Here is a 45,939-nt window from a genome sequence, read left to right on the forward strand (position 1 = left end):
CACCGACACGGAGGATTCCCATGCCGGACCCCGCACGGTCCCAGCCCCCGCCCGCGCCGGGCACCGCCCTGCCGGACGGGCTCTCGCGGGTCGCCCTCTGGACGGCGTCGGCCCACGCCCGGGAGTTCGGGCGGTCCGCGCCGTACGTCCGCGACCCGTGGGCCGCCGACTTCGTCAGCGCGGCCGGCCTCGCCGGCGGCCCCCCGGGCGACGGCCCGCTGCAACGGCTGCTGCCCGACTGGGCCGTGGTGCGCACCCGCTTCTACGACGAGTTCCTGGTGGGCGCGGCCCGGGCCGGCTGCCGCCAGGTGGTGCTGCTCGGCGCCGGTCTGGACACCCGCGCGTTCCGCCTCGACTGGCCCACGGGGACACACGTCTTCGAGGTCGAGGATCCGGCGCTGCTGGCCTTCAAGGAGCACGTGCTGGACTGGGCCGCGCCGTCCTGCGGGCGCCGCAGCACCGTGGGTGCCGACCCGGCCGGATCGTCGTGGGGCGGGGAACTGCTCGCCGCGGGGCTGGATCCGCGGCGGCCCACCGCGTGGCTGTCCGAGACATACCTGTACCACCTCCCGCCGCGCACGGTGGAGTCCCTCGTGCGCACGATGACCGAGCTGTCCGCGCCCGGCAGCGTCTTCGGCGCCGAGTGCGTGAACGCCGACGCCGCCTCGTCGTCGTTCGTGGCGCCGTTCCTGGACGCCCTGTCGGCGACCGGGATCTCCTGGCACTGGCAGCTCGCCGATCCGCGGGGCTGGTGGGCGCGGCAGGGCTGGGACGCGGAGGTCGCCGACCTGTTCACGCTGCCGTACGTGGTGCAGCGGCTGGCGCCCTACCTGCCGCTGCTCACCGAGGCCGCGGCGAAGTGCGTGTTCCTGACGACGGGGACCCTGCACGAGCGCTGATCGCCGTGCCGCGTACCGCTACGGCCGTTCCAGTTCCAGCAGCGCCGCGAGCCACAGGTCCGGGAGCGCGTCGGCACTCGTCAGGGCCTCGTCGTGGATCACCGCGAGGCAGGCGGTGTCGTGCTGGAGCGTCAGGGTGGTGAGGCAGCGGATGCCGGCGCCGAGCCCGGAGTAGACGACGGCGCGGCGGGCGGTGTTGCCCTGGTGGACGAGAGCGCTGCCGAAGTCGACGCTGCTCACCGGCCCGGCGACGGAACGGCCGTTGACCATCCGGGTGCCGACCCGGGCGCCGATGCCTCGCGGGCCCGCGGTCAGCAGCAGCCGCAGTGCGTCGCGCTGCCGGCCGGTGCGCAGGGTGTCGGTGCGGGCGACCACCCGGGTCAGGGCGTGGAGCGGGGACGGCGCGTCGCAGGGCAGCAGGACGCGGGCGACGACGAGCCGGTTGCCCGGCGCGCACTCTTCGCCCCGGGGCCGCACCGACATCGGGACCGCGACCGGCAGCGGGGGGTGGGCGGCGCCGGTGCCCTTCCGGTGCCAGGTGCCGATCGCGTGGGCGAGCGCGGCGAGGAAGACGTCGTTCACCGTGGCTCCGTGCGCGCGGCCGACGGCCCGCAGCCGGGCGACCGGGACGACCGCCTGGCACAGGGTGGTCCGGCCGCTCACCGGCACGTCGAAGGCGGGCTTGTCGGTGGCGCGGAAGGAGGCCGCCATGTCGCCGACCGCCCCGGCGAGTCCGCCCAGTACCGGCCTGCGGGGACGATAGGGCGGCGGCCCACCCGCGGGGTGGTCGTCGAGCAGGGCGCGGGCGGTGTGCGCGGCGCCCACGCCGTCCTGGAAGGTGTGGTCGGTGCGGTAGCACAGGCTGTGTCCGCCGTCGGGGCCGTGCACCAGCCACACGTCCCAGGGCGGACGGCCGTCGCCGCCCATGGGCCGGGACAGCATGAGCCGTCCGGCGCCCGCGCCGTCGTCCTCCCCGGGCAGCCACGCCTCGTGCACGTGCCGTTCGACGTCGATCCCGTCGACCCGGGAGAAGGTGCGGCTCAGCCGCGCGATGCGGTAGCGCAGCGCCGGGATGCGGGCCGCCCGTTCGGCGACCCGGACGCGTACCGAGTCCAGGGTGGGCGCCCGGCCGGAGAACCCGAACAGGAAGCCGGCCGGCAGCGGTCTGCCGCCCATGGCCAGGTGGTAGGCGACGTCGGCGGTGCCCATGGGCAGGGATGCCGGCAGGGCGTCGTGGGCGCCGGGGCGGGGGTCGGGCATCGGGAACCTCTCGTTCGGTTGCGGGACATGGGTACCGCGCCGCACCGGCCCGTCAGCACGCGTACCGCGCGACACGCCCGAGCATGTCCACGTACCCGCGCAGCACGAACCGGCCGGGCCCGCCCACGGGCAGGCGGGGGGCTCTGGAGCGGTGCCACGGCAGTGGCTCGCCGGGGTCCGGCTCGCCCAGCAGGGCGGCGGCCACGTGCGCTCCGTGCGCCACGGACAGCGCGAGGCCGTGGCCGCAGCAGCCGCCGACGTACCAGACGTCGGGCAGGCCCTGGACCGGCCCGACCACCGGCAGGTCGTCGCCGGTCATGCCGATCCGGCCGGACCAGCGGTGGGAGACCCGGACCCGGGTGAGGTCGGGGTGCAGGGACCGCAGCCACCCCTCCAGCCGGGCCCAGGCGCGCTCGCGGAGCGCCTGGAGCCGCGGAGCGCCGAGCCCGGCCGGGACGGTGGCGGTGCCGCCGCCCGCGACCAGCCCCCGGTCCGGCAGCAGGCGGAAGTACGGGGCCAGCGGCACGGCGTCGACGACGGCGTGGCCCGCGCGCCCGCCCAGCGCCTCGTACGCGGTGTGGCTCAGCGGCTCGGTGGCGACGGCGTACACCTCCAGCGGCAGGACCGTGCCGACCGGCAGGTCCAGAGCCTGGGCCGCGGAGTTGACGGCGAGCACCGCCTGCCCGGCGTAGAGCCGGCCGTGCGGGAAGACCAGCTCCGGGCCGACCAGATCGCCCGGGCGCACGGCCAGCAGCGGGCTGCGGCCGTAGAACCGCACCCCCTTCTCGGCGCAGGCTCGGGCGAGGGCGCAGGTCAGCGCGGCCGGGTCGAGCGTGGCGGCGGGCCGGTGCACAAGCGCCGCCCGGTAGGGCACGCCGACGCGTTCGCTGATGCCGGCCGGGGTGAGGACCGGCATGTCCAGGCCGAGTTCGCGGGCGGCTCTGGCCTGGCGGGCGAGTGCCACCAGGCCCGCCGGGGAGCGCGTGGCGATGAGCTGGTCGCCGGGGCGCGGCGCACAGGGCACGTCCAGCCGCGCGCACAGGTCGAGGACGTCCCGCACCGCCCGCTCGCCTGCGCGGTGCATGCGGCGCGCGGCGCGCGGGCCGAACCGCTGCACGGCCCGGTCGAGGGCGGGCCCGGCGCGCGGGCCGAGCAGGCCGGTGCCCCGGCCGCTTGCCCCGGCGGCGGGCTGCGCGGCGTCCACCACGGCGATGTCGAGGCCCGGTGCGCGCTCCGCGAGGTGGTAGGCGCAGGACAGTCCGGCCAGGCCGGCCCCGACGACGGCCACGTCCGCGGTGACCACGCCGTGCAGCTGGGGCTGGGACGGCAGTTCCGCCGGGGCCCAGCGCGGCGTTCCGGCCGGCGGCCCGGTCATCCGGCGGCGTCCGGGACCGGATCGGTCAGCGCGCCGAACCGGCGGTCGTGCCACAGCAGCGGGCGGCCGGCGCCCACGTGCACGGCGGCGACCCGGCCGACGACGAGGTGGTGGTCGCCGTAGCGGCGTACGTCCTCGGTGAGACACACCGACCAGGCGAGCGCCCCGGCCAGCACCGGTACGCCCAGGACCTGCCGGGTGTCGGTGCCGGCGAACCGCCCGGCCGCGGTGGTCGTCGGTGAGGCGAAGCGGCCCGCCAGGTCCTGCTGTTCCTCGCGCAGCAGGTGCACGGCGAAGGCCCGGCGGGCGCGGACGGCGGCGAGGGTGCGGGAGCCGTCGCGCAGACAGGCCAGGAGCAGGGGCGGGCGGGCGGAGAGCGAGGTGACGGCGGAGACCGTCATGCCGAGCGGCCCGTCCTCGCCGCGGGCGGTCACGACGGTCACCCCGGCGGCCAGCTTCGCGTACAGGCCGAGGCAGCGGGCGGCCCCGGGTCCCGGCTCCTCGTGGAGGGGGTCCGCGGGCCGCTCGGCCGTCCGGTCAGCGACGAGCCGCAGCCGCGCGTTCATCGATCACCTCCGCGTCCGCCAGGCCCCGCAGCACCCGGGCGATGTTGGCCCGTACCGTCGACTCGGCCACCGGGTCGAGGATCTCGGCGAGGGACGGGATGCCCAGGTCGAAGGCGGCGGTGAAGACGACGAGCGTGCCGCCGTCCCGCGCCTCGCAGCGCCAGCTCCCCTCGAAGGTCTGGAAGTCGCCGCTGAGCTGTTCGAAGGTGAGGGAGTACGTCTCGGGCGAGTAGGTGTCGCGTTCCCGCCATCGCATCAGGCCGCCCCGGAACTCGACGGTCCAGTCGGAGACGGTGGAGCCGTCGGGCAGCGGCGGTTCCACCCGCACCTCGCGGAAGGTGGCGCTGTACTCGGGGTAGCGGGGGAAGTCGCTGATGCGGCGGTAGACCTCGGCGGGGGCCAGGCCGTCGGCGAGGGCGTGCAGGACCACGTGGCGCATGGGTGGGTCGGTTCCTTCCCGGAGGGTTCGCGGACGCGGGGGTCAGCCGGCCATGCGGCCGGCGGTGCGGTGCAGGGCCTCGGCGAGGGTGGTGCGGAACAGGTCGAGCGCACCGTCCTCGACCACGGCGGGCGGCGTCAGCCGCAGCACCCGGGTGGAGTTGAGGGAGTGGTTGACGAGCACGCCGCGGGCGATCAGCTCCAGCAGCATCTCGCCGACCGCCTGTTCCTCGGCGAACTCGATGCCGATCAGCAGTCCCCTGCCGCGCACCTCGCGGACCAGTCCGCCCTCGTAGGGCGCGCAGACGGCCCGCACGGCTTCGAGGATGCGGGCGCCGAGCACGGCCGCGCGGGCCACGGTGTCCTCCTCTTCCATCGCGCGTACGGTGGCCAGGGCGGCGGCGCAGGCGATCGGCGAGGCGCCGAAGGTGGAGGTGTGCAGGTAGGGGTCGCGGCTGAACGGCGCGTACGCCTCCTCGGTGGCGGCCATCGCGGCGATCGGTACGACACCGCCGCTGAGCCCCTTGCCGGCCAGCAGCACGTCGGGGCGCACGTCCTCGGCGTCGACACCCCACCAGGTGCCGAGCCGCCCCATGCCGGTCTGGATCTCGTCGACGACCATCAGGGCGCCGTACGTCCGGCACAGCGCCCGCACCTGGCGGAGGTAGCCGGGGCGGGGGATGCGCACACCGCCCTCGCCCTGGACGGGTTCCACGATGACGCAGGCCCGGTCGCGGCGGGCGGACAGTGCCTGTTCGAGGTCGGCGGGATCGTCGTAGCCGACCTGGGTGACGTCCGGCAGCAGGGGCCGGAACGGTGTCTGGTAGGTGGCGTTGGCGGTGGCGCTGAGCGCGCCGAGGGTCTTGCCGTGGAAGCCCCGACGGGTGGTGATCACCGAGGTGCGGCCCTGGGCGCGGGCCAGTTTCAGGGCGGCCTCGGTGGCCTCGGCGCCGGAGTTGACGAAGTGGACGTAGTCGAGGCCGGGCGGGGTGTGGGCGGCGAGGGCCTGGGCGGCCCGGGCGGCGACCGGTTCGAGGAAGACGCGGCTCGCCAGCGGGTGGGTGTCGATCTGCCGGTGCACCGCCTCGACGACGGCCGGGTGGCGGTGGCCGAGGAGGAACACGCCGTAGCCGCCGAAGTCCAGGAAGCGGCGGCCGTCGTCGGCGTGGATCCAGACGCCCTCGGAGCGGACCTCGGCCATGCCGCCCATGACGCGGCCCATGACGGCTCGGCCGGTACCGATGTGCTTCTGATAGAGGGCGACCACGTCGGTCGTGTCGGCGGGCGGGGCGGAGGGGGGTGACATCGTCATGACGCCACCTCCGCGGGGGCGGCCGCGGCGGCCCGGTGCCGGCTGAGCAGGGCGGACCGTTCCCCGGCCCAGCTCTCCGCGTTGCGCACCAGGGCGGCCCGGATGCCGGCGCGGGTCAGACGGGTGCCGCAGTGGGGTTCGCCGAGGGAGGTGTCGAAGGGCAGTGCGCGCTGGAAGACCAGCAGCAGTTCCGCGTAGTGCTCCAGCCGGCGGCGGACCGAGACGGGCAGCGCGGTGCCCTCCAGCATGGGCAGCAGCAGCCGGTGCACCGCCTCGACGGGGATGAGCCGGGGGCGCTGGGGGCGGGGCAGGCCGTGGCGTACCGCGACGTCGGCGCAGACGTCGGCGAACTCCCGCAGTTCGATGGCCTGCCCGCCCGCCGTCAGCCAGTACTCGCCGCCGCCGACCCCGCCCCGGACCAGGCTGCCGACGGCCCGTGCGACGTAGTCCTGCGGGACCATGTCGATCCGGGCGTCGGGTGCGCCGGGAAGCACCGGCACCTGCCCCAGGATCATCGAGCCGATCGTCTTGGTCAGGCCCTGCTGACCGGCGATCCGTCCGGTCGCGGAGTCGCCCATGACCACCGAGGGCCGCACGATGACGCCCGGCACGCCCGCGTCGCGGGTCATCTGCTCGGCCCGGCTCTTGGAGTCGAGGTAGGCGGCGGCGCCGGGGAAGCGCCGGCGGTCCTCGTCGGTGGGGGTGTTGGCCACGAACGCGGTGCTCATGAGGTACAGCGGGGCGTCGGCGCGGGCCGCGAGGTCGAGCACGTTGTCGGCGCCGCGCACGTTGGTGCGCGTGATGTTCTCCGGCGGGGTGCGCCAGTTGGTCTCGGCGGCGGAGTGCAGCACCACGTCCACCTCGAGGGCCAGTTCGTGCCAGGCCCGGGGGCTCAGTCCGAGCCGGGGGGCGACGAGGTCGCCCTGGAGTTCGCGCACCCGCGGGTCGCGCAGCGGTGTGTTGCGGCGCAGGCACAGCAGGTCGTAGTCGGGTGCCAGTTCGTCGATCAGGGCCCGCCCGAGCACTCCGGAGCCGCCGGTCAGCAGCAGGGTGGGGCGGTCGCGCGGTCCCGTACGGCCGGTGGGCAGGACGGTGAGGCGCGGGTTGTCCGAGGGCATGAGGGTGTTCTCCCAACGGGTCTCGACCACCGGTGGGCCGGTGGGGCGGGGTGGGCCGGGTTCAGGCGATGGCCAGCGGGCCGTCGGCCAGGTACGCGCCGAGCGGCGGGGTCATCCGGGAGCGGGACGGCGGGTGCAGGGAGAGTCCGTTGGCGCAGGCGGCCAGGTGGCCCACCTCGTCGGACGTCATGAAGTTCAGCCCGCCGAGCAGTTCGACCGCGCGCGGGACGATGCGGGCGAGGGCGTCCTGGACGCCGTAGCGCACGCACAGGGCCTGGGCGAGGGCGGACTCGTCGAGGTCGCCGCCGTCGACGCGGCGGGCGACGCCCTCGGCGGCGGCCATGGCGGCCTCGGTCTCGACGAAGAGCCGTACCCGCTCGTGGTCGGGTACGCGTTCGTTGAGCAGCACGCGCTCCACCAGGGCGCTCGCGGCGCCGAGGTAGCTGCCCGTCATCAGGACCTGGAACCAGATCAGTCCGGCGGTCTGGAGTTCGTCGAGCCGTTCGCCGGAGGCGGTCGCGGTGCGCAGGACGAGTTCCGGCGGGACGAGGACGTCGGTGAGCGTGACCTGGTCGCTCTCGGCGCCGGCCAGGAAGGTGCTGGACCAGAAGCCGCTGACGCTGAGGCCCTCGCTGTCGGCGGGTACGAGGGCGACGGCGAGTTCGTCGCCCTGTCCGTCCTCGCGCGGGATCACGACGCCGGCGGTGAGCACGTCCATGGAGCGGGCGAGGCTGCACGGGCGTTTGACGCCGTTGATCCGGATGCCGTCCGCGGTCGCGGTGGCGGTCATCGAGGGGTCCAGGATGCCCGCGCCGCTGCGGCCCTCGGCGAAGCCGGAGGCGATGACGCGGTTGCTGGATGCCACTCCCTCGATCAGCATCCACTCCAGGCCGTCACCGAGGCCGCCGAGGCCGACCAGGGTGGCCATGGAGAAGTGGTGCATGGTGGTGGCGACGGCCAGCGAGGGCGAGCGGCTGCCGATGGCCCGCTGCACCCTCAGCGCGTCCAGTGCGGTGGCGCCGCGCCCCTGGTGGGACTCCGGGACGAGCAGTCCGGGCCCGCCGCTGTCCCGGAAGAGCCGGATGCCCGGGCTGCCCGGCCGCTCCAGTTCCATCAGCGGGGTCTCGCGCAGGGCGGGGTCCAGGTCGGGGAGGAGCTTGGCGAGGGTGGTGCGTTCGCGTTCGAGGAATCTCATGGGCTGTGCGGTCCTCCAGGGTGAGGCGGTGGCGGCGGTGTGGGTCACACGGCGTTGGTGGCGCGCAGCAGTTGCCAGACGGCGCCGGGGCGGGGCCTGCCGCGGAAGGCGATGTACTCCGGGAGGACCGCGTGCGGAGCCCATTTCTGCTTGTACTCGAGCTGGGAGGCGGCGGGGTAGACGGCGCCGCCGTGCTCTGCCAGGAGGCGGGCGAAGCGGGTGAACAGAGGGCTGGCGCCAGGGAGTTCGTGCTCCGGGTCGAGCCCCGTGAAGGGGGTGAACCCGAAGTGCAGCCAGCCCGCGCCCTCGGCGGTCAGCTGTTCCATCACGGTCGCGTTGAGCGCCTCCATCACGCCGGGCGGTGCGCCGGGGCTGCGTCGGCTGAGGTCGTGGAGCATGCCGGGGCGGCTGCCGTAGACCGGCGAGTAGTTGATGTACCCGACCGCCTCGCCGTCGATGCGGCCGACGAAGAGGCGGCGGTGGCGCTGGAGGCCCCCGGTCCGCTGGCCGACCAGGAAGCGCAGCTCCTTGACGTGCCGGCCCTTCTCCCGCAGCCAGCACTGGTCGATCCGGTCCAGCTCGGCGCAGTCGTCGCCGTCCCGGACCTCGACGACCTCCAGGCCGGCCCGCCGGGCGCGGGAGATCTTGTTCCGCAGCCGGACGAACCGGGAGCCGCGCAGCGTGAAGCGGCCGAGGTCGACGGCGTAGGAGGCGCCGATCTGGTTGACGGTGAAGCCGTGCGCCGCGTACAGCTCGGCGTCCGCGCGTTGCAGTTGTACGGCGACCAGGCGGCGTCCGGTGTGGGCGGCGAAGGCGTCCAGGAGCCGCGCGCGGTGTTCGGGCGCCGTGAAGGGGCCGCCGAATTGCAGGGCGTAGCGGCCGCAGGTCCGATAGGCGCAGGCTCCCTCGAACCGGTCGTCGTGGAAGTACGAGTTTCCGCTGTTGAGGGCGAGAAAGGAACTGGGGTTGTCGCTGTGGGCGGTGAGGGTGTCAAGCACGGACGGCATCGGTGTCCTCCGTGTCGTTCGTGGAAGTGCGCGCCGTACCGAATTCGCCGGAATCCACCGACGACCGGTACCGCTGCTCGAACATCAGGAATGCCGGGGTGGTTTCCGGTTCGAAGGCGACCCCGAAGGGTTTGAGGGAGTTACCGAACAGCGCCCGGTCGCCCATGAGATGGATCGGGAGGGCGAGCAGCGCCCATTCCGGCCGGACGAAAAGCGCCCATGCCCCGGCCACGAAACCTGCCGTGACCAGGCTGTGCATCAGGTTGTAGGCAACGTAGCAGCCCCGCGGAACGCGTCGGTCCGGGCTGCGCCGGAAGGCGATCGCGCCGGGAAGATATCCGATGACGTCGATCACCGCGAACAGCAGGATGAAGACGGCCCAGCGGATTTCCGTATGGTGCTGGAATGCGAGCACGAGCGAAACGGTGAGAAAGCCCAGCCATTCGAGTCGGGAGAGGGCGAAGGTGACCTTGGTCTCGAAACGGTTCTTGGCGTCCACGGGCGCTCCTGGATTGCGCGTACGATTCCGGGGCCGGCAGCGGGCCTGCCCCCTCGCTGTGGTCTGTCACTCGCTTTACGCACCGGCGCGTCCAACCCCTCGTAAAGTGGAGGCGATTGGAGAGAACTGATGCGCGGGGGACTGATCGCATGACGTCGGCCTGGGAGCTGCTGCTGCCCGCCGCCTCGGCACCGGCACGCGCGCGTGGCCGCGCCCTCCAGGCCGCGTTGCGGGACGCGGTCCGCTCGGGCCGGCTCGCCCCGGGCACCCGGCTGCCGTCGAGCCGGGACCTCGCGGCCGACCTCGGGGTGTCGCGGAAGCTGGTGACGGACGCGTACGAGCAGCTGACGGCCGAGGGCTATCTGCGCAGCGGGCGGGGTGCGGGGACCTGGGTGGGCGACGCGGTGCGGGCGGCCCGCCCGCGCGCGCGTGACCTCGCCCCGCGCTCCCCCGGTCACCGCGCGGACTTCGTGGCGGGGACGCCCGACCTGTCGCTCTTCCCGCGTTCGGCGTGGGCCGCCGCGCAGCGCGGGGTGCTGTCGGAGCTGCCGCACGAGGCTCTGGGCTATCCCGATCCGCGCGGCCTGCCCCGGCTGCGCGCCGCGCTGGCCGAGCTGCTGGCGCGGCGCCGGGGCGTGGTGGCGGACCCGGAGCGGATCGTGGTCGTGTCCGGGGTGGCGCAGGCGACGGCACTGCTCGCGGGCGTGCTGCACGCGCGCGGGACCCGCGCCGCCGGTGTCGAGGATCCCGGCAGCCCGCAGCACCGCGACCTGTACGCGTCGGCGGGCGTCGCCACCGTGCCGCTGCCGCTGGACGCGGAGGGGCTGGCCGTCGGCGCGCTGCGCGGCTCGGGCGTACGGGTCGTGGTGACGACGCCGGCCCACCAGTTCCCCACCGGGATCGCCTACTCGGCGCGGCGGCGCGCCGAACTCCTCGACTGGGCGAGGTCCGTGGACGGTCTCGTCCTGGAGGACGACTACGACGGCGACTTCCGCTACGACCGCGCCCCGGTGGGCGCGCTCCAGGGTCTCGATCCGGAACGCGTGGCCTATACCGGATCGGTCAGCAAGTCCCTCGCCCCGGGTCTGCGGCTGGGGTGGCTGCTGGTGCCCGGGTGGCTGGCGGACGAGGTGGTGGCGCGCAAGCGCACCACCGACCTGGGACACCCGGCGCTGGACCAGGCGGTCTTCGCCCGGTTCGTCGAGCGCGGCGACTACGACCGCCAGCTGCGCGTCTGCCAGCGCGCCTACCGCGAACGGCGCGACGCGCTGACGGCGGCGCTGGCGGAGCACTTCCCCGGCGCGGAGGTCACCGGCATCGCCGCCGGTCTGCACGCGATCGCCACGCTCCCCGAACGGTACGGGCCCACCGAGCGCTTCCTCGCCCGGGTGACGGAGGCGGGAGTGGCGGTGCGCTCCCTGGCGGAGTACGGGCACGGCGTGGACAGTGGGGCGGCGGGGCGGAAGGAGGTGCGGCTGGTGCTGGGATACGCGCATCTGACGCCGGGGCGGATCCGGGCGGGGGTGCGGGCGATGGCGACGGCCGCCTGACCGGCCGCGTCGCCGGCCGGGGCGGCGGGTTGTTCACGCGGAGTTTCCGTGCGCGCCGCGCCGGAGCAGTAGGCCTTGCCGTGCACACCGGCCACGGACCCGGCCGGAACCCTGCCCAGGAGCCCTTGGAGGCGCGTCCATGTCACACCGTCCGTTGCCCGGCCGCCGCAGTGTGCTGCGCGGCTCGCTCGCCGCGTCGGCGGCCCTGACCCTGCCCACCTCGCTCGGGGCGGCGCCGGCGTTCGCCCGTTCCGGGCGCCCCGGGGCGGGCTGGGGTGTGCAGACGGGGGACGTGACCTCCCACTCGGGTCTGGTGTGGGTGCGGTCCGACCGCCCGGCGCGGATGATCGTCGAGACGTCCGCGACCGAGTCGTTCCGCCGCCCGCACCGGTGGCACGGTCCGCTGCTCGGCGGGGACACCGACTTCACCGGCACCACCCGGCTGCACGGCCTGCCGCCCGGCGAGCAGATCCACTACCGCGTCCTCCTCGCCGACCCCGACGACCCGCGCCGCACCGGCGAGCCGGTGACCGGCACCTTCCGCACCGCGCCGGTCCGGCGGCGCGACGGTGTGCGGTTCGTGTGGTCCGGCGACCTCGCGGGGCAGGGCTGGGGCATCAACCCGGACCTGGGCGGCTACCGCATCTACGACGCCATGGGCGCCCTGGACCCGGACTTCTTCCTCTGCAGCGGCGACACCATCTACGCCGACGGGCCCATCGCGGAGACCGCCGCCCTGCCCGACGGCCGCACCTGGCGGAACGTCACCACCGAGGAGAAGTCCAAGGTCGCCGAGACCCTCGCCGAGTTCCGCGGCAACTTCCGCTACAACCTGCTCGACGAGAACCTGCGGCGCTTCAACGCGCGGGTCCCCTCGGTCGTCCAGTGGGACGACCACGAGGTCCGCAACAACTGGTACCCGGGCCAGGTGATCGCGGACACCGACGACCGGTACACCGAGAAGAGCGTGGACGTGCTGGCCGCCCGGGCCCGGCGGGCGTTCGGCGAGTACTTCCCCGTCTCCACCCTGCGGCCCGGCGCGCGCGAGGGCCGCGTCCACCGGGTGCTGCGCCAGGGCCCGCTGCTCGACGTGTTCGTGCTGGACATGCGGACGTATCGCAACGCCAACTCCCCCGGCGGGCAGAGCGCGGACCCGCAGGGCATCCTCGGCCGCGAGCAACTCGAGTGGCTGAAGCGGGAGCTGTCGCGGTCGCGTGCGGTGTGGAAGGTGATCGCCGCCGACATGCCGATCGGCCTGGTGGTGCCCGACGCCACCGAGGGCGCGCCGAACATCGAGGCGATCGCGCAGGGCGACCCCGGCGCGCCGCTGGGGCGGGAGCTGCAGATCGCCGAGCTGCTGCGGTTCGTCAAGCACCGGCGGATCACCGGCACGGTGTGGCTGACGGCCGACGTGCACCACACGTCCGCCCAGCACTACCAGCCCTCCCGGGCCGCGTTCTCCGATTTCGAGCCGTTCTGGGAGTTCGTGTCCGGGCCGCTGAACTCGGGTGCTTTCCCCGCCAGTTCACTCGACGGCACCTTCGGTCCCGAGCGGGTGTTCGTGAAGGCGCCGACCGCCTCCAACGTCTCGCCGGCGGAGGGCTACCAGTTCTTCGGGGAGGTCGACATCGACGGCGACAGCGCCGAGATGACGGTGCGGCTGCGCGAGCAGGACGGCACGGTGCTGTACACGAAGGTGCTGCGGCCGGGGCGGGTGGGGCAGTAGTCCCGTAGCCTGTGGGGTGTACCGCGCACCGGCGTCATCCCCCGGTGCGCGGTCGGTGAGGGCGGCCCGGAATTCCGCCAACTCCCCCCAAATGCACCAGAAGCCTTCTTTACCCATCGGTCACAGTGCGTTCGCGATCGGGCAACACCGCTCCTTCACAGTGGGTGCATGAGTCGAGACATGTCTGAAGTGACGGACGCCGTGGCGCGCGTGGCCGAGCACGGTCCGGCGGTGCCCCTGATGCTGCTGGCCTCGGTGGCCGCCCTGATCGCCACGGCGGGGTTCCACACCCGTTGGTCACGCCGCCGCGGGCAGGCGCCGCCGGCGGACGATACCGGCGCCCGGCCACCGACCGGCGGGCGGCTGGCCGGGCGTGCCGAGGACGACGGCGGGTCCGCGCGGCCGTCCGGTGCCGAGGAGAGCGCGCTGTGGCGGATGCGGACGACGGTGCGGGACGCGCCGGGTTCGCTGGCGGTGCTGTGCGCGGCCCTGGCCGACCGGCGGATCGACATCCTGAGCCTCCAGACGCACCCGCTGGCCCAGGGCACGGTCGACGAGTTCCTGCTCCGCGCCCCGGCCGGACTGACCGGGTCCGAACTGGCCGACGTCGTGACGGCGGCGGGCGGTGACCACACCTGGACGGAGCGGGCGGACGCGCACGACCTGGTGGACGCGCCGACGCGGGTACTGGCCCTGGCCGCCCGGACGGCCCTGGACGCCGCGGAACTTCCGCTGGCGCTGCGCCAGTTGCTGGGCCGGTGCACCATCCGGTCGCTGCCCGCGGTCGTCGGCGGCGCCGGGGACGACGTACCGCCGGAGGGCGCGCTGGAGGACACGGTGCTGCGGCTGCGGGCCCCGGAGGGCGGGGTGATCAGCGTGGAGCGGCCGTATCTGCCCTTCACCCCCGCGGAGTTCGCCCGGGCGCGGGCGCTGGTCGAGCTGGACGCGCGGCTCGGTCCGCGGGTGCCGCGCGGCCGGGACTCGCTGACGCTGCCCGAAGGGCGCGACATCACCGTCCGCCGCGCCGACACCCGGGACGTCGCGGCGGCCAAGGCGATGCACGAGCGGTGCTCGCCGCGCACCCTCGGGATGCGGTACCACGGCCCGGTCGGGGACGCCGACCGGTACATGAACCACCTGCTCAGCCCCCGCTTCGGCCGCACCCTCGCCGTGCAGACCGCCTCGGGGCGGATCGTGGGCCTCGGTCATCTGCTGTGGGACGGGGACGAGACGGAGGTCGCGCTGCTCGTCGAGGACGCGTGGCAGCGCCGGGGCATCGGCGGCGAACTCCTCGGCCGGCTCGTGGCGATGGCGACCGAGGCGGGCTGCGCGAGCGTGTACGCGGTCACCCAGGCCTCCAACACCGGCATGGTCGCCGCGATGCGCGGCCTGGGCCTCCCCCTCGACTACCAGATCGAGGAGGGCACCCTGGTCGTCACCGCCCGTCTGGACCCGGCCCCGCGGGCCGCCACCTCGCCGGTGCCGCACGGGGAGCGGATCGGCGGGGAGTAGGCGGGCGACCGGCGCCCCGGCCCCGCCCCGCCGGTCTCTACTCGGCCCCCGACAACGCCTCCCGCAGGGGGATGGCGCCGGGCGCCCGCTCCCCCAGCGCGCTGTCCAGGTCGGCCCACAGGTCTTCGACGTCCTCCAGGCCCACCGAGAGCCGCAGCAGCCGGTCGCCGACCCCGGCGCCCCGCCGGTCGTCGGCGTCCACGATGCGGTGGCTGATGGACGCCGGGTGCTGGATGAGCGTGTCGACGCTGCCGAGGCTCACCGCCGGGGTGATCAGGCGGACGCGGCCGATGACCTCGTGCGGGTCGCCGTGGACCTCGAAGGAGACCATCGCGCCGCCGATGCGCGGATAGTGGACGCGGGCCACCCGCGGATCGGCGGCGAGCCGGGCGACCAGCTCCGCGGCGTTCGCGGAGGCGGCCCGCACCCGCACCGGCAGGGTGGACAGGCCCCGCAGCAGCAGATAGCCGGCCAGCGGGTGCAGCACACCGCCGGTGGCGAAGCGCACCTGCCGCAGCCGCCCGGCGAACTCCTCGTCGCAGGCGACCACGCCGGCCAGCACGTCCCCGTGCCCGCCGAGGTACTTGGTGGCGCTGTGCAGCACCAGCCGGGCCCCGTGTTCGGCGGGGCGCTGGAGCACCGGTGTGGCGAAGGTGTTGTCCACGAGCAGCGGCACGGAGCCGCAGGCGTGGGCGAGGGCCCGCAGGTCGACCTCGGCCAGCGTGGGGTTGGCCGGCGACTCGACCAGCACCAGGCCGGTGTCGGGGCGCAGCGCGTCCGCGACGCCCGCCGGGTCGGTCCAGGTGACCTCGGACCCCAGCAGCCCGGCGGTCAGCAGGTGGTCGCTGCACCCGTACAGGGGCCGTACGGCCACGACGTGCCGCAGCCCCATCGAGCCGCGGACCAGCAGGACGGCGCTCAGCGCGGCCATGCCGCTGGCGAAGGCGACCGCGGACTCGGTCCCCTCCAGCTTGGCCAGCGCCGTCTCGAAGCGGGCGACGGTGGGGTTGCCGAGCCGCCCGTACACCGGCGGGCCGTCGGGTTCGGCGCCGGTGGTGGCGAAGGCGTCGATACGGGCGGCCTCGCCACGGCTGTCGTACGACGGGTAGGTCGTGGACAGGTCGATGGGCGGGGCGTGCAGTCCCCGGCCGGCGAGGTCGTCGCGGCCGGCGTGCACGGCCTCGGTGGCCAGTGCCCTGCTCGTGGGGGCGGTGATGCGAACGTCGTCGGGTGGCGACGTGGGCGTGCGCGCAGAGTCCATGGGCCGAAGAATGAACAAGGACCGGGTCGGCACGGCGGTCGACCGTGTTACGTTCGGCCCATGCCCGACTCCGTCGTACTGGATCCGGTGGATCTCCATCTGCTGCGGCTGCTGCAGAACGACGCCCGGACCACCTACCGCGATCTCGCCGCCCAGGTGGGCGTCGCCCCGTCGACCTGCCTGGACCGGGTGACCCGGCTGCGGCGGGCCGGGGTGATCCTCGGCCACCGGCTCGAACTGGACCCCGCCAAGCTGGGCCGGGGTCTCCAGGCGCTGCTCTCGGTGCAGGTGCGCCCGCACCGGCGGGAGCTGGTCGGCCCCTTCGTGGAGCGGATCAGGGCGTTGCCGGAGTCGCGCACGGTCTTCCACCTCACCGGCCCGGACGACTACCTCGTCCATGTCGCGGTGGCGGACATGACGGACCTCCAGCGGCTGGTGCTGGACGGCTTCACGTCCCGGCCGGAGGTGGCCCGGGTCGAGACGCGGCTGATCTTCCAGCAGTGGGAGTGCGGCCCGCTGCTGCCGCCCTCCCCGCCGACGGCCACGCCCTGAGCGAAATCCGGCCGCGCACGGCTTCGGGCCCGGTTCACCGGGCTGACGCGGCACCGGTATCCGTATGAGGATGTCCGCATGTCAGAGACCAAGAGCCCGCTGCCCCGCGAGGTCGCCGACGCCTACGTCGACGACCTCATCGCCCTCGACCCGGTCACCGGTACCTATCTCGGCGTCGCCGAGAGCTCGAGTCTCCTGCCCGACTTCTCGCCCGCGGGGCAGGAGGCCCTGGCGGAGCTGGCCAGGACCACCCTGGCCCGGCTGGACGAGGCGGAGCGCCGGCCCGGCGGGGACAGCGACGTGGAGCGGCGCTGCGCCCGGCTGCTGCGCGAGCGCCTCACGGCGAAACTGGCCGTGCACGAGGCCGACGAGGGCCTGCGCTCGGTCGGCAACATGGGCACCGCCGCCCACTCGGTGCGCGAGGTCTTCACCATCACGCCGACGCAGACCGACGAGGACTGGGCCCGCGTCGCCGAGCGGCTGCGTGCGGTACCGGCGGCGTTCGCGGGCTACCGCGCGTCGCTGGCCCTGGGTCTGGAGCGGAAGCTGTACGCGGGGCCGCGGCCGACCGCCACCTTCGTCGAGCAGCTCGGCGAGTGGGCGGACACCGGCGAGGGGCGCGGCTGGTTCGAGGACTTCGCCGCCGACGGGCCGGACGCGCTGCGCACGGAGCTGGACGAGGCCGCGCGGGGCGCGACGGCGTCGGTGGTGGAGCTGCGGGACTGGATGCGCGACGTGTACGCCCCGGCGGTCGAGGGCGCCCCGGACACGGTGGGCCGGGAGCGCTACGCCCGCTGGTCGCGCTACTACAACGGCACCGACCTGGACCTGGACGAGGCGTACGCGTACGGCTGGGCCGAGTACCACCGGCTGCTCGCCGAGATGAAGGCGGAGGCCGAGAAGATCTTCCCCGGGGCCGGGACGCCGTGGGTGGCGCTGGCCCACCTGGACGAGCACGGCAGGCACATCGAGGGCGTCGACGAGGTCCGCGACTGGCTGCAGGGCCTGATGGACCAGGCGATCGAGCAGCTGGACGGCACGCACTTCGAACTCGCCGAGCGGGTGCGGCGGGTGGAGTCGCGGATCGCCCCGCCGGGCAGCGCGGCGGCCCCGTACTACACGTCGCCGTCGGAGGACTTCTCCCGTCCCGGCCGCACCTGGCTGCCGACGATGGGCCAGACCCGCTTCCCGGTGTACGACCTGGTCTCGACCTGGTACCACGAGGGCGTTCCGGGCCACCACCTCCAGCTGGCCCAGTGGACGCACGTCGCGGCGGACCTCTCCCGCTACCAGGCCTCCGTGGGCATGGTCAGCGCCAACGCCGAGGGCTGGGCGCTGTACGCGGAGCGGCTGATGGACGAGCTGGGCTTCCTCACCGATGCGGAGCAGCGCCTCGGGTACCTGGACGCGCAGATGATGCGGGCCGCCCGGGTCATCGTGGACATCGGCATGCACCTGGAGCTGGAGATCCCGGCCGACTCGCCGTTCCACCCGGGCGAGCGCTGGACGCCGAAGCTGGCGCAGGAGTTCTTCGGCGCGCACAGCAGCCGCCCGGCGGACTTCGTGGAGAGCGAGCTGACCCGCTATCTGACGATCCCGGGCCAGGCGATCGGCTACAAGCTCGGGGAGCGGGCGTGGCTGCTGGGCCGGGAGAAGGCCCGCGAGCGGCACGGCGACGCCTTCGACCCGAAGGCGTGGCACATGGCGGCCCTCTCCCAGGGCTCGCTGGGCCTGGACGACCTGGTGGACGAGCTGTCCCGGCTCTGACGGGCGGTCACCGGCGGAAGCCGCCCTCCGAGTCGACGACCTGACCGGTGACCCACTCGGCCTCGTCCGTGGCCAGCCACGCGATGAGGCGGGCCGGGTCGTCGGGCATGCCCCAGCGTCCGCCGGGGAAGCACGCGGCGACGGCCTCGTAGGCGTCGCCGGTCAGGTAACCGGTGTCCACGGGACCGGGGTTGACCGCGTTCACGGTCACGGCGTGCTCGGCGAGGGTCGTCGCCAGGGAGCGGGTGACGGACGCCAGCGCGCCCTTCTGGAGCGCGTAGGCGATCTCGCCCGGCATGCCGCCGGCGATGTCCTGGCCGGAGGTCATCATCACCACGCGTCCGCCGGGGGTCCGGGGCGGCAGTGCGGCGCGGTGCCGGGCGTACGCCTGGACCAGCAGCAGTACCGAGCGGGTGTCGACCTGCCAGTGCGCGTCGAGCATCGCGGCGTCGATCGTGTCCAGGGTGCCGTCGGAGCCGCTGAGGGCGTGGTTGGCGACCAGGACGTCCAGGCGCCCGCCGAGCGCCTGGGCGGCGGTGGCGACGAGGCGGGCGGGCGCGTCCGGGGCGGAGAGGTCTGCGGGGCCCTCGTGCACGGCGGCGCCCGGGTCCCCGAGGGCGGCGCGGACGGAGGCGGTGACGTCCTCGACGCGGTCGGCGCCCCAGGGCATGGCGGCGTCGTGCGGGACGTGGTGGTGCAGGTAGACGCTCGCGCCGTGGGCGGCGAGCCGGCGGGCCACGGCGTGGCCGATGCCGCCGCGCCGGCTGGCACCGGTGACGAGGGCGGTACGGCCGCGCAGGGGCAGCGGATCGCGGCGCAGCTCTTCGGGGGTGGGGTGCGCAAGTGGGGGCATGACACCCATGATGGGCGGGCCGCGGCGGCCCCGCACGTCAATATCGCGGCGGCTACCGGTCGGCGAGCCGCCGCAGCTGGACCAGGCCCAGCCACGTCTCCGCGCCCGGGCGCGCCTCGGCCGCGCGCACCGCGTACCGGCCGGGGTCGAGCGCGACCCGCACGCGACCCGCGCGCTCCGACGCGGCGCCGGGCCAGGCGGCGTCGAACAGGAGCACCGGTCCCGGCACACGCCAGGCCACCTCGGGCTCCCACTCGGCCGTGTCGAGGGCGTCGGGCACCCCGGCCAGCACCTCGTCCTCGGAGCCGGCGGCGCACCAGCGGACGAAGGTCCCGTGCTCGGGCAGATAGGCGGTGGAGGCGGGTTCGTCGCCGAGCACCAGGGCGGTGGAGTCGCCGACCGGGAGGAGTCCGACGTAGCCGTCGACCTCGCAGGCCCGGTCGTAGTCGGAGTCCGCGTCCTCGCCGTCGGCACCGGTCCAGAACGGCAGGACCGTCTCCGGAACCGCTATGAGCGGCCCCCCGCCCGACTCGACCCACTCCACCTCGCCCGGCTCCGCGTATCGCACCATGCGGCAGAACCTACACGCCGGTCAGCAGCCGCAGTCGTCCGCGTCCACCGGGACGGTCAGGGGGTCGGCGGCCGGGCGTTCGGTGCCCTGCCGGGTCTCGTAGGCGAAGCCCTCGCGCACCCAGTACTCGAAGCCGCCGCGCATCTCCTTGACGGGGTAGCCGAGTTCGGCGAGGGCGAGGGCCGCGCGGGTGGCGCCGTCGCAGGCGGGTCCCCAGCAGTACGTCACCACCGGCACTGCGGGGTCGAGGAGGCGCCCGGCCTGTTCGGCGACGTGCGCGGTGGGCAGGTGGACGGCGCCGGGTACGTGGCCCTGGTCCCAGGACTCGGTGGACCGGCAGTCCACCAGCGTGAATCCGGGGCCGCCTTCGGCCGCCATCGCGGCGGCGACGTCGGAGACGTCGGTGTGGAAGGCGAGGCTCGCCCGGAAGTACGCGGCGGCCTCGGCGGGCGGCGCGGGGGCGACGCGCAGGACGGGGTTGACGGTGGTGACGCTCACGGTCCGGCCTCTCCTCGATGGATCTTCCGGTTCAGAAATCTACGGTCGGCGACCACGCAACTGAACGGTGATTCCCCGGCTTTTCGCTTGTTGTGCCGGGGATTCCCTGCTATCCATCATCCATGACCGAGTATTCCCCGGACGCCACCGACTGGCTCCTCCTCGACGCGCTGCAGCGCAACGGGCGGGCCGGTTTCGCCGAGCTGGCCCGTGCCGTGTCGATGTCCGCGAGCGCGGTGACCGAGCGGGTGCGGCGGCTGGAGGAGGCCGGGATCATCCAGGGGTACGCGGCGGTCGTCGACCCCGAGCGGCTGGGGCTGCCGATCCTGGCGTTCGTGCGGCTGCGCTATCCGGTCGCCAACTACAAGCCCTTCCACGACCTGGTCGCGGTCATGCCCGAGATCCTGGAGGCGCACCACGTCACGGGCGACGACTGCTTCGTCATCAAGGTGGCGGCCCGTTCGATGCGGCACCTGGAGGAGGTGTCCGGCCGGATCAGCGCCCTGGGGTCGGTCACGACGAGCGTCGTGTACTCCTCGCCGCTCCCCCGCCGCCCCCTGGGCCGCTGAGGTCCGCCGAGACCGTTCAGCCGGTGGCCCGTTGGCGCAGCGCGGACCCCGACCGCCCCTTCACGACCTCCAGTTGGGCGTGGACCCGGCGCCGCAGGTCGGCCACGTGGCTGACGATGCCGACGCTGCGGTCCCGTTCGCGCAGGGAGTCGAGGACGTCGAGGACCTCGTCGAGGGTCTGGTCGTCGAGGCTGCCGAAGCCCTCGTCGATGAAGAGGGTGTCCAGACGGACGCCGCCGGCCTCGTCCGTGACGACGTCGGCGAGGCCGAGCGCGAGGGCCAGCGAGGCGAAGAACGTCTCGCCGCCGGAGAGGGTGGCCGTGTCCCGCTCCCGGCCGGTCCAGGCGTCGACGACGTGCAGCCCGAGGCCGCTGCGGCCGCGGCCGGTGCGGTCGTCGGAGTGGACCAGGGTGTAGCGGCCGGCGGACATGCGGGTGAGCCGCGCGGTCGCGGCCGCGGCGACCTGTTCGAGGCGGGCGGCCAGGACGTAGGACTCCAGGCGCATCCGGCGGTCGTTGTCCGCGGAGGTGCCCGCGGCGAGGCCGGCCAGGCGGGCGACGCGGGTGTGCTCCTCGCGCAGCGGGGCGAGCCGGTGCACCGAGTCGGTGGCCCGCGCGGAGAGCCGGTCCAGCTCGGCGCAGCGCCGGGCGGCGGCGTCGCGTGCGGAGGACGCCTCGCGCAGCCGCCGGCCCGCGTCGGTTGCGGCGCGTTCGGCCGCGGCGGGATCGGCCCGCGGGCGGCGGGCCGCGTCGGCGGTGTCGGGCTCGGCGAGGACCGCGCGGACGGCGGTCTCCTCCGCGTCCCGGGCGTCGAGCCGGCGCTGCAGCTCGCGGTGGGCGTCGTCGTCGAGCAGCGCGGCGGCGGCGTCCGCCGGGGTGTCGAAGCCGGCCCGGAAGGCGGCGTCGGCGAGACGCGCGTCGGCGTCCTTGAGCCGCCGGGCGGACTCCTCCGCCGCGCGGGCGGTGTCGGCGGCGTCGGCGAGCAGGGCGGCCCGGTGCTCCAGTTGGGCGGCTCGCGCCGCGACGCTCCCGGCGGTGCCGCGGGCCCGGGTCAGCTCCTGCTCCAGCGCGGCCCGTTCACTCTCCAGCCGCTCACGGCCCGCGACCCGGGAGGCGGACCGTACGGCGGCCTCCTGCTGGGCGGCGACGCGCCGCTCGCGCTCGTCCCCCGCGCGGCGCAACTCCTCCTGCGCCGCGTGCAGCCGGGAACCGGCCGCGCGCACTCGCTCGTACTCGCGCTCCAGCTCCTCGGCCTCCTCGGCCAGCCGGGCGGTGGGCGCGTCCCCGGCCTCGGCCGTCGCGGCGGCCAGCGCCTCGCGTACGGTGCCCAGGCGCCGTTCGGCCTCCGCGCGCCCCTCGTCGGCCTGCTGGTAGGCGGTGAGGGCCCGCTCCTCGGCCGCGCGGTCGACGTGGCCGTCGATCCGCCGGGCGGGGGCGGGGTGTTCGGTGGCGCCGCAGACCGCGCAGGGCGCCCCGTCGGTGAGGCCGGCGGCGAGTTCGGCGGCGATGCCGCTCAGCCGCTGCTCCTTGAGGTCGAGCCAGTGGGCACGGGCCGTGACGGCCTCCTCGGCCGAGGCCAGCGCCCGGCGCCGGGCCTCGTCGGTGTCGGCGGCGAACCGGTCACGCTGCCGGGCCGCGGTCAGCCGCCGCCGCGCGGGGTCGCGTTGCACGGCGAGCTGTTCGGCGCGGGTCGCGGCCTCCCGGGCGTCGTCGACGCGCGCCTGGAGTTCGTCGCGGGTGGCCTCCCAGTCGGCGAGCCAGGTCTCCGCCTCGTCCCGGACGTCGTCGTCGGCGCGTTCCTGACGATCCAGCACGGCCCGCTCCTCGACCAGTTCGGCGAGGCGCCGCTCGGCCCGGCGAGCCGACTCCAGGCCGCCCAGTTCCTCGGCGGCCCGGCGGGCGGCGGCGGCCAGTCCGGCGGCACCGGCGTCGGCGAGGTCCTCCGGCAGCTGGGCACGCGCGCGCCCCTCCGCGGCCGCCGCCCGCCCGTGTTCGGCGTCCGCTGCGTCCCGCAGCTCCAGTGCGGGTGCGACCGCCTCGGCCTTGCGGGACCGCTCCATGCGCCGCTGCGCGGCCCGGTGGGCCTCGGTGCGCTCCGCCAGCCGCTCGGCCCGCTCCCGCGCCTGGGCGAACCGGCGCTGCAAACGGTCCAGTTCCCGTGCGTCGGCGAGGGCGCGGTCGGCGGCGGCGTGCGCGGACTCGGCGGTGGTGAGGCGGCAGTCGGCGACGGTGAGCAGTTCGCGGGCCGTGGCGCGGGCGACGGCGGCGGCGCCGAGGACGGTCTCGGCCAGGCCCGGCTCGCCCGGCGCCAGTTCCGGCAGTTCCATGGCGTCGCCGGCCGCCTGCTGCATCCGGTGGGCGTCGGCCAGGAGAGCGGCGTCGCCGTCCCGGACCCGGGCCTCGGTCGTCCGGCGCCGTTCGGCGAGACGCTGCTCGACCTCGGCGAAGCGCCGGGTGTCGAAGAGGCGGCCGAGCAGTTTGCCGCGGGCCTCCGCGTCGGCGCGCAGGAAGCGCGCGAAGTCGCCCTGGGGCAGGAGCACGACCTGGCAGAACTGCTCGCGGCTCATGCCGAGCAGCTGCGTGACCTCCTCACCGACCTCCTGGTGGGAGCGGCTCAGGTCCTTCCAGGACCCGGCGGTCGCGTCGTACTCGCGCAGCCAGGTCTGGGCCTTGTCGACGGTGGTGCCGCTGCCGCGCAGCTTCGGCCGCTGCCAGGGCGGCTGCCGGGTGATCTCGAGGCGCCGGCCGGCGACGGTGAGTTCGAGCCGGACCTCGGTGCGGGTGCCGGTCGCCGCGTGGTCGCTGCGCAGGGTCATGCCCTGGCCGCTCTGCCGGGCTCCGGGCACGGAGCCGTACAGCGCGTAGCAGACGGCGTCGAGGACGGACGTCTTGCCCGCGCCGGTGGGACCGTGCAGCAGGAAGATGCCGGCCCCGGACAGGTCGTCGAAGTCGACACTCTGCGCGCCGCCGAAGGGGCCGAAGGCGGTGAGGTCCAGCCGGTGCAGCCTCACCGGGCCACCTCCCGCACGGTCTCGTCGGCGCGCACCGCGTCGAAGGCGTCCCGCAGTACGGCCTGTTCCTGGTCGTCGGGTCCGGCGCCGCGCACATGGGCCACGAAGTCCTCGGCGATCTGCTGGTCGCTGCGGTCGGCGAGGCGCCGGGCGTAGGACACGCCGGGTTCGCCGGGGGCGCGCTCGGGGTCGAAGACGAGGCTGAGGGTGTGCGGGAAGCGCTCGCTGAGCCGGGCCATGGGATCGTCCGGGCGGACCGGGTCGGTGAGGGTCGCTTCCACCCACGCCTCTTCGTGCGGGGTCAGCCCGGGGTCGGCCAGCAGGTCGTCCAGGGTGCCGCGGAGCCGGGCCAGCGCGCGCGGCACCGGGCAGTCGACGCGCTCGGCGGTGACGGTCCCGGCCGCGTCCAGGTCGACGAGCCACACGCTCTTGCGGTGCCGGTGCTCGGAGAAGGAGTACGGCAGCGGGGAGCCGGAGTAGCGGACGCGCTCGCCGATGGTCTGGCAGCCGTGCAGGTGGCCGAGTGCCACGTAGTCGACGCCGTCGAAGACACCGGAGGGGACGGCGGCGACTCCGCCGACGCTGATGTCCCGCTCGCTGTCGCTCTGCTCGCCGCCGGTGACGAAGGCGTGCGCGAGGACGACGGAACGGGTGCCCGGCGCGCGCGTGGCGAGGTCGGACCGCACCCGGTCCATGGCGGCCGCGAGCACCGCCTCGTGACCCGCCTTCTCCACCCCGAACTCCGCCTTCACCAGCGCGGGTTCAAGGTACGGCAGGCCGTAGAAGGCGACGTCCCCGTGGGCGTCCGGCAGCACCACCGGGGTGCCGCAGCCGGCCGGGTCGGTGCGCAGGTGGATGCCCGCGCGGTCGATGAGTCCGGCGCCGACGCCGAGGCGACGGGCCGAGTCGTGGTTTCCGGAGATCATCACGGTGGGTACGCCGAGCCCGGCGAGGCGGTGCAGGGCGTCGTCGAACAGCTCGACGGCGGCGAGCGGCGGCACCGCGCGGTCGTACACGTCCCCCGACACGACCACGACGTCGACGGCGTGCTCGCGCACGGTCTCGACGAGGTGGCCGATGAACGCCTCCTGGGCGTCGAGCATGTTCACCCGGTGGAACGCTCGGCCGAGATGCCAGTCGGAAGTGTGCAGAATTCTCACAGCATCGCCCCGACTCGCATGTTTTGCCTCACTCCGCCCCATACCCGGCACGACTCCCGCCACCGGCACCCACCACGCTAACGCCCGCCGGCCCCTGGTCCACCACGAACCTCAGTCGTTCGCCGGTCGGCGGTCGCCACCGCCGTCACGCGTCCCCGTACGCCTCCCCGCCCAGCTCGAGCCCCGCCGACCCGGCGGTGGCGTTCGCAAGCCAGGAGCGGAAGGTCTCCACCTCGGTCTCGGGCAGGCCGACCTCGATGGTCACCGCCTCGGCGTAGCGCACGTCGCGCACCGCGTGGCCCGCGGCGCGCAGGTCGTTCTGGAGCCGCCCGGCCCGCTGGTGGTCGACGGTGACCGTGACCAGCCGGAACCGGCGCCGGGTGAGGGTGCCGAGGTCGTCCAGCGCCTCGCCGACCGCACCCCCGTAGGCGCGGATGAGTCCGCCCGCGCCGAGCTTGACGCCGCCGTAGTAGCGCGTGACGACGGCGACGACGTACCGCATGTCGCGGCGCAGCAGCATCTGGAGCATCGGGACGCCGGCCGTGCCGCCGGGCTCGCCGTCGTCGCTCGCCTTCTGGACGGCGGCGTCGGCGCCGATGACGTACGCCCAGCAGTTGTGACTGGCGTCGGCGTGCTCCTTGCGTACGCCCGCGACGAACGCCTGGGCCTCCTCCTCGGTGGCGGCGGGGGCGAGGGCGCACAGGAAGCGGGAGCGGTTGATCTCGGTCTCGTGCACACCCGCGCGGGCGACCGTGCGGTACTCGTCCTGCATGCGGCCAGCCTATGCGCTCACTTCCGTCCGCCCCTCGGCACCGTCATCGCGGTGAGCAGGGCCGCTCCGGGGGCGAGCGCCCGCCAGGTGGTGCCGTGCCAGTCCAGTACGGCCACCGCCGACGTGGGGTACTTGGCCCGGACCCGGTCCATCGCGTCGTCGAGGGCGTCGCCGGCCAGGGTGCCGATGAGGTCCTCCAGGCCGGGGTTGTGACCCACCAGGAGCAGCGTCTCGATGTCGGCGGGCGCCTCGCGCACGACGTCAAGGAGGTCCGGTACACCGGCGTGGTACAGGCGCGGGTCGTGGCGCACCGGCGGGGGCGTGCCCCACTGCCCGGAGGCCAGGTCCCAGGTCTGCCGGGCGCGTACGGCGGTGGAGCACAGGGCGAGGTCGGGCAGCCAGTCGTGCTCCGCGAGGGCGCGTCCGGCGGCGGGGGCGTCGCGCAGTCCGCGCCGGGCGAGCGGGCGGTCGTGGTCGGCGACGCCCTCGGGGCGGGCCGACTTGGCGTGCCGCAGGACCACCAGGCGCCGGAGCGGGCCGGAGCCGGGGCGCGCGATCACGCGGGGGCTCCGAGGTCGCGGGTGAGGTGGAGGCCGAGGAAACGGTCGGCATAGGCGCAGATCTCGAAGCGGGCTCCGTCCGGCAGGTCCGGGTCGGTCTCCACGCCGCGCAGGACCCGCAGCACCCCGGGCGCGTCCAGGTCGTCGTCCCAGGCGGCCCGCAACCGGTCGCGCACCTCGACCGGTACCGGGCGCGAGGGCTGTCGCGCCCAGGCGGCGACCGCGCTCCGCCGGCGCGCGAGGGCGTCGCGGGCCTCGTCCAGGGCGGTCGCGTCCGGCGACCGCCGCGCTGATCTCCTGGGAGACCTTGGTGCCGAGGTCGGTGAACTCGGGGATGCCGACGAACTGGATGCCGGGCGCGGGCCGAGGCTGGACGCCGGGGTCGTTGGGCTTCGCGCCCTCGATGGCCTCCCTGGTCATCTCCTGGAAGGCGGCGGCCTCCTTGGCGTAGGCCGGGTTCTCGTACGTCGAGGCGCGCTTGCCGGCCGGGACGTTGGACCAGCCGATCTCCTTGCCGACCAGCTGCTCGTACTCCTTGCTGGACGCCCAGGAGACGAACTTCCAGGCCTTGTCGGCGTTGCGGGAGGCCTTCTGGATGCCCCAGGCCCAGGTGTAGAGCCAGCCGGAGGAGTCCGTCTTCTCGACCGGGGCGGGCGCGTAGCCGACCTTGCCCTTGACGGGCGACTTGGCGGCGTCCAGGGACCCGGCCGCGGAGGTGGCGTCGTACCACATGGCGACCTTGCCCTGCGTCATGTTGTTGAGGCACTCGGCGAATCCGGACTGGGCGGCGCCGGACTGGCCGTGCTCGCGGACCAGGTCGACATAGAACTTCGTCGCCTTCTCCCACTCGGGCGAGTCGAGGCGGGCCTGCCAGTCCTTGTCGAACCAGGTGCCGCCGAAGGTGTTCACGACCGTCGTCAGGGGTGCCATCAACTCGCCCCAGCCGGGCAGTCCGCGCAGGCAGATCCCCTTCATGCCGGGCTCGGCGCCGTCGAGCTGCGCGGCGAGGTCGGCGACCTCGGTCCAGGTGGGGTGCTCGGGCATCTTCAGGCCCTCCCGGGCGAAGACGTCCTTGCGGTACATCAGGAAGGACGACTCGCCGTAGAAGGGCTGGCCGTAGAGCTTGCCGTCGTCGCCGGTGAGGGACTCGCGCATCGGGCCGAGGACGTCCTTCTCGTCGTACGCCGGGTCCTCGGCGACGTAGGGGTCCATCGGCTGCAGCCACTCGTTGCGGGCGTAGATCGGTATCTCGTAGTTGGAGAGGGTGGCGGCGTCGTACTGGCCGGCCTGGTTGGCGAAGTCCTGGCTGATCTTGTCGCGGACGTCGTTCTCCGGCAGCACGGTGAAGTTCACCTTGATGCCGGTCTCCTCGGTGAAGTGGTCGGCGGTGAGTTTCTGCAGCTCGACCATCTGCGGGTTGTTGACCATCAGGACGTTGATGGCGTTGCCGCCGGATCCGGCGCCGCCCGCCCCGACCCAGCAGCCGGTGAGCAGCGGGGCGAGCAGCGTCCCTGCGGCGGCCATGGCGAGCGTTACTCGCGGCCTCCGTCGGCTCTGGGTTCGCATGGATCGCTCCTGAACATATGGGGAGGTATGGGGCATTGAGGGGTGTGGGTGTGCCATGAGCGTGAGGGTGTGCCGTGCGGGGAGCGGGTCGGGGGTCAGACGCGGATGACCTGCGGTCCGAGCAGGGAGTAGCGGTGTGCCTCGGCGGTGGGCAGCAGCGTGCTGGTGACGATCGCCTCCAGGGCGCCGACCTCGGCGAACCGGCAGAAGCTCACCGCCCCGAACTTGGTGTGCGCGCCGGCGAACACGGTGCGGCGGGCGGCCCGGATGGCCTGCGCCTTGACCTCGCTGACCGCGGGGTCGGGGGTGGTGAGGCCGTGCTCGCGGGAGATGCCGTTGGCGCCGATGTACGCCAGGTCGACGACGAAGCCGGCCAGCATCTTCGTCGTCCAGTGGTCGACGGTGGCCAGGGTGCCCGGCCGGACCCGGCCGCCGAGCAGCAGGACGGAGGTGTCGTCGGCCTCGGCGAGGGCGCCGGCGACCGGCAGGGACGCGGTGACCACGGTCAGCGGCCGGTCCCGGGGCAGGGCCTCGGCGATCAGCTGGGGCGTGAAGCCCTCGTCCACGAAGACGGTCTCCGCGTCGCCCAGCAGCTCGGCGGCGGCCGCGGCGATCCGGCGCTTCTCGGGCACGTGACTGGTGGCGCGGAAGGCGAGCGTGGTCTCGAACCCGGCGCTCTCCACCGGATAGGCGCCGCCGTGGGTGCGGCGGACCAGGCCGTGGTCCTCCAGCGCGCGCAGGTCCCGGCGTACGGTCTCCTTGGCGACGTCCAGCTCGGAGGCGAGCGCGGTGACGTCGACCGAACCGGTGGCGCGGGCGATCCGCACGATCTCGCGCTGCCGCTCCTCCGCCGTCCTCGTGCCCATGCCGAACACCTGCCTCACCGCCCCGTCGCCGTGTCGTTGCCCGTTCGGGCCCGTGGGGGAAGTTCTACAGCGGTCGGGCGGCACTGACCAGGTCTGTTGCGGACCCGATACTGCCCGTGTGGGCCCGTTTGCGGCGTCGGCTGCCCGTCTCGGACCTGGGGCGCAGCGCGGGACGGGGTGAGAACGGGCAGTGCGGATGCCCGCATACGGAAGCGGACGGGCCCGTTCGGTGCCCGTCCGCTTCTCGTGGGGTCGTGTTCCGGTCAGTACGGCCAGATCGGGGGGTCGGTCACGAAGTGGCCGCCCAGGTACGCGTGTGCCGGGTTGTCCGGGTCGAGCGCGCCCTGTTCCGCGACGAGTTTGCCGGCGTACGGCTCGGAGTCGTCCTGCGGCTCGTAGCCGAGCGCCCGCGCGGAGGTGAGGTCCCACCACAGGCGGGTGTTGGCCGAGGAGCCGTGGACGACGGTGTGCCCGACGTTCTCGGCGGTGAGGGCGGCGTGGAAGAGGCGGGCGCCGTCCGCGGGGCTCATCCACACCGAGAGCATGCGCACGCTGGTCGGCTCCGGGAAGCAGGAGCCGATGCGGACGGAGACGGTCTCGATGCCGTGCTTGTCCCAGTAGAGCTGGGCCAGGTCCTCGCCGAAGCACTTGGACAGGCCGTAGAAGGTGTCCGGGCGGCGCGGCGTCTCGACCGGGATGAGGGGGTCGTCGCCCCGGGGGCGCGGGGTGTAGCCGACGGCGTGGTTGGAGGAGGCGAAGACGACGCGGCGGACACCTTCCTCGCGGGCGGCCTCGTACAGGTTGTACGTGCCCTCGATGTTCGCCTTGAGGATCTTCTCGAAGGGGGCTTCCAGGGAGATGCCCGCGAGGTGGATGATCGCGTCGACGCCGCGGACCGCCTCGCGCAGCGCGTCCCGGTCGGCGAGGTCGGCGACGATCGCGTCCGGCTCGCCCTCGACGGGGCGCAGGTCGAGCGGGCGCAGTGTGTAGCCGTGGGCGGGGAGCAGGCCCCGCATCAGGGTGCCGAGGCCGCCGGCGGCGCCGGTGAGCAGGACGGTGCGGGGAGCGGGCATCCTCGGGACTCCTAGGTCTGCTGTGGCGGCAGTCGTGCGGGTGCGTGCCTGGCGTTCATATGCGTGGACACGCTAGGGAATGGGTGGTGAGCCGTCAAGAGGGCGCCCTGCTTGACGGTGCACACGGGGCGGCTTAGCGTGGTCGCGTTCAGAAATATAGACGCGAATCATGAGTATGAGAATGGGGAGCGCCCGTGACCTCAGCCCCTCTCGCCGAACGGATCACGGCCCCCAGCGGGCCGCTGTTCTTCCCCGTCACGGCGTTCGGCCCCGACGGCGGCCTCGATCTCGACGCCTACCGCACCCATGTGCGCCAGGGTGTGGAGGCCGGGGCCGCCGCCGTGTTCGCCTGCTGCGGCACCGGCGAGTTCCACGCCCTCACGCCCGAGGAGTTCGAGGTCTGCGTCCGCGCGGCGGTCGAGGAGACGGCGGGCCGGGTGCCCGTGGTGGCGGGCGCGGGCTACGGCACCGCCCTCGCCGTACGCCACGCCCGCCTCGCCGAGGCCGCCGGCGCCGACGGGCTGCTCGCCATGCCGCCCTACCTGGTGGTCGCCGGCCAGGAGGGGCTGGTGCGGCACTACCGGGAGGTGGCCGCCGCGACCTCCCTGCCCGTGATCGTCTACCAGCGGGACAACGCCGTCTTCACCCCGGAGAGCGTGGTCGAACTGGCCCGCACGGACGGGATCGTCGGCCTCAAGGACGGGCTCGGCGACCTCGACCTGATGCAGCGCATCATCAGCGCCGTGCGCACCGCGCTGCCCGGCGGCGACTTCCTGTACTTCAACGGCCTGCCGACCGCCGAGCAGACCCAGCTCGCCTACCGCGCGCTCGGCGTCACCCTGTACTCCTCCGCCGCGTTCTGCTTCGCCCCCGAGATCGCCCTCGCCTTCCACCGGGCGCTGCGCACCGGCGACGACGCGCTCGCGCACCGTCTGCTCGACGGCTTCTACCGGCCCTTCGTCGAACTGCGCGCCCAGGGCCGCGGGTACGCCGTCGCCCTGGTCAAGGCGGGCGTACGGCTGCGCGGCCTGGACGTGGGGGAGGTGCGGACGCCGTTGCAGGAGCCGGCCGAGGACCACGTGAAGCAGCTCGCCCGGATCATCGAGCGGGGATACGCGCTGCTCGACGCGGAGCCCGGCGCGGAGTCCGACCGGGAGTCCGTCGCGGGGGAGGGCCAGTGAAGGCGTCGGCGTTCGTCTACCCGTGGGACGTCAACGGCGACCCGGAAGCCTCCGCGCGCGTGGCGGACCTCGGCGTGTCCCAGGTGACGCTCGCCGCCGCGTACCACTCGACCCGCGCGCTCACCCCCCGTCACCCCCGCCACCGCGTCGTCACCGCCGAGCACTCCGCCGTGCTCTACCCGCCGGACGCCGCCCGTTGGGAGGGCCGCGTGCCGCGCCCGTACCAGGCCGGTGACTGGGCGCCGGGCGACGCCTGGGGCGAGGCCGCCGACGCCCTCGCGCGGGCGGGCCTGGAGGTGAGCACGTGGGTCGTGCTGGCCCACAACTCCCGCCTCGGCGCGGAGCACCCGCACACCTCCGTCGTCAACGCCTACGGCGACCGCTACCCCTGGGCGCCGTGCGTCGCGCAGCCCGCCACGCGCGCGTACCTCACCGACCTGGCCGCCGAGGCGGCGGTGCGGCCCGGAGCGCGCGGCACCGAACTGGAGTCCCTCGGCTGGTACGGGCTCGCCCACCTGCACGCCCACGACAAGACCGGCGGCGTCGCCCTCGGGGACGCCGGGCAGTACCTGATGTCGCTCTGCTTCTGCCCGGACTGCCGGGGCGGATACGGTGGTCGGGGCCTCGACGCCGACGAACTGGCCGCCGCCGTGCGCGCCGCGCTGGAGCCGGTGTGGCGGGGGACGGAGCCCTCGGACGGGGGCTGGGCCGGCGTCGAGAAGCTCCTCGGCGAGGCGCCGGCGAACGCCACGCGCGCGTGGCGGGACGAGACCGCCCGCACGCTCCAGGAGACGGCGGTCGCGGCCGTGCGCGCCGTGGCGCCCCCGGACTTCGAGGTCCTGCTCCACGCCGACCCGGTGTCCTACCACTGCGGCGCCAACGCCGGCGTCGACCCCGCGCACATCCTGTCCGTCGCGGACGGCGTGGTCGTGCCCTGCACGGGCGGCGCGGCCCTGCTGACGCCCTTCGCCGAGCAGAACCGCGCCGGTGCCGTCCTCGCCGCCAACCTCACCGTGGTCTCCGGCATGGGCGGCAGCCCCGACACCCTCGCCGCGGACGCGTCCCACGCCGCCGAACGGGGCGCGACGGAGCTGCGCCTCTACCACGCGGGCCTGGCGTCGGACGCCGACCTGAAGGGGGTGCGGTCGGCACTCGCGGGGCGGTGACCCCGGGGGCGGCAGAGCCGGACGCCGTGGCCGGGCCCCCGGTTCGTGGGCGGCCCCGCCGGGCCGTCACAGCGGCGTGCGGCCGGGATTCTCCCGCGGGCGGCGGGCGACGAGTGCCGCCGTCGTCAGCAGTCCGACGCCCAGGGCGGGCAGCAGCAGGTGCAGGGGCGTCGGCTCCACCAGGGCCGCTCCCGCCGCCAGGCCCAGGACGTTCGGGGCGAAGACGAGCGAGCCGGCCGTCGCGGTGACCCGGCCCAGGAGCGGTCCGGGCGTCTCGTGCTGGACCGCGGTCAGCGCGGCGATCAGCACCGCGGGCAGCCCCGCGCCGATCGCCGCGCCGGAGACCAGGGCCACCGCGTCGCAGGGGACCGCCCGCGCCGCGACCGCCACCGCGAGCAGGGCGGTCCCGGCGGCGGCGAAGCGGCGCCCGCCCAGTCGCCGCAGGGCGGGCCCGGCCAGCAGCCCCACCGTGACGGACCCGGCCCCCTGGACGGCGTACAGCGCAGCCGCGTAGGTGGCGGAGTGCCCGAGGCGCTCCACGACGGCGTAGACCGTGGCGCCGTTGACGCCGGCGCACAGCATCGTGGCGCCGCCGGCGAGGACGAGCGGGCGCAGCCGGGGGTGGCCCCACAGCAGGCGGGCGCCCTCGGCCGCCTGCCGCCATCCGTTCACCGCGGGGCGGGGCGGCGGCGCCTCGCGTACCCGCAGGGCCGCGTACACCCCCGTGGCCAGCACGAACGTCGCCGCGTCCAGCAGGGCCACGCCCGGGCCGCCGTACGCCGTGTAGAGGGCCGCGCCGGCCGGTGGCGCCACCAGTTTCATGCCCTCGTTGGCGGCGGTGCGCAGCCCGTTGAAGTCGCCGAGCAGCCGCGGCTCGACGGTGGCGGCGACGAGCGCCGCCTCGGCCGCGTCGTGGACGACGCCCGCCGCGCCGTACCCGAACAGCACCGCGAACAGCAGCCACAGCATGTCCGGTGAGTCGACGGCGAACAGCGTGAGCAGGAGGCCGGCCGTCAGCAGGCTCGTGGCGATCAGCAGCGGCCGGCGGCGCACGCGGTCCGCCACGGTACCCAGCGCCGGGCCGGCCAGGGCCGGCGCCCACAGCGCGAGCACGCACAGCGCCGCGAGTCCGTCCGAGCCGGTGAGGTCCTTCACCCACACCCCGGCCACCAGCCACATCGCCGAGGTGCCGAAGCCGGACACCACCACCCCGGCCAGATACAGGCCCGCGTCGCGGTCGCGCAGGACCCGGGACACCGCCCAGGGCCCCCGCGTCCGGGTCGTCTTCGTCGTCCTTGGTGTCATGCCCGGTCAGCGTGGTCCTAAGGCCCGGCGCCCGGCATCGGGCAGATGCCCTACCGGCCGCCCCCGCCGCCGATGAGTTCCGCGGCCCGGATCGGTCTACCTCGCAGGAGAGCCGGCCCGTCCGTCGCCCGAGGAGCACCCGATGACCCACGACACCTCGACCCTCGATCTCGGCCCGCAGACGCGGGTCCTGGCCCGCCTCGCCGAGGGTGTGGGCGACGCGCGGCTGGCCGACCCGACGCCGTGCCCCGACCTCGCCGTCCGCAACCTGCTCGGCCACCTGACCGGCCTGGCCGTCGCCTTCCGCGACGCCGCGCGCAAGGACCTCGGCGCCACCACCGACACCGCCCCCGAGGCCTCCGTGCCGGACATCGGGCCCGGCTGGCGCGAGGAGCTGGCCGGAGCGCTCGGCGAACTCGCGGTGGCCTGGCGCGACCCCGGCGCCTGGACCGGCATGACCCGGGCCGGCGGCATCGACCTGCCCGGCGAGGTCGCCGGCGCCGTCGTCGCCGACGAACTGGTCGTCCACGGCTGGGACCTCGCCCGCGCGACCGGCCAGGAGTACCGCCCCGACCCGGCCGCGCTCCAGGCGGCGTACGGCCTGCTCAGCGCCGCCGCCGAGGAGGCCGACCGGGACGAGGGCATGTTCGGGCCGGTCGTCGCCGTGCCCGACGACGCGCCGCTGCTGGAGCGCGCGGTGGGCCTGAGCGGACGCGACCCCGGCTGGAGCCGCCCCGCCCGGTAGCGCCGGGGAACGGCCGGGGTGGCGCCGCCCCGGCCCGAACTTTCCTTTGTCAGAAGCATTGACGTGGCCTCGCGCCCCTCTTACCTTCAACGCGTCGTACTCCGTACGTCATATATGAGACGCGATACGCGAGATCGGATATCCGAAGGCGGACGTCCGGCGCCCGCGCATCCGACGCGAGACTCCGAGAGGCGCGCATGACCTCTGTGCCCACGCCGATCCCCTCCCGCACGCAGTACGTGCTGGAGGAGATCAAACGCCGCATCCTCACCGGCCGGCTGACGCCTGGCCAGGCCCTGGTCGAGACCGACCTCGCCGCACAGTTCGGGGTGTCCAAGACACCGGTGCGCGAGGCGCTCAAGACGCTGGCCGGGACCGGACTGGTCGTGATGAGCCAGTACAAGGGCGTCACGGTGCGCATGGTGGACGCGGACATGGCGCGCGAGGTCTACGACGTGCGGCTGCTCCTGGAGCCCGAGGCCCTGCGGCGCGCCGTGCGCCGCGGCGCCTCCCTGGAAGCCGCCCGCACCGCGCTGACCCGGGCCGACCAGGCCACCGACACGGCCGAACGGTCGCTGGCCAACCGCGAGTTCCACCGCGCCCTGTACGTGCCCTGCGGCAACCCGCTGCTCGGCCGGATGCTCGACGAGGTCCGCGACCAGGCGGCCCTCGTCTCCGCCGTCGCCTGGGCCGCCGACCCCTCCTGGCAGCGGGAGGCCGGCGAGCACCAGGAGATCCTGCGCCTCGCCCTCGCCGGTGACGCGGACGGCGCGGCCCGCGCCCTGCACGCGCACATCGCGTCCTTCGTCGAGCGGGCCTTCCCCGAAGCGGGGACGACGGCCCAGGAAGAGGACGGTCAGGCATGACAGCGACGTTCGAGACCCAGCGGGCGGCCCTGGCCGACGTGGTGGCGATCCCGGTGACCCCGTTCGCCGAGGACGGCTCCGTCGACCCCGCCACCTACCGGGCCCTGCTGCGTCGTCTCCTCGACGGCGGCATCACCACCCTCACCCCCAACGGCAACACCGGCGAGTTCTACGCCCTCTCCCCGGCCGAGCGGCGCCTGGTCACCGAGCTGACCGTCGAGGAGGCGGGCGACCGCGCCGCGATCCTGGTCGGCGTCGGCCACGACCTGCCGACCGCCGTCGCCTCCGCACGGCACGCCCGGGAACTGGGCGCCTCGATGGTGATGGTCCACCAGCCCGTCCACCCCTACGTCGCCCAGGGCGGCTGGGTCGACTACCACCGCGCCATCGCCGAGGCCGTGCCCGAACTCGGCGTCGTGCCCTACATCCGCAACGACCGGCTCGCCGGCGCCCGCCTCACCGAACTCGCCGACGCCTGCCCCAACGTCCTCGGCGTCAAGTACGCCGTACCGGACGCCGCCAGGTTCGCCGCCTTCGCCCGCGACGCCGGCCTCGAACGCTTCGTGTGGATCGCGGGCCTGGCCGAGCCCTACGCACCCTCGTACTTCAGCGCGGGAGCCACCGGCTTCACCTCGGGGCTGGTGAACGTCGCCCCGGCCGTGTCGCTGAACATGATCGAGGCGCTCCGCTCGGGCGACTACCCGGCCGCCATGAAGGTCTGGGAGCAGATCCGCCGCTTCGAGGAGCTGCGCGCCGCCAACGGCTCCGCCAACAACGTCACCGTGGTCAAGGAGGCCCTCGCCGCCCTCGGCCTGTGCCGGCGGGAGGTCCGCCCGCCGAGCAAGCCCCTGCCCGAGAGCGAGCGCGCCGAGGTCGCCGCCATCGCCGCCGGATGGTCGATATGACACCCAGGAAATCCCCCGAACAGCTGCGCAGCCACCAGTGGTACGGCAGCGGCGTCTCCTCGGGCCTGCGCTCCTTCAGCCACCGCGCCCGCACCCGGCAGCTCGGCTACCTGCCCGAGGAGCACCTCGGCAAGCCCGTCATCGCCATCCTCAACACCTGGTCCGACATCAACCCCTGCCACGTCCACCTGCGCGACCGCGCCCAGGCGGTGAAGCGGGGTGTGTGGCAGGCGGGCGGATTCCCGCTGGAGTTCCCGGTCTCCACGCTGAGCGAGACCTTCCAGAAGCCGACGCCCATGCTCTACCGCAACCTCCTCGCCATGGAGACCGAGGAGCTGCTGCGCTCCTACCCGGTGGACGGCGCCGTGCTGATGGGCGGCTGCGACAAGTCGACCCCCGCCCTGCTGATGGGCGCCGCCAGCGTCGACCTCCCGGCGGTGTTCGTCCCCGCCGGGCCGATGCTCCCCGGGCACTGGCGCGGCGAGACCCTCGGCTCCGGCACCGACATGTGGAAGTACTGGGACGACATGCGGGCCGGGCTCATCGGCGACTGCGAGATGCACGAACTGGAGAGCGGTCTGGCCCGCTCGCCCGGCCACTGCATGACGATGGGTACGGCCTCCACGCTGACCGCCGCAGCCGAGGCCCTCGGCGTCACCGTCCCGGGCGCCTCCAGCATTCCGGCCGTCGACTCCGGCCACGACCGGATGGCCGCCGCGGCCGGCCTGCGCATCGTGGAACTGGTCCACCGGGACCGGAAACTGAGCGACATCCTCACCGCGGACGCCTTCGAGGACGCGGTCACCACGGTCCTCGGCCTCGGCGGCTCCACCAACGCCGTCATCCACCTGATCGCCATGGCGGGCCGCGCGGGCGTCACCCTCACGCTCGACGACTTCGACCGCATCGCGCGCACGGTGCCGGTCCTGGCCAACGTGCGGCCCGGCGGACAGACGTACCTGATGGAGGACTTCCACTTCGCCGGCGGCCTGCCCGGGTTCCTCTCCCGCATCACCGACCTGCTCCACCTGGACCGGCCCACCGTCTCCCACGACACGCTGCGGGAACAGCTGGACGGCGCCCTCGTCCACCACGACGACGTCATCCGGCCCCGGGACAACCCCGTCGCGAGCGAGGGCGGGGTGGCCGTCCTGCGCGGCAACCTGTGCCCGGACGGCGCGGTGATCAAGCACATCGCCGCCGAGCCGCACCTGCTCAAGCACACCGGGCGCGCGGTCGTCTTCGACGACTACCGGACCATGCAGCGCACCATCAACGACCCGGACCTGGACATCACCGCCGACAGCGTGCTGGTGCTGCGCGGCTCCGGCCCCCGGGGCGGCCCCGGCATGCCCGAGTACGGGATGCTGCCCATCCCCGACCACCTGCTCAAGCAGGGCGTGCGCGACATGGTCCGGATCTCCGACGCCCGGATGAGCGGCACGAGTTACGGCGCCTGCGTGCTGCACGTGGCGCCCGAGTCGCACGTCGGCGGACCGCTGGCGCTGGTGCGCACCGGTGACTCCATCACCCTCGACGTCGAGGCGCGCTCGCTGCGGCTCGACGTGGACGACGAGGAGCTGGCGCGGCGCCGGGCGGCGTGGACGCCGCCGCCCGCCCGAGCCGAGCGCGGCTACGGCGCGCTCTACGACGAACAGATCACCCAGGCCGACACCGGCTGCGACTTCGAGTTCCTGGCCCGCCCGGGCGCGGTGCGGGACCCGTACGCCGGCTGACCCCCCCCCGCACGAAAGACCTCCGCACCCCCCTGCACGCCGAGAAAGCGCTTCCTGCACGACCCGCGCACGACGTACCAGAACCAGAACGGAGAACTGTCATGGCCCAAGCCGCAGCCGTGGCGAAACCGCCCGCGCCACCCCGGCGGCGCCGTGCCTCCGCCACCCCGCGCAGGCTCCCCTACCTGCTGATCGGGCCGGCCGTCCTGCTGATGCTGGGCTTCATCGCCTATCCGGTCATCAGCGTCTTCTACTACAGCCTGCAGCACTACAACCCGACCAAGCCGTGGCGCAACGGCTTCGCGGGCTTCGACAACTTCGTCCGGATCTTCACCGACGACCCGGTGTTCCTGGACACCCTCGTCTTCAGCGCCAAGTGGGTCTTCGTCGAGGTGGGGCTGCAACTGCTCTTCGGCCTGGCGCTGGCGCTCATCGTCAACCAGACCTTCGTCGGCCGGGGTGTGGGGCGCGCCCTGGTCTTCTCCCCCTGGGCCGTCTCCGGGGTCCTGACCTCGGCCATCTGGGTGCTGCTCTACAACTCCCAGACCGGCATCAGCCGTTACCTCGCCGACATGGGCATCGGTTCCTACGGCACCAGCTGGCTCTCGGACACCTCCACCGTGTTCTCCGCGGCGGTCGTCGCCGACCTGTGGCGCGGCGTCCCCTTCTTCGCGATCCTCATCCTCGCCGACCTCCAGTCCGTCTCCAAGGACCTGTACGAGGCCGCCGAGGTCGACGGGGCGAGCCGCCTCAAGCAGTTCTGGCACATCACGCTGCCGCACCTGAAGGACGCCATCATCCTGTCCACCCTGCTGCGCGCGGTGTGGGAGTTCAACAACGTGGACCTGCTCTACACCCTGACCGGCGGCGGACCCGCGGGCGTCACCACGACCCTGCCGCTGTACATCGCCAACACCAGCGTCGACGCCCACGACTTCGGCTACGCGTCGGCCCTCACCACGGTCGCGTTCGTGATCCTGCTCTTCTGCTCGATCGTCTACCTGCGGCTGAGCAAGTTCGGAGGCGAGAACAAGTGATCACCAAGGAGGCCACCGCGCCCGCCCCCGCGCCGACGCGGCCCGACCACGAACCGCCGCGGCCGGCCGGGAAACGCCGCCCCGCCTGGGACGAGGTCCCCCGCTGGCAGATCTACCTCCCGCTCGGCATCTACCTGGTCTTCACCCTGATCCCGTTCTACTGGATCCTGCTCTTCGCGCTGCGCCCGGCGGGCTCGACCTCGCTGGTGCCCTGGCCGATGACGTTCGACCACTTCGAGAAGGTGTGGACCGACCGAAGCTTCGGAACCTTCTTCCAGAACAGCGTCTACGTGGGCGTCGCCACCCTGGTGATGACCACCCTCGTCGCCCTGGCCGGCGGCTACGCCCTCGCCCGGTTCGACTTCAAGGTCAAGCGGGTCTTCATGCTCGGCCTGCTGTGCTCCCAGTTCGTGCCCGGCGCGCTGCTGCTCGTGCCGCTGTTCGAGATCTTCGCCGAACTCCAGATGATCAACTCGCTGGGCAGCGTCATCATCGCCGAGACCGTCTTCCAGCTGCCGCTGTCGATCATCCTGATCAGCAACTTCATCAAGAACGTGCCGTACTCCCTGGAGGAGGCGGCCTGGGTCGACGGCTGCGGCCGGTTCCGGGCCTTCCGGATCGTCGTGCTGCCGCTGCTGCGGCCGGGTCTGATCGCGGTGGGTTCCTTCGCCTTCGTGCACTCCTGGAACCACTTCCTGTTCGCCCTGATGTTCCTCAACAACCAGTCCAAGCAGACCATCCCGGTCGGCCTCAACTCCCTGATGAGCGCGGACAGCGTCGACCTCGGCGCGCTCGCCGCGGGCGGCATCATCGCCGCGGTCCCCGTCGTGATCGTCTTCGCCTTCATCCAGAAGTGGCTGATCACCGGCTTCAGCGCGGGGGCGGTGAAGGGATGAGCCCGCTTCCCGTCGTCCTCGCCGGCGCCCGCGGGCACGGCCGCTGGCACGTCGCCAACATCCGCCGCCTGGAGCGGGCCGGACTGGTCCGGCTGGCCGGGATCTGCGAACTGACCCCGCTGACCGAGCAGGAGGCCGGCGGGGAACTCCCCGAGCAGTCGGCCGACTTCGGTGCCCTGCTGGACTCCACCGGCGCCCGGGTCGCGGTGGTCTGCACGCCGATCCCCACCCACACCGACCTCGCGCTGACCGCCGCCCGGCGGGGCGTGCACCTGCTCCTGGAGAAGCCCCCGGCGCCGTCCTACGCCGAGTTCCGCCGGATGGCCGACGGGGTCGCCGGGACCGGCGTGGCCTGCCAGGTCGGGTTCCAGTCACTCGGCTCGCACGCGGTGCCGGCGATCCGGGAACTGGTGGCCGAGGGGGCGATCGGTGAGGTCGTGGGCGTCGGCGGGGCCGGGGCGTGGGTGCGGGACGAGGCCTACTTCCGCCGGGCGCCCTGGGCGGGCCGGCGGCGGATGGACGGCGCCGACGTGATCGACGGGGCGCTGACCAACCCGCTGGCGCACGCCGTCGCCACCGCCCTCGCGCTCGGCGGCACCACCCGTGCCGAGGACGTCACGGGCATCGAGACCGAACTGAGTCACGCCAACGACATCGAGGCCGACGACACCTCCTGCGTGCGGATCGGCACCGCGCGCGGGCACCGCGTCACCGTCGCCGCGACCCTGTGCGCGGAGCGGGCCGCCGAGCCGTACGTCCTGCTGCACGGCGGCAGCGGCCGCATCACCTTCTGGTACAAGCAGGACCGCATCCTGCTCCAGCGCGGCGGCCACGGCCCCGAGGAGTACCAGTACGGCCGCACCGACCTGCTGGAGAACCTGGTCGACCACCTCACCACCGGCGCCGCCCTGCTCGTGCCGCCGGACGAGACCGGTGCCTTCATGCGGGTGGTGGAGGCGATCCGCACGGCTCCCGACCCGGACCCGCTGCCCGCCGGCGCCTGGCACCGCGTCCCCGGTGAGAGCCGCCGCGTGGTCCCCGGCGTCGACGGACTCGTGGCCGCCGCCGCCGACACCCTCAGCCTCTACTCCGAGCTGGGCGCGCCCTGGGCGCCGCGCACCGAGCACGCGCTGAACGAGGTGAGTGCCCGGTGACCGGCGACGACACCCCGGTGCTGCGTGTGGCGGGCCGCCCCGTCGCCCGGTACCTCACCCGGCCCGAGCTGCCGTCCCGGCTCTCCCCGCGCCCCTGCCTGCACCCCGTCACTACCCTGGCCGGAACCCCCGTGACCGAGTTCCGCCCCGCCGACCACCTCCATCACCTCGGCGTCGGTGTCGCCGTTCCCGACGTCGAGGGGCACAACTTCTGGGGCGGGCGCACCTACGTGCGCGACCGGGGCCCGACCGAGCTGGACAACCACGGCGCGCAGCGGCACACCGCCTTCCAGCTCCGCGACCCGGACGGCTTCGTCGAGGAACTGCGCTGGGTCGCCGCGGGCACCGAGCTGCTGCGCGAACGCCGCACGGTCGCCGCCACCGAACTCACCGCCACCGCCTGGGCGCTGGACTTCACCTTCTCCCTCACCAACGCCACCAGGGCCCCGCTCACCTTCGGCAGTCCCGCCACCAACGGGCGCCCCGGCGCGGCCTACGGCGGCTTCTTCTGGCGGGCCCGCAAGGAGGACGCGGCCCCGCGCGTCTTCACCGCCGACCGGGAGGGCGAGCCGGAGATCCACGGCCACCGCGCCGACTGGCTGGCGCTGAGCGGCGACACCTGGACGCTGGTCTTCGCCGGCGCCACCGAACGCACCCGGCGCGACCCGTGGTTCGTGCGCACCGAGGAGTACCCGGGGGTGGGGTCGTCGCTGGCCCACGACGACCGGGTGGCCGTCGCACCGGGGGACACCCTGGTCCGCCGGATCGTCACCGTGGTCGCCGACGGCCGCCTCGACGGCGACGGCGCCGCGGCCCTCGTACGGAAGGCGGTCGGCCGGTGACCCCCGAGAGCGCCCGGACGTACACCAACCCCATGCTGAACGCCGACTGGTCCGATCCGGACGTCGTGCGGGTCGGCGACGACTTCTACCTGACCGCCTCCAGCTTCGGCCGCGTCCCCGGCCTGCCCCTGCTGCACTCCCGGGACCTGGTCAACTGGACGCTGGTCGGGCACGCCCTGGACCGCCTGGAACCCGCCCACGCCTTCACGGCGCCCGGCCCCGACCGGGGCGTCTGGGCACCGTCCCTGCGGCACCACGCCGACCGCTTCTGGATCTTCTGGGGCGACCCGGACCAGGGCGTCTTCCAGGTCAACGCCCCCGAGATCCGCGGGCCGTGGACCGCGCCACGCCTGGTCAAGGCCGGCAAGGGACTGATCGACCCCTGCCCGCTGTGGGACGACGAGACGGGCGAGGCGTACCTCGTGCACGCCTGGGCCAGGTCCCGTTCCGGAATCAAGAACCGCCTCACCGGCCACCGCATGCACCCCGACGGCACCGAGGTCCTGGACGAGGGCGAGGTGATCGTCGACGCGGACCGCATCCCCGGCTGGTTCACCCTGGAGGGCCCCAAGCTCTACCGGCACGACGGCTGGTTCTGGATCCTGGCGCCCGCGGGGTCGGTCGAGACCGGCTGGCAGGGCGCCTTCCGCTCACGCTCCTTCTTCGGGCCGTACGAGGAGCGGGTCGTCCTCGAACAGAAGGACACCGAGGTCAACGGCCCCCATCAGGGCGGCTGGGTGCGCACGGCGTCCGGCGAGGACTGGTTCCTGCACTTCCAGCAGCGCGGCGCGTACGGGCGCGTGGTGCACCTCCAGCCCATGGTGTGGGGCGAGGACGGCTGGCCGGTGCTGGGCGACGACGGCGCCCCGGTCACCGAGCACCGGCGTCCCGCGCTGCCGCCGCAGCCACCCGCCGCGCCGGCCACCGGCGACGACTTCCCCGGCGGTCGCCACGGCCGCCAGTGGTCGTGGACGGCCAACCCCCGCGACGGCTGGGCCACCCAGCACTCGGGGGACGGGCTGCGCCTCGCATGCGTCCGCTCCGCGGACGCGCACGACCTGCGCCGCGTGCCGAGCGTGCTCACGCAGCGGCTGCCCGGCGAGCCCCGGGTGGTCGAGGTGGAGCTGCGGCTGGACAGCGAGGAGCCGGGCGCGCGGGCCGGGCTCGCGGTCCTCGGCGACGCCTACCGCTGGATCGGGCTCCAGCGGGACGCCGACGGGACGGCGTACCTGGTGCACCGGTTCGCCGAGCCGGGGGCGCAGGCCGAGCGGGACGCCGGCCGGCCCCGCCCCGCACCGCGGGGACGCGCGCTCCTGCGCGTGGAGACCGTCGCCGGGGCCCGGTGCCGTTTCTCCTACGACCTGGGCGACGGCCCGCGCGCCACCGGCCGGGACTTCGCCGCCACCCCCTGGGGCTGGGTCGGCGCCCTGCTCGGGCTGTTCGCCCTGGCACCGGCCGGCCAGGGACACGCCGGCGCGGCCACCTTCACGCGGTTCCGCGTCGGACCGCACCCGCCCACCGACTGAACCACCCGAAGCTCCCCCTTTGTTGGATCCAGAAGAAGAGAGCCGACCAATGAGGATCAGCATGCTCAGCAGCAGAGGTACACGCAGGCGCCGGACGTCCGCCGCCGTCGCCCTCGGCGCCGTACTCGCGCTGACCGCCACCGCCTGCGGTGACGACGGCAGCGGGACCGGCGGCGACAAGGGCGCCGAGGGCAGCGGCAAGGGGAAGATCGTCTTCTGGGACAACAACGGCGGTATCCGTACGGCCGTCTGGAAGGAGATCATCGCCGACTTCGAGAAGGCCAACCCGGACATCGACGTGGAGTACGTCGGGATCGCCGCCACCGAGTACCAGTCCAAGGTCGACACCGCCATCCAGGGCGGGGGCCTGCCGGACGTCGGCGGCGTCACCGCCTCGATGCTCGCGGGTTTCTCCGCCCAGGGCGCGCTGGAGCCGCTGGACGGCCGGCTCGCGAAGTCCTCCCTGAACGGGCAGCTCAACAAGGACATGGTCGAGTCCCTGAAGGCGGCCGGCGGCGGCGACGGCACCCTGTACTCGGTGCCGACCTCCGCCAACAACGGCGTCCTCTACTACCGCACCGACCTGTTCGAGAAGGCCGGGCTGGAGGAGCCGACCACCTGGGACCGCTTCTTCACGGCCGCCGAGAAGCTCACCAACGCCGGCAAGAACGAGTTCGGCTACACCATCCGCGGCGGCTCCGGCTCCATCGCCCAGGCGTTCGACGCGATGTACGGGCAGTCGGGCATCACCTCGTTCTGGGACGCCGACAAGAAGAAGACCACCGTCAACGACCCGAAGAACGTCGCGGCGCTGGAGAAGTACGCCGCCCTCTACAAGAAGGTCACGCCGGCCGCCGACGTCAACAACGACTTCGCCAAGATGGTCGCCCAGTGGGACACCGGCACGATCGGCCTGCTCAACCACAACCTCGGTTCCTACCAGGACCACGTGAAGGCGCTCGGGGACGACAAGTTCCGCGGCATCCCGCAGCCGGTCGGCCCCGGCGGCAAGCGGGTCCAGGTGTCCAACCCGGTCGACGGGCTCGGCGTGTTCAAGAGCTCCAAGAACAAGGAGGCGGCCTGGAAGTTCATCGAGTTCGCCACCTCGAAGGAGCAGAACTCGAAGTTCAACGAGTCGGCCGGGCAGGTGCCGTCCAACACCGGGGCCGGGCAGGACGCGTGGATCCAGAAGGCCGAGCCGACGAAGCTGGCCGCTCAGGCGCTGAACGACGGGTCGACGACCATCGTGCAGCTGCCGTACTACCTGCCGGACTGGAACACGCTGTCCAAGTCGGAGAGTGAGCCGGCGTTCCAGAAGGTGCTGCTCGGGGACATGAGCGCGAAGTCGTTCCTCGACGATCTGGCCGAGAAGCTGAACGCTGCGCAGGCCGACTGGGTTGCGCAGGCGGGTTAGTTCATACCGAGCTTCGCCGTGGGGCGGTCTGTGGTGTGCGGACTGCGGGCCGTCCCCGGCTGGGCGCGCAGTTCCCCGCGCCCCTGAGGGCGTTGAACCCTCCCTACGAAGAAAGAGGAGAGCCGCATCATGTACACACCTGGATGGCATGGGCATGGCACAGTCAGAGCCGGCCTGCTGGCCGGCTGTACCGCCCTCGTGCTGACCCTGACCGTCGCCACCGCCCAGGCCCGGCCCGGGCATCACCCTCCGCGCGACGCCGCCCGGCAGACGCTGCCGGCGAAGGACGGGTGGGCCTCGGCGGGGTCCGGGACCACCGGTGGGGCCGCCGCCGAGGCCGCCCGCGTCTTCACCGTGACCGACTGGGACGGGTTCCGTGCCGCGCTCGCCGTCGAAGGCACCGCGCCGAGGATCATCAAGGTGAAGGGGACCGTCGACGCCGTCGCCGAGGGATGTGACGCCTTCGCCGCGCCCGGCTACGACTTCGACGCCTACCTGGAGAAGTACAGCCCCGAGAACTGGGGCATGGAGACCGACCTGAGCGCCGAGCCCGACGACAGCCCCGAGGGGCTGCGCCGTGCCTCCGCCGCCCGGCAGGACCTGGCCGTCAAGGTGGAGGTCCCCTCCAACACCACGATCATCGGCGTCGGCCGCGACGCCGGCCTCAAGGGCGCCAGTCTGCAGATCAAGGGCGTGGACAACGTCATCGTCCGCAACCTGACCTTCGAGAGCCCTCTGGACTGCTTCCCGCAGTGGGACCCCACGGACGGCGACCAGGGCAACTGGAACTCCGAGTACGACAGCGCCGTCGTGTACGGATCGACGCACGTCTGGCTGGACCACAACACCTTCACCGACGGCGACCACCCCGACAGCGCGGCGCCCACCTACTTCGGCATGCTCTACCAGCAGCACGACGGCCAGCTCGACGTCGTCCGCGGCGCCGACCTCGTCACCGCGTCCTGGAACGTGTTCACGGAGCACGACAAGACGATCCTGATCGGCAACAGCGACAGCGAGTCCACCGCCGCCGGCGACCGCGGGCACCTGAAGGTGACCTTCCACCACAACCTTTTCAAGAACCTCGTCGAGCGCGCCCCCCGGGTGCGGTTCGGGCAGGTCGACGTCTACAACAACCACTTCGTGGCCGGCGAGGACTACGCCTACAGCTTCGGCGTGGGCAAGGAGTCCCAGCTCGTCGCCGAGCACAACGCCTTCACGCTGCCCGACGGCGTCAGCGCCGCGAACGTGCTCAAGCGCTGGAACGACGCGCCGCTCACCGCCGCGCACAACCGCGTCAACGGCCGCACCGTCGACCTGATCGCCGTGCACAACGCGGAGATTCCGGAGGAGACCCTGCGCTCCGGCGCCGGCTGGACGCCCACCCTGCGCACCAAGGTCCTGCCCGCCTGGGCGGTCCCGTTCGCCGTGGACCACGGCGCGGGCGCCGGACGCCTGCGCTGACCCGAAGGAGCATCCGCATGCCCAGACCCGCCCTGTCCCGCAGGGGATTCCTGGTGACGGCCGCCGGCGCGGGCGCCGCCCTCGGCCTCCCCGCCCGCCCCGCCGTCGCCGGGCCCCGCCCGCGCCGGCGGCCGTCACCAGGAATCCCCTGCGGGACAGGGCGGGTC

41 protein-coding genes and 2 pseudogenes are annotated in these 45,939 nt (G+C 74.1%); 21 read left to right on the plus strand and 22 right to left on the minus strand.

Annotated features, from left to right (window positions below; translation table 11 throughout):
* Positions 1-20 precede the first annotated feature (20 nt).
* On the plus strand, positions 21-899 hold the full coding sequence (locus tag DMH12_RS14650; protein WP_125492004.1) for an SAM-dependent methyltransferase: 879 nt from the start codon (positions 21-23) through the stop codon (positions 897-899).
* An 18-nt stretch (positions 900-917) separates the two neighbouring features.
* Here DMH12_RS14650 and DMH12_RS14655 read toward each other — a convergent pair whose 3' ends face one another.
* The 9 genes from DMH12_RS14655 to DMH12_RS14695 all read right to left on the minus strand — a co-directional run bounded on the left by DMH12_RS14655 (position 918) and on the right by DMH12_RS14695 (position 9,669).
* Complete coding sequence (locus DMH12_RS14655; protein WP_125492005.1) at positions 918-2,159, minus strand: wax ester/triacylglycerol synthase domain-containing protein; 1,242 nt, start codon at positions 2,157-2,159, stop codon at positions 918-920.
* A 52-nt stretch (positions 2,160-2,211) separates the two neighbouring features.
* Positions 2,212-3,534: an FAD-binding oxidoreductase gene (locus DMH12_RS14660; protein ID WP_125492006.1), complete on the minus strand. Its 1,323-nt coding sequence runs from the start codon at positions 3,532-3,534 to the stop codon at positions 2,212-2,214.
* Positions 3,531-4,100 carry a flavin reductase family protein gene (locus DMH12_RS14665; RefSeq protein WP_125492007.1) on the minus strand — a complete coding sequence of 190 codons (570 nt, stop codon included), beginning with the start codon at positions 4,098-4,100 and terminating at the stop codon, positions 3,531-3,533. Before DMH12_RS14665 ends, DMH12_RS14660 begins: the two co-directional genes overlap by 4 nt.
* Positions 4,072-4,539 (minus strand): aromatase/cyclase, encoded by a 468-nt coding sequence (locus DMH12_RS14670; protein WP_125492008.1) that lies wholly within the window; start codon positions 4,537-4,539, stop codon positions 4,072-4,074. Before DMH12_RS14670 ends, DMH12_RS14665 begins: the two co-directional genes overlap by 29 nt.
* Before the next feature lie 42 nt (positions 4,540-4,581).
* Positions 4,582-5,850 carry an aspartate aminotransferase family protein gene (locus DMH12_RS14675; protein WP_125492009.1) on the minus strand — a complete coding sequence of 423 codons (1,269 nt, stop codon included), beginning with the start codon at positions 5,848-5,850 and terminating at the stop codon, positions 4,582-4,584.
* Positions 5,847-6,968 carry an SDR family oxidoreductase gene (locus DMH12_RS14680; protein WP_125492040.1) on the minus strand — a complete coding sequence of 374 codons (1,122 nt, stop codon included), beginning with the start codon at positions 6,966-6,968 and terminating at the stop codon, positions 5,847-5,849. Before DMH12_RS14680 ends, DMH12_RS14675 begins: the two co-directional genes overlap by 4 nt.
* Positions 6,969-7,029: 61 nt before the next feature.
* Positions 7,030-8,163 (minus strand): acyl-CoA dehydrogenase family protein, encoded by a 1,134-nt coding sequence (locus DMH12_RS14685; RefSeq protein ID WP_125492010.1) that lies wholly within the window; start codon positions 8,161-8,163, stop codon positions 7,030-7,032.
* Between the two features lie 44 nt (positions 8,164-8,207).
* On the minus strand, positions 8,208-9,170 hold the full coding sequence (locus tag DMH12_RS14690; RefSeq protein ID WP_125492011.1) for a bifunctional lysylphosphatidylglycerol flippase/synthetase MprF: 963 nt from the start codon (positions 9,168-9,170) through the stop codon (positions 8,208-8,210).
* Complete coding sequence (locus DMH12_RS14695) at positions 9,154-9,669, minus strand: hypothetical protein (protein ID WP_125492012.1); 516 nt, start codon at positions 9,667-9,669, stop codon at positions 9,154-9,156. Before DMH12_RS14695 ends, DMH12_RS14690 begins: the two co-directional genes overlap by 17 nt.
* Before the next feature lie 149 nt (positions 9,670-9,818).
* Between DMH12_RS14695 and DMH12_RS14700 the strand changes: the two genes are divergently transcribed.
* From DMH12_RS14700 to DMH12_RS14710, 3 genes are all read left to right on the plus strand, one after another.
* Complete coding sequence (locus DMH12_RS14700; RefSeq protein WP_125492013.1) at positions 9,819-11,219, plus strand: PLP-dependent aminotransferase family protein; 1,401 nt, start codon at positions 9,819-9,821, stop codon at positions 11,217-11,219.
* 139 nt (positions 11,220-11,358) lie between these two features.
* Positions 11,359-12,945: an alkaline phosphatase gene (locus DMH12_RS14705; RefSeq protein ID WP_125492014.1), complete on the plus strand. Its 1,587-nt coding sequence runs from the start codon at positions 11,359-11,361 to the stop codon at positions 12,943-12,945.
* A 180-nt stretch (positions 12,946-13,125) separates the two neighbouring features.
* Positions 13,126-14,457, plus strand: coding sequence for a GNAT family N-acetyltransferase (locus DMH12_RS14710; protein ID WP_125492015.1), 1,332 nt, complete (start codon positions 13,126-13,128; stop codon positions 14,455-14,457).
* 37 nt (positions 14,458-14,494) lie between these two features.
* On the opposite strand, the gene DMH12_RS14715 is transcribed toward DMH12_RS14710, so the two are convergent.
* Positions 14,495-15,718: a PLP-dependent aspartate aminotransferase family protein gene (locus DMH12_RS14715; RefSeq protein ID WP_125492016.1), complete on the minus strand. Its 1,224-nt coding sequence runs from the start codon at positions 15,716-15,718 to the stop codon at positions 14,495-14,497.
* 60 nt (positions 15,719-15,778) lie between these two features.
* Here DMH12_RS14715 and DMH12_RS14720 point away from each other — a divergent pair, with 60 nt between their 5' ends.
* Positions 15,779-16,270, plus strand: coding sequence for an Lrp/AsnC family transcriptional regulator (locus tag DMH12_RS14720; RefSeq protein WP_125492017.1), 492 nt, complete (start codon positions 15,779-15,781; stop codon positions 16,268-16,270).
* A gap of 78 nt (positions 16,271-16,348) precedes the next feature.
* Entirely contained in the window at positions 16,349-18,037 is a 1,689-nt protein-coding gene (locus DMH12_RS14725) for a DUF885 domain-containing protein (RefSeq protein ID WP_125492018.1), read from the plus strand.
* A 7-nt stretch (positions 18,038-18,044) separates the two neighbouring features.
* Here the strand turns inward: DMH12_RS14725 and DMH12_RS14730 are convergent, their stop codons facing one another.
* From DMH12_RS14730 to DMH12_RS14740, 3 genes are read right to left on the minus strand one after another with little or no spacing between them, the layout of a single operon-like run.
* Complete coding sequence (locus DMH12_RS14730; protein WP_125492019.1) at positions 18,045-18,890, minus strand: SDR family oxidoreductase; 846 nt, start codon at positions 18,888-18,890, stop codon at positions 18,045-18,047.
* Between the two features lie 52 nt (positions 18,891-18,942).
* Positions 18,943-19,461: an immunity 21 family protein gene (locus DMH12_RS14735; protein WP_125492020.1), complete on the minus strand. Its 519-nt coding sequence runs from the start codon at positions 19,459-19,461 to the stop codon at positions 18,943-18,945.
* Positions 19,462-19,482: 21 nt separating this feature from the next.
* Positions 19,483-19,959 carry a rhodanese-like domain-containing protein gene (locus DMH12_RS14740; RefSeq protein ID WP_125492021.1) on the minus strand — a complete coding sequence of 159 codons (477 nt, stop codon included), beginning with the start codon at positions 19,957-19,959 and terminating at the stop codon, positions 19,483-19,485.
* A gap of 122 nt (positions 19,960-20,081) precedes the next feature.
* On the opposite strand from DMH12_RS14740, the gene DMH12_RS14745 reads away from it, so the two are divergent.
* Positions 20,082-20,528 carry an Lrp/AsnC family transcriptional regulator gene (locus DMH12_RS14745; protein ID WP_122620962.1) on the plus strand — a complete coding sequence of 149 codons (447 nt, stop codon included), beginning with the start codon at positions 20,082-20,084 and terminating at the stop codon, positions 20,526-20,528.
* Positions 20,529-20,544: 16 nt separating this feature from the next.
* Here DMH12_RS14745 and DMH12_RS14750 read toward each other — a convergent pair whose 3' ends face one another.
* The 8 genes and pseudogenes from DMH12_RS14750 to DMH12_RS14780 all read right to left on the minus strand — a co-directional run bounded on the left by DMH12_RS14750 (position 20,545) and on the right by DMH12_RS14780 (position 29,535).
* Positions 20,545-23,538, minus strand: coding sequence for an AAA family ATPase (locus DMH12_RS14750; protein WP_125492022.1), 2,994 nt, complete (start codon positions 23,536-23,538; stop codon positions 20,545-20,547).
* Complete coding sequence (locus DMH12_RS14755; RefSeq protein WP_125492023.1) at positions 23,535-24,698, minus strand: exonuclease SbcCD subunit D; 1,164 nt, start codon at positions 24,696-24,698, stop codon at positions 23,535-23,537. The genes DMH12_RS14750 and DMH12_RS14755 overlap by 4 nt, the downstream gene beginning before the upstream one ends.
* Positions 24,699-24,843: 145 nt before the next feature.
* Positions 24,844-25,470, minus strand: a complete 627-nt coding sequence (locus tag DMH12_RS14760) for a YigZ family protein (protein ID WP_125492024.1) — start codon at positions 25,468-25,470, stop codon at positions 24,844-24,846.
* Between the two features lie 17 nt (positions 25,471-25,487).
* A complete protein-coding gene (locus DMH12_RS40490) occupies positions 25,488-26,030 on the minus strand; it encodes a histidine phosphatase family protein (protein WP_221763125.1) in 543 nt (180 codons plus the stop codon).
* Positions 26,027-26,305: pseudogene (locus DMH12_RS39775) on the minus strand (hypothetical protein); the annotation flags it as partial. The gene DMH12_RS40490 and the pseudogene DMH12_RS39775, both read right to left, overlap by 4 nt.
* Positions 26,256-27,596, minus strand: a pseudogene (locus DMH12_RS14770) (ABC transporter substrate-binding protein); the annotation flags it as partial. The pseudogenes DMH12_RS39775 and DMH12_RS14770, both read right to left, overlap by 50 nt.
* Positions 27,597-27,691: 95 nt before the next feature.
* Positions 27,692-28,462: a DeoR/GlpR family DNA-binding transcription regulator gene (locus DMH12_RS14775; RefSeq protein WP_122614877.1), complete on the minus strand. Its 771-nt coding sequence runs from the start codon at positions 28,460-28,462 to the stop codon at positions 27,692-27,694.
* 263 nt (positions 28,463-28,725) lie between these two features.
* Positions 28,726-29,535: an NAD(P)-dependent oxidoreductase gene (locus DMH12_RS14780; protein WP_125492025.1), complete on the minus strand. Its 810-nt coding sequence runs from the start codon at positions 29,533-29,535 to the stop codon at positions 28,726-28,728.
* A gap of 194 nt (positions 29,536-29,729) precedes the next feature.
* Here DMH12_RS14780 and DMH12_RS14785 point away from each other — a divergent pair, with 194 nt between their 5' ends.
* Complete coding sequence (locus DMH12_RS14785; RefSeq protein WP_125492026.1) at positions 29,730-30,716, plus strand: 5-dehydro-4-deoxyglucarate dehydratase; 987 nt, start codon at positions 29,730-29,732, stop codon at positions 30,714-30,716.
* On the plus strand, positions 30,713-31,882 hold the full coding sequence (locus DMH12_RS14790) for a hypothetical protein (RefSeq protein WP_125492027.1): 1,170 nt from the start codon (positions 30,713-30,715) through the stop codon (positions 31,880-31,882). The genes DMH12_RS14785 and DMH12_RS14790 overlap by 4 nt, the downstream gene beginning before the upstream one ends.
* 66 nt (positions 31,883-31,948) lie before the next feature.
* Here DMH12_RS14790 and DMH12_RS14795 read toward each other — a convergent pair whose 3' ends face one another.
* Positions 31,949-33,187, minus strand: coding sequence for an MFS transporter (locus DMH12_RS14795; RefSeq protein WP_125492028.1), 1,239 nt, complete (start codon positions 33,185-33,187; stop codon positions 31,949-31,951).
* Between the two features lie 142 nt (positions 33,188-33,329).
* Here DMH12_RS14795 and DMH12_RS14800 point away from each other — a divergent pair, with 142 nt between their 5' ends.
* The 12 genes from DMH12_RS14800 to DMH12_RS40495 form a co-directional block, all read left to right on the plus strand.
* Positions 33,330-33,932: a TIGR03086 family metal-binding protein gene (locus DMH12_RS14800; RefSeq protein WP_125492029.1), complete on the plus strand. Its 603-nt coding sequence runs from the start codon at positions 33,330-33,332 to the stop codon at positions 33,930-33,932.
* A 197-nt stretch (positions 33,933-34,129) separates the two neighbouring features.
* A complete protein-coding gene (locus tag DMH12_RS14805; RefSeq protein WP_125492030.1) occupies positions 34,130-34,798 on the plus strand; it encodes a GntR family transcriptional regulator in 669 nt (222 codons plus the stop codon).
* Positions 34,795-35,703, plus strand: coding sequence for a dihydrodipicolinate synthase family protein (locus DMH12_RS14810; protein ID WP_125492031.1), 909 nt, complete (start codon positions 34,795-34,797; stop codon positions 35,701-35,703). The genes DMH12_RS14805 and DMH12_RS14810 overlap by 4 nt, the downstream gene beginning before the upstream one ends.
* The gene (araD, locus tag DMH12_RS14815; protein WP_125492032.1) at positions 35,700-37,439 is read left to right on the plus strand and encodes an L-arabinonate dehydratase; all 1,740 of its coding nucleotides are present in this window, start codon (positions 35,700-35,702) and stop codon (positions 37,437-37,439) included. Before DMH12_RS14810 ends, araD begins: the two co-directional genes overlap by 4 nt.
* Positions 37,440-37,540: 101 nt before the next feature.
* Entirely contained in the window at positions 37,541-38,476 is a 936-nt protein-coding gene (locus DMH12_RS14820) for a carbohydrate ABC transporter permease (protein ID WP_125492033.1), read from the plus strand.
* Positions 38,473-39,372, plus strand: a complete 900-nt coding sequence (locus DMH12_RS14825) for a carbohydrate ABC transporter permease (RefSeq protein WP_125492034.1) — start codon at positions 38,473-38,475, stop codon at positions 39,370-39,372. Before DMH12_RS14820 ends, DMH12_RS14825 begins: the two co-directional genes overlap by 4 nt.
* Complete coding sequence (locus DMH12_RS14830; protein WP_125492035.1) at positions 39,369-40,526, plus strand: Gfo/Idh/MocA family protein; 1,158 nt, start codon at positions 39,369-39,371, stop codon at positions 40,524-40,526. The genes DMH12_RS14825 and DMH12_RS14830 overlap by 4 nt, the downstream gene beginning before the upstream one ends.
* On the plus strand, positions 40,523-41,368 hold the full coding sequence (locus DMH12_RS14835; RefSeq protein ID WP_125492036.1) for a PmoA family protein: 846 nt from the start codon (positions 40,523-40,525) through the stop codon (positions 41,366-41,368). Before DMH12_RS14830 ends, DMH12_RS14835 begins: the two co-directional genes overlap by 4 nt.
* 32 nt (positions 41,369-41,400) lie before the next feature.
* Positions 41,401-42,894 carry a glycoside hydrolase 43 family protein gene (locus tag DMH12_RS14840; protein WP_125492041.1) on the plus strand — a complete coding sequence of 498 codons (1,494 nt, stop codon included), beginning with the start codon at positions 41,401-41,403 and terminating at the stop codon, positions 42,892-42,894.
* A gap of 49 nt (positions 42,895-42,943) precedes the next feature.
* On the plus strand, positions 42,944-44,308 hold the full coding sequence (locus DMH12_RS14845; RefSeq protein ID WP_185832321.1) for a sugar ABC transporter substrate-binding protein: 1,365 nt from the start codon (positions 42,944-42,946) through the stop codon (positions 44,306-44,308).
* A 129-nt stretch (positions 44,309-44,437) separates the two neighbouring features.
* Entirely contained in the window at positions 44,438-45,772 is a 1,335-nt protein-coding gene (locus tag DMH12_RS14850; RefSeq protein ID WP_125492038.1) for a polysaccharide lyase family 1 protein, read from the plus strand.
* 17 nt (positions 45,773-45,789) lie between these two features.
* Positions 45,790-45,939: twin-arginine translocation signal domain-containing protein (locus tag DMH12_RS40495; protein WP_125492039.1), on the plus strand; the 150-nt coding region annotated here is incomplete at its 3' end.

Origin of the sequence: Streptomyces sp. WAC 04229, from assembly GCF_003947455.1 — a bacterium.
Lineage (GTDB): Bacteria > Actinomycetota > Actinomycetes > Streptomycetales > Streptomycetaceae > Streptomyces.

Excerpts from the sequence above, each read along its gene's own strand:
- DMH12_RS14650 (WP_125492004.1), top strand. The coding sequence starts at position 21 with ATGCCGGACCCCGCACGGTCCCAGCCCCCGCCCGCGCCGGGCACCGCC.
- DMH12_RS14655 (WP_125492005.1), bottom strand. The coding sequence starts at position 2,159 with ATGCCCGACCCCCGCCCCGGCGCCCACGACGCCCTGCCGGCATCCCTG.
- DMH12_RS14660 (WP_125492006.1), bottom strand. The coding sequence starts at position 3,534 with ATGACCGGGCCGCCGGCCGGAACGCCGCGCTGGGCCCCGGCGGAACTG.
- DMH12_RS14665 (WP_125492007.1), bottom strand. The coding sequence starts at position 4,100 with ATGAACGCGCGGCTGCGGCTCGTCGCTGACCGGACGGCCGAGCGGCCC.
- DMH12_RS14670 (WP_125492008.1), bottom strand. The coding sequence starts at position 4,539 with ATGCGCCACGTGGTCCTGCACGCCCTCGCCGACGGCCTGGCCCCCGCC.
- DMH12_RS14675 (WP_125492009.1), bottom strand. The coding sequence starts at position 5,850 with ATGACGATGTCACCCCCCTCCGCCCCGCCCGCCGACACGACCGACGTG.
- DMH12_RS14680 (WP_125492040.1), bottom strand. The coding sequence starts at position 6,968 with ATGCCCTCGGACAACCCGCGCCTCACCGTCCTGCCCACCGGCCGTACG.
- DMH12_RS14685 (WP_125492010.1), bottom strand. The coding sequence starts at position 8,163 with ATGAGATTCCTCGAACGCGAACGCACCACCCTCGCCAAGCTCCTCCCC.
- DMH12_RS14690 (WP_125492011.1), bottom strand. The coding sequence starts at position 9,170 with ATGCCGTCCGTGCTTGACACCCTCACCGCCCACAGCGACAACCCCAGT.
- DMH12_RS14700 (WP_125492013.1), top strand. The coding sequence starts at position 9,819 with ATGACGTCGGCCTGGGAGCTGCTGCTGCCCGCCGCCTCGGCACCGGCA.
- DMH12_RS14705 (WP_125492014.1), top strand. The coding sequence starts at position 11,359 with ATGTCACACCGTCCGTTGCCCGGCCGCCGCAGTGTGCTGCGCGGCTCG.
- DMH12_RS14710 (WP_125492015.1), top strand. The coding sequence starts at position 13,126 with ATGTCTGAAGTGACGGACGCCGTGGCGCGCGTGGCCGAGCACGGTCCG.
- DMH12_RS14715 (WP_125492016.1), bottom strand. The coding sequence starts at position 15,718 with ATGGACTCTGCGCGCACGCCCACGTCGCCACCCGACGACGTTCGCATC.
- DMH12_RS14720 (WP_125492017.1), top strand. The coding sequence starts at position 15,779 with ATGCCCGACTCCGTCGTACTGGATCCGGTGGATCTCCATCTGCTGCGG.
- DMH12_RS14725 (WP_125492018.1), top strand. The coding sequence starts at position 16,349 with ATGTCAGAGACCAAGAGCCCGCTGCCCCGCGAGGTCGCCGACGCCTAC.
- DMH12_RS14730 (WP_125492019.1), bottom strand. The coding sequence starts at position 18,890 with ATGCCCCCACTTGCGCACCCCACCCCCGAAGAGCTGCGCCGCGATCCG.
- DMH12_RS14735 (WP_125492020.1), bottom strand. The coding sequence starts at position 19,461 with ATGGTGCGATACGCGGAGCCGGGCGAGGTGGAGTGGGTCGAGTCGGGC.
- DMH12_RS14745 (WP_122620962.1), top strand. The coding sequence starts at position 20,082 with ATGACCGAGTATTCCCCGGACGCCACCGACTGGCTCCTCCTCGACGCG.
- DMH12_RS14760 (WP_125492024.1), bottom strand. The coding sequence starts at position 25,470 with ATGCAGGACGAGTACCGCACGGTCGCCCGCGCGGGTGTGCACGAGACC.
- DMH12_RS14775 (WP_122614877.1), bottom strand. The coding sequence starts at position 28,462 with ATGGGCACGAGGACGGCGGAGGAGCGGCAGCGCGAGATCGTGCGGATC.
- DMH12_RS14780 (WP_125492025.1), bottom strand. The coding sequence starts at position 29,535 with ATGCCCGCTCCCCGCACCGTCCTGCTCACCGGCGCCGCCGGCGGCCTC.
- DMH12_RS14795 (WP_125492028.1), bottom strand. The coding sequence starts at position 33,187 with ATGACACCAAGGACGACGAAGACGACCCGGACGCGGGGGCCCTGGGCG.
- DMH12_RS14800 (WP_125492029.1), top strand. The coding sequence starts at position 33,330 with ATGACCCACGACACCTCGACCCTCGATCTCGGCCCGCAGACGCGGGTC.
- DMH12_RS14805 (WP_125492030.1), top strand. The coding sequence starts at position 34,130 with ATGACCTCTGTGCCCACGCCGATCCCCTCCCGCACGCAGTACGTGCTG.
- DMH12_RS14810 (WP_125492031.1), top strand. The coding sequence starts at position 34,795 with ATGACAGCGACGTTCGAGACCCAGCGGGCGGCCCTGGCCGACGTGGTG.
- araD (WP_125492032.1), top strand. The coding sequence starts at position 35,700 with ATGACACCCAGGAAATCCCCCGAACAGCTGCGCAGCCACCAGTGGTAC.
- DMH12_RS14820 (WP_125492033.1), top strand. The coding sequence starts at position 37,541 with ATGGCCCAAGCCGCAGCCGTGGCGAAACCGCCCGCGCCACCCCGGCGG.
- DMH12_RS14830 (WP_125492035.1), top strand. The coding sequence starts at position 39,369 with ATGAGCCCGCTTCCCGTCGTCCTCGCCGGCGCCCGCGGGCACGGCCGC.
- DMH12_RS14840 (WP_125492041.1), top strand. The coding sequence starts at position 41,401 with ATGCTGAACGCCGACTGGTCCGATCCGGACGTCGTGCGGGTCGGCGAC.
- DMH12_RS14845 (WP_185832321.1), top strand. The coding sequence starts at position 42,944 with ATGAGGATCAGCATGCTCAGCAGCAGAGGTACACGCAGGCGCCGGACG.
- DMH12_RS14850 (WP_125492038.1), top strand. The coding sequence starts at position 44,438 with ATGTACACACCTGGATGGCATGGGCATGGCACAGTCAGAGCCGGCCTG.